Genomic DNA, 57,671 nt, shown 5'->3' with positions numbered 1-57,671 from the left:
GGAAATTGGCGACAACTGCGTCATATTCCCATACGTGAGCATAATGAAGGGTACGCGTCTCGGTCGGAACAACAAGGTGTTCCAGAACACGGTGCTTGGAGCTATGCCTCAGGATTTTTATTACAAGGGCGACGATACATCGCTGATAATCGGTGATGACAATACCATACGTGAGAATGTGGTTATCAACCGTGCCACGTTCAGCAGCGGGCAGACCGTAATCGGCAACCGCAACTTCCTCATGGAAGGAGTGCACATATCGCATGATACAAAGATTACCGATGCTTGTGTGTTCGGATACGGTGTGAAGATAGCTGGAGACTGCGAAATCAATAATCGTGTAATCCTGTCGTCAAGTGTCATCATAAACCCTAAGGTGCGCATCGGTACATCGGCGATGATATCGAGTGGTTGCCGTATCAGTAAGGATGTGCCGCCGTACATCGTGGCTTGCGGCAATCCTGTGCAGTACGGAGGTGTCAACAAACTCACCCTTGAGAACCATAAGGTGAGTGAAAAAGTGCAGGGACATATTGCCAATGCATATCGTCTTGTGTTCCATGGGCAGACTTCGGTCTTTGATGCTGTAAAGCAGATAGAGCAACAGGTTCCGGATGGTGATGAGGTACGTACTATCATCAAGTTCATACAGGGCACCCAACTTGGTATTATAGGGAAAATGTAGGCCTGTAATAATTGCAGCCGTTTACATGAGGCAATATGAAACTCGGATTGCACGAGATGTAGATGCTCGTGCGATCCGCGTTTTTTTATTGTCATGCCTTTGGGCTATATTAATGTTCATATTCATGCGCATTATCTCGCTATGGCATAGCTGAGACAAGTATCGTTCTGCTCATTTGGCTTGACGAAAACGTTGTTAATATGATGCTGTGCACGGTATGCCTGCCGCTATCACCCGGTCGCGTATGTTGTCAAGTTCTTCGGGTGAGGCTTTTGTCAATCCATGTGTCGGTGTCTCACGGTCTATAGTATATATCATAACGCTTTCCGGAGCGATTTCTTTCACAACTTTCAGCCAAGGGATAACATATTCATTACCGGTATTGTCAGTATCAATACCGTCTTCTGTTGTTCCTTTCATAAAAATCGTCTGTATGATGAGGTGTCCGTTGAATGCCTTCATACGTTCGATTGTGTTTTCTACCGAATAGTTTCCCGTAGGCCGATCAATCCTTTTTATATATTCAGGAGCAATGGTGTCTAATTTTAGAATGTTATTGTCCACACGCATCAGTGCGTCGTGCACGTCATTGCGGTGAATCTGTGTAGCATTGCTCAGTACCGAAATCCGTGCTTTGGGGAAATACCTGTCTCTCAGACATATGGTGTCATCTATTATTTCTGCAAAGTGGGGATGGATTGTCGGTTCTCCGTTGCCGGCAAATGTCAGTACGTCTGGAGCGGGACCGTTCTGTTTCATGTCGCGCAGACGTTCTTCCAAGGACTTTGCCACCTCTTTGCGCGACGGCAGAGGTCTGGTTGGTATGTGGTTGTGATTGAATCCGCATTCACAATATATGCAGTCGAATGTACATACCTTGCCGTCGGATGGCAAAAGGTTAATGCCGAGAGAAACACCAAGTCTGCGGCTGTGCACAGGACCGAAAATAGGTGATGGATATATAACTGTACTCATGTTCTTTTGTTTATGCAATTCAAAGGTATACAAAAATACAATATAATGGCGGTTAATACATGTTAAATCAAAGTGCTGTTATTGGTTTTTTTGTTACTTTTGCAGCAAATTAGGTGTATTACATCTTTTAAAAGAAATGAAAAAAAGACGAACCAAAGCCCGCAATCGTACAGGTTTGCAGGCTGTGACATTGTGTATAAGCACAACTTTGGTGCTCATATTGTTGGGCATTATGGTGTTTTCTGTGTTGACAGCCCACAATCTGTCTTCTTATGTCAAGGAGAATCTCACTGTTACCGTGATGCTTGGCGACAAGGTTACCACCAATCAGGCCCGTATATTATGCCGTGAGCTTTATCGTCGTCCTTATACACGTCATGTAAGTCATATCAGCAAGGAACAGGCGCAACGCGAGCAATGTGCTGCAATGGGATCTGACCCGTCGGAGTTTCTCGGATTCAATCCTTTTGTGGCCACACTCGAGATTCAGATGAAGTCTGACTATGCAAACTGCGATTCACTCAAATGGATATCAGCAGAGTTGAAGCGCAATCCTGCCGTTACGGATGTGGCATATCAGGAAGACCTGATGGACAAGGTCAACAGCAATCTCAGGAAGTTGGGTATGGTATTGCTTGTGCTGGCAGTACTGTTGACTTGCGTGTCGTTTTCGCTTATCAGCAACAGCGTACGTCTGAGTGTTTATTCGCGCCGATTCCTAATCCATACGATGAAGCTTGTAGGAGCATCGTGGGGATTCATACGCCGTCCGTTCTTACGCCGTGCGATGGGTATAGGTCTGATTGCCGCACTTTTGGCCTGTATTGCTCTTGGTGGTGGTATTTATGTCCTTTACGCTTACGAGCCGGGTCTTCTTCTGGTGATTACATGGCGTGAGATAGCAGCTACAGGCATATCGGTGTTTCTTTTCGGCATAGTCATTACCTTGTTGTGTGCTTATTTTTCTGTTAATAAGTTCCTTAGGATGACAGCCGGCGAGTTGTATAAGATTTGATGCTTTTTCAAGAAAATCCAGTTTTTAATATTAAAGTAAACTATAGAGATATATGGACAAAAGAAATTTTGCATTTGACCGGATGAATTTCATACTGCTTGCTGTCGGTATGGCTGTGGTAATTATTGGTTTTCTTCTGATGAGCGGTCCGGGGTCGACTGATACCACATATGAGCCGGACATATTCAGTGTGCGTCGTATCAAGATAGCCCCAGTGGTATGTCTTGTAGGCTTTGTTTCGATAATATATGCCATTGTGCGCAAACCTAAGGATACCGATATCATCGTGTCTGAAGAGGAGAAGAGAGAGGAGACAAAAGTCATATGAATTGGTTTGAAGCACTTATTCTCGGCCTGATACAGGGACTCACGGAGTATCTTCCTGTCAGCAGTAGCGGTCATCTGACGATCGGTTCTTATCTTTTCGGTATCAACGGAGAAGAGAATCTCACGTTTACCGTACTTGTTCATGTGGCTACCGTGTTTAGTACGCTTGTAATACTTTGGAGTGAGATAGACTGGATATTCCGCGGACTGTTCAAGTTCAGGATGAATGACGAGACAAAGTATGCTCTCAATATCGTAATATCGATGATTCCCATCGGTATTGTCGGAGTCTTTTTTAAGGATAAGGTAGAGGATATATTCGGTTCCGGATTGCTCATCGTAGGCTGCATGCTGCTTGTAACGGCGTTTTTGCTCACATATTCTTACTATGCCAAGCCGCGACAGAAGGACAATATCGGTTGGCGTGACGCTTTGGTGATAGGCATCGCTCAGGCTTGTGCCGTAATGCCGGGCTTGTCACGTTCGGGCAGCACTATTGCTACAGGTATAATTCTTGGTAACAAGAAGGAAAAACTGGCCCAGTTCTCGTTTCTCATGGTTATCCCCCCGATACTCGGCGAAGCTCTGCTTGACGTGTTGAAGGCCATGAAGGGAGAGGCCGCTTTTGGCGGCATCGATACATTTCCTCTTGCTGTCGGTTTCGTAGCGGCATTCGTTTCGGGATGTGTTGCATGCAAGTGGATGATTAATATTGTCAAGAGAGGCAAGCTCGTATACTTTGGCATATATTGTGCTATAGTCGGTGCGGTTACAGTTGCATTCTCAATGTTATAATATTAATGTAATGAACATAACCGAAGGAGATATAATATACATAAACAAGCCATACGGAATGTCAAGTTTCGGGGCATTGGCACGTGTCCGTACGCTTATATCGCAGCGCATAGGCAGACGCAAGATCAAGATAGGGCATGCCGGTACGCTTGACCCGTTGGCAACCGGAGTCCTGATACTTTGCACCGGACGCAAGACAAAGGAGATAGAGACATTGCAATATCATTCCAAAGAATATACAGCCACGTTGCAGCTCGGTGCAACCACTCCCAGTTTTGACCGCGAGCACACTGTAGATTTTACTTATCCCGCTTTGCATATCACCCGCGAGCTTATCGAATCTGTGTTGCCGCGCTTTGTGGGCGAAATACAACAGGTGCCGCCGGAATATTCGGCCTGTAAGGTGGGGGGCAAGCGTGCCTATAAATTGAAACGGAAAGGACAGGATGTGGAGCTTAAAGCCAAGACACTGCGGATAGACGAGATAGAACTGACCTCATTCGATCGTGAGCGGATGCAGATGAGCATACGTGTAGTGTGTGGCAAAGGTACGTATATACGTGCTTTGGCTCGCGACATAGGGCAGGCCCTTGGCAGCGGTGCTTTCCTTACGACGTTGTGCCGTACAAGGCTTGGCGATGTGCGTGTTGAGGACTGTCTTACGCTCGAAGACTTTCCGGCATGGCTTGATGCCCAGACAATAGAGGATTTGCAAATGTAAAAAATAAAGAAAGGAGAAACATACATTATGAAACTGTCACAATTCAAGTTTAAATTGCCGGAATCCCAGTTGGCACTGGAGCCGCCGCATCGTGCTTTCGACAATGAAGACGGCACAGTAGAGAAAGTGTATAACCGTGATGGCTGCCGTCTTATGGTGGTTCATCGTAAGAGTCAGACCATCGACATGTATAAGAAAGATGCTGATGGCAACGACGTTACCGACGCCGAGGGCAAGCCTGTCTATCTCGGTTTTCGTGATATAATGAACTATTTTGACGAAGGTGATGCCTTTATCTTCAACGACACTAAGGTATTTCCAGCGCGTCTGTACGGCACCAAGGAGAAGACCGATGCCAAAATCGAGGTGTTCCTGCTTCGTGAGCTCAACGAGGAACTGCGTCTTTGGGATGTGCTTGTAGAACCGGCGCGAAAGATTCGTATCGGCAACAAACTCTTTTTCGACGAGGATGGTCCCATGGTGGCCGAGGTGATTGACAATACCACGAGCCGTGGGCGTACGCTCCGTTTCCTTTACGACTGTCCTCACGACGAATTCAAACGCGAGCTTTTTGCTCTTGGCGAAGCACCGCTGCCCCGATATATCATAGACCGTCGTCCTGCAAACGAGGACGATATGGACAATTTCCAGACCATCTATGCACGTAACGAGGGTGCCGTGACTGCTCCTTCGTCGGGGCTGCACTTCAGTCGTGAACTGTTAAAGCTGATGGAGATACGCGGCATACACTTCTCTTATATCACCGTTCATTGCGGATTGGGCAGCTTCGATCCCATAGAGGTGGAAGATCTCACCAAGCACAAGATGAATTCCGAGCAGATGATTGTGGGTGCCGAGGCATGCCGCACAGTCAATGATGCCAAGACGGCAGGACATCGTATCTGTGCTGTGGGAGTGAGCACTGTGCGTGCCACGGAGACAGCAGTAGGTACCGACGGACTGCTGAAGGAATATGAGGGATGGACCAACAAGTTTATTTTCCCGCCTTACGATTTCGGTATGGCTAATTGTATGATATCCAATTTCTATCATTCCGAGTCGACCATGCTAATGACAACAGCGGCTTTCGGCGGATACGACATCGTTATGGAGGCCTACGATATGGCCGTGAAGAACGGATATAAGTTCGGATGCTACGGTGATGCCCTTCTTATAGTGGACGACTGATAATAGTTGTATATATGCACATCGTCTATTTCTGTCTTGGCGCTAACATCGGTGACCGTGAGGCGACATTGCTCAAGGCTATTGAACTGATGGAAAAGCAGATCGGCACGATAGTGCGCCGGTCTGCTTTTTATGAAACCGAGCCTTGGGGATTCCGGTCGTCCAACAGATTCGTCAATGCTGCCGTGTGTTGCACCACACAATTCTCTCCGCGTACCGTTCTTGAACTTACGCAGTCTATTGAACGCGAGTTGGGACGCACGGAAAAGTCGACCGGCGGGTGCTACCACGACCGTGTGATAGATATCGACATACTACTATACGATGACATCAGTGTTGACGAACCGGATCTCAAGATACCTCATCCGCTTATGAGTGAACGTGATTTCGTAATGCGTCCGCTCAGTGAAATAAGAAAACTCCCGCAAGTCTGATTGATTTGCGGGAGTTTTCTGTTATTTGTTTCAGACTTAATGTCTTATTTGCGCAGACCTAAAGCCTTGATTATTGCGCGATAGCGGTTAACGTCGCGGTCATAGAGATAATTGAGCAGTGCACGGCGCTTTCCTACGAGTTGTGTCAGCGAACGGGCTGTCACATAGTCCTTGCGATTTTTCTTCAAGTGCTCCGTCAAATGCGAAATGCGGTATGTGAACAGCGCTATCTGGCTTTCTGCCGAACCAGTGTCTGTTGTGCCTTTACCGTGCTTTCCAAAAATCTCTTGCTTTTTCTCAATGTTCAAATACATAATTGTTGATGATTAATTTGTTGTTTTGATTACATATCTCAGACGCATGCCGCCTTAATCACAACGGCCAACATCTTCGAATGCACCGGATTTTCCGGATTTGTGGGTGCAAAGGTACTGCTTTTAATTAAGAATTGAGAATTAAGAATTAAGAATAGTATTATATATTAACCTGTTTTAACGATTGCTGTTGCAGAATGGCATCCGCCTTTCACAATTTCTTGATTTCTTCCATTGTCAATCCGGTTATGGTGGCAATTTTGTTTGTTTCAATGCCAAGGTCTTTCATTATTTTTGCATGTTGAATCTTTGTTTCTGTTTTACCTTTTTCAATTCCTTCAATCAGTCCCTCAGCTCTTCCCTCGGCTTTTCCTTCCTGCATAGCAGTGTTTATTACGTCGTTCTGTATCATGATGGCGTCCAAATGGCGCTCGTACGACAGTTTATCCTGCCGTGTCATGGTGAGTACCTTAAGCTTTTCCTTTGCCTCGTGCAGGCCTGGAGCTGTAGTGTCGTCCTTTATATGTCCGTTCTTTAAGTAGTCGAGCCATTCCTCAAGCGGAGTTGTCGCCACCTTGTTGAACTCGTTGACACGTATGATGAAATATTCGGGATAAATTTCCGCCGGTGTCTTCATCCTTATCATGTTGTCCTCTTTTGTGTTTATCGTAAGTGTGTCGTTGGTATGCACTCCGCGGAACACGGTCTGCCCGTGGTACAGATAGTCAGAACCCTGTCCGAGGTCGAAGTAGAGGATGTTTATCGAGTACACCTTCTTCACTTTGTCGTACATGTCGCCGAGCGAGATATGCTCGGTAATGGCCTTTGCCACTCCGTAAAGAATCCTTTCGAGGTAGTACAGTTCGCGTGTGAGCTGTATCTCGACAATTATTATCTCGTCCTTGCTGTTGCGGGCCTTGATGTCCACGCGGTTGAACTTGTCTTCGGGCGATTCCTGATTGCCTTCGCTTTCAAGTATTTCAATGATGTGTATCTGTTCGCCCAGCAACACTGTAACGAGTCCCTCAAGGACACCGAAGTTTGCCTTGTCGCGAAGCATACGCTTGGCGGCCCAGTCGAAACGTATGTATTGGTTGTTGATTTTCATGATTGTAACATGTTTTGGTTGGAATATTGCAAAGATAGTGTATAATTTGTTAAATGGCAAAGATTTTGTTGATTTCTTGATTAATTATTTTTTGTGTGGTGTTCTCAAGGACGGTCGGATTGTGTAAAAAATGAGACAAAACACTTCGTCGTTCGTCACAAAATCTCATTTTCCTGACGATGGTCCGAAAATAGCGACTTTTGCGTTGAAATAGGATGCATTGATAATCAGAGTGTTACGCTTGTTGGCAGACGGTGGTGCCATGTAAGAAAAGCAGAGAGGCCCTCCTGAGGTTGCCACGAGGGCCTCGCGGCATTGTATCAAGGCCGTCGTTGGAGGCCAACGGTGCCGTTGCGGGAGTGTCGGGAGGCCCCTGCGGCAAAATCACGAAGACCGGAATGTGTGTCAAGAAAGCAGAGAGGGTCTTGCAGCTTTTCTATTTCGAAGAAAAAGAAGTGCGGAAAATTAAGAAAAGAATGTACATGGATGAAGTGGCGGTCTGTTGCTCTTGTCTCAGTCCGGTCACTCTGTTTGCAATGAAATAAAGTTTATCGCGAAATATTTTCTTTTTAAATACTTGGATTTCAAAACATTTTATTATTTTTGCAGATGATTCTTGGAACTTCTTGTTCCGTGAGACGCTGGTGAACGTATTCGCTGTCGTTTTGCATAAGGAGCAGGATGTTTTGCCCACGCCAGGCTGTAGGACTTGATTATGGAGCGGACCGGAAAATCCGTGACGATCATATGCTGACAGCGGCAGAAGGGTGGGAGAGAGTCGCTATATATAGAAAGGCGTTTACTTTGACGCTTTGTTCTTGACGTCTTGGAATCTCGCAAGTTTCAGATGTTGTCTTGAACATAGCAACGGTAGATGCCCATGGGATGTTTTTATAGGCATCCTTATATCCATATTTGTATATGTCATCGTTGTATTCATGTGGTAGATGATGATGTATTGTACGTATGGGATAGGGATAATTATATAAACTCATCGGCGTGGGTTTCGCGTTGCTCGTTCAACAACATCGGGCAATGCGAGAGCCTCAAGACGTGGAACGGGTGACAGGCACGATTTCCACGCTTTTTTGTGTCTGTACATTTGGGAGTGTTATATATTAAACAGAAACAAAAAAATAGTTACAGATGTTGCATTTTTATAATCACAGGCCGAAAGAGGCTACATGTATGCGGATGCCATTTACAGGTCTCTGCAACGGAACGGCAAAGTATGATGCCAGGTTATCATTACATGGTTTGTGTCACCTCGGGCTTTTGCAGGCCGTTGTGTCCATGCTGCTTTTTCTCTGTGCAGGTACTCTACGGTCGTCTGCCCAGTACCAGGCCGAACACATGATAGAGGTGAAACGGCTGTCGAATTGGGCCCCTGAATATCTTACCGTTACCAACACTTGGAACAACATGACATTTGCGCCGGTGACAACAAATCTGAAGTGCATGTCGGTGATAGTTTCCGTCAACGGTCAGGACACGAGAGATATGGAGGAAAGCGATTTCTACCGTATCATTGATTCGGAAGAGGAGGTGATGCTCGTCTATCAGACTAAGGTGATGGGGCAGAACAAGGAATACAAGTGTACGTTGAAAAAGAGAAAAGGGAAGTTGCTTGCAAGTACTTACCCGTCGGCTGAAATTATGCCTACAGTATCGCTGTTGTCGGACAGTGACATCGACTTCTTTAAGTTCAACACATTCGATTACCGGCTGATGGGAGACGACCAACTGATGGACAAGACCATCATGGAGGTTTTTGCGGAACATTTGAAAGCCAAGGGATTGAAGAGAAGCACAACCGCCCCGGACATTTATCTCTATCTTACCAAGGACGTTAACCAGAAGATAGAATCGGTATACGTTCCTTCCTATACCACCACGACAACTACCGGAGATACCGGCATCGGCATATCCAACTTTTTGGGTATAAGGGGTGTGAGTGTGGGCGGCAATACGGGGAAGGCTACTACACGGACGGAAGAAACGGGCACAATGCGCACCAACGTGACGGCAGATGCCTATCTGGAGCTGTCGGTGCTGGAGGCTTCCAAACTGAACAGTGACACGCCGCCCGTCATCTGGCAGCTTACGTACAGCGAACACAAGACCTCGGAAATCAGGCTTCTTGAATATGTGAAAGAGCACCTCGGCAAATACATGCTTCAATATCCATTCCATGAGAGCATGTTCGGAGAGTATATAGCCACATGGGGTGTGTTGTGCGAGAACTTTGCCGTAAATCCAACTATATCGGATGTTGTACCGGGCAGTAAGGCTGAAGCCTTGGGATGCAAGAAGGATGACGTGATAAAATATGTGAGATACAATGATACCGATGGGGATTTCTGCACTTACAGACCTGGGGAGAATTTTTACCGAGACAGAATAATCAAGACGGCAAACATGATGCAGATAGGGAAGCAGAAGATAACGAAAGGGGGAATTACTGAGTTTTGTAATTACGTATTTATCAAATAAACATTTTATAATCATTCAAAAAACTTTTATGAAAAAACTATTGTTATTCTGTTGTATGCTGTTGGCTACATCAGCTTTTTCGCAATCTGGTAAGGTAAAGAAAGAGAAAACCGTCAAGCAAGGTATTGTTGTGAAGGGTGGCATGGCTTCGTATTCCATTGACGGATGGGATTGTGACGCTGGCTTTACAGGTGAAGTGTATTGGAGTCTCTCCGGACTTCTGAAACCGAAGAATACAGAGAGCCACTGGGCGTTCGAGACGGGTTTGGGTATTGATTTCAGTAAAAGTAAAGCCGTTTATTCCGGCAGAAAAAGGGGAATAGATGAAGACATCTTCTGCATCGGACTGTTTACCATACCGTGTAATGCGAAATACATCCTTAATCCGTTGTCTACCCGTGGCAAATGGATTGTAAAGGCAGGTATAGATTTCTGTCCGTTGGAAATTGGTGTGCCCCAGGAAAAAGAAGGAAAGGCTATATCCTCCTACTATCATCTCGAATCTACTGTCGGCATGAAAATCGGTATAGATGGCGGCTTGGGCTATGAAGGCAAACATTGGGGACTGTATGCCGGAGGCTTTGGGGGCATGATGACACCTTGGAGTTCGGAAGCCTCCTCCACTTCTGTCACAATGGCCGGCTTCTACGCCTCCTTGCACTATTTCTTTTAACCGGTAGAGGTGAGGGAATAGTATAATCATTTGAGGGTGTTGCTGTGTTCTGCAACACCCTCAAAGCTATCTGCTTTGTCCACATGGATGATGCAATGTTTGTATCGTTAGCATACTATCTTGTATAGCTCGGCACTTCACCTTAAAATATATTATATGAATTGTTCCTAACTGTTGATAATGGTTGTTACGGCTGTAATGAACTCTTCTGGACCTGATGACCCTCGCTTTGGTCACAGTACCGCTTTTCTTCTCTATGAGGTGAGCATAAGGGTAGTACGGTTGACCGGAAGCAAAAATAAATAATAGTATGATGTTGGCAGGTGTCTATTCCGCATATCGTATGGAAAAGTTGATTGCCGATTGCCTTATTTCATATTTTGTGATAAATTCTTCATTCTTCATTCTTCATTCTTCAGCAAAAGCAGTAACTTTGCACCCGACTTTTAAGGTATTAATTAAAATGCAAGACATCAGAAACATAGCCATTATCGCCCACGTGGACCATGGCAAGACTACTCTCGTGGACAAGATGATGTTGGCCGGACATCTTTTTCGTGACGGACAGAATCTCAGTGATCAAGTTTTGGACAGCAACGACCTCGAGCGTGAACGAGGCATAACTATATTGTCGAAAAATGTTTCCATAAACTGGAAAGGCGTGAAGATAAACATTATCGACACTCCGGGACACTCCGATTTCGGCGGCGAGGTGGAGCGCGTGCTCAACATGGCCGACGGATGTCTGCTCCTTGTCGACGCTTTCGAGGGACCGATGCCGCAGACACGCTTTGTGTTGCAGAAAGCTTTGGAGATAGGTCTGAAGCCGATAGTTGTGGTCAACAAGGTGGACAAACCCAACTGTCGTCCCGAGGAGGTATACGAGATGGTATTCGACTTGATGTTCTCACTCAATGCGACGGAAGACCAGCTTGATTTCCCCGTCGTTTACGGTTCGGCAAAGAACGGATGGATGAGTGCCGACTACAAGCAGCCTACAGACAACATAACATATTTGCTTGACAAGATAGTCGAGGTGATACCGGCTCCGAAAATCATAGAGGGAACACCCCAAATGCTTATCACCAGCCTCGACTACTCCAGCTATACAGGTCGTATAGCCGTTGGGCGTGTGCACCGTGGTGTGCTTCGTGAAGGCATGAACATAACAATCTGCCATCGTGATGGCTCTGCCGAGAAGACCCGTATCAAGGAACTGCATACTTTTGAGGGAATGGGACATGTGAAGACTCCTGAGGTGCAAAGCGGTGATATTTGCGCAATTATCGGTCTTGAACGTTTCGAGATAGGTGATAGCATTTGTGATTTTGAAAATCCGGAACCGTTGCCGCCCATAGCTATTGATGAACCGACGATGTCGATGCTCTTCATGATTAACGATTCTCCTTTCTTCGGCCGCGAGGGTAAGTTTGTCACCAGCCGCCACATCAACGACCGTCTTACGAAAGAACTTGAGAAGAATCTTGCACTTCGCGTCAGCCAGTTTGAAGATTCCACAGACAAGTGGGTTGTCAGCGGCCGTGGCGTGCTCCATCTTTCCGTGCTTATCGAGACTATGCGCCGCGAGGGTTACGAACTGCAGGTTGGACAGCCGCAGGTTATATACAAGGAGATTGACGGACAGCGTTGCGAGCCGGTAGAGGAACTGACCATCAACGTGCCCGAGGAGTTTGCCAGTAAGATGATTGATATGGTGACACGCCGTAAGGGTGAGATGACTTCGATGGAAAGCCAGGGCGAACGCGTCAACATTGAGTTTGAGATACCTTCGCGCGGCATCATCGGCTTGCGTACCAACGTGCTCACAGCCAGTCAGGGCGAGGCTATCATGGCCCACCGTTTCAAGAATTACCAGCCGTACAAGGGTGAGATATCCCGTCGTGTGAACGGCTCTATGATTGCTCTCGAGACGGGTACTGCCTATGCCTATTCTATAGACAAACTTCAGGACCGCGGCAAGTTCTTCATCGACCCGGGCGAGGAGGTTTATATCGGTGAGGTGGTCGGTGAGCATATCCACGACAACGACCTTGTAATCAATGTGGCTAAGGCCAAGCAGCTCACCAACACCCGCGCCAGCGGCTCCGACGACAAGGCCCGCATCGTGCCCCGCACAATCCTTTCGCTTGAGGAGGCTCTTGAGTATATCAAGGCCGACGAACTTGTCGAGGTGACACCAAAGAGTATGCGTATGCGTAAGACGATTCTCGACCATAACGACCGCAAACGGGCCAACAAGGAATAGAATTTATTTGAGATAAAGCAGTAATGATGCTTTTTCAATGCGGAGAAGCAAAGCCAAGATGCTTTGTGTCTTCGCATTGAAAAATGCCGGTTAGTTACAGTGTGTTATAAGTTTTTCTATCCAATTCCTGAATCTTGGACATCTGTTTAGTATTGTTTTGATACCTATTTCTAATGCTATTATATTTCCATATATTACTTTATCGTATTCTGGAACAATTCGTAGTAACCGTTTTGAAGGGGCATTATCCGGTGAACTGTTTATATCTTCCGGATTGTTGTATAAATCAATAATGTCTTGAAGAGTTTTATTTGTTTTTTCATCGAAATATTTTTTGAACCCATCTCCTGAAGAAAACAATAATGCTTCGAATTCATGAAGTTGGATATATGGTATGAATCTAAAATCCTGAATGTCTTTGTTTAACGCAGCTTCCATTTCCGTCACACGTTTGGTATGGTCAGGAATATCAGACCATTTTTCTTTGTAAGGTAGTTCTGGACAACGGAAGAAATCAAAAAATGTTGTCACAACGGCATCCTTTCCTTGAGAAGACAATAGCTTATTGATGTCATTTTTCAGATGATGATAATTTACAAATCCTCCTTTGTGTCCTTTACTTGTATGTATAATCATAGGAAAGATATAAATGTCGTACGACAGGAAGTATGGAGCAAGCAAGCTATTTACAAATTCCTCTTCGCTCTGACCTTCAACTACGATGTAGAGTCTTTTTTTCATGGCCTTCCTCCGATTACATTCTTTTCCCATAACTCACCAACAGAATATTCTTCACGCCAATTAGAGAAGTCCTCTTCATTGAGTCGTGAGAATGTGGATTGATTGTTGTTTCTTTCTACAATGATTAAATCATCAATAGAGAAATTGTTGATAAGTTCAATTGATTGTGTTGCAATAATGAGTTGGTTTTTTGCCGAGGCTCTTTTTATTAATGCTCCGAGTTTGTTGATAGCAGCCGGATGTAATCCAAGTTCCGGCTCATCAATTATTATAGTATGTGGCAAATTAGGTTGAAGTAATAGGGTTGCCAGAGCAATAAAGCGCAGTGTGCCGTCAGATAGGTTGGTTGCGTCCAAATACATGTCTGAATCTTTTTCTTCCCATTCCAAGGAGATAAACCCTTCCATATTTTTATTAGGAATCAATTTGAACCTTTTAAAGTATGGTGCTATGGAGCGTATGGTACTTTCAATAAGATTGTAAGTTGTTTCATCTTTATCTTTCAGCCGATATAAATAGGCCGCTATATTAGATCCGTCATGTCGCATGAATTCGTTGTCACCCACCCTTGAAGGATGACGCATAGGTGAAGACAAACTTGTGTCATGAAAGTGATAAACGGTGAAACTATGTAAAAAAACACGAATATATTCTGCTCTCCACTGTGGCTTGTTGAGAATTTCTGATTCCTCTACATTAGAATCCCAATTGCATGGATGCCAGCTGTCTTGATATTGCTTGTCTGATAGACCTTTGTTGTTAAAATAGTCTCTTGTATATTCAATATATGCCTTTGGGCCGGCTGTAGGTCTTAATTTAAAAGTGAAAGCGTTTCTGTTTTCAAAATCAATTAAGGAAGATATGCTGTCTGATTCTTTACGTCCATGATACAGCATAGAGTCTATTCCACCATGTTCTAGCATATAGCGGCCCAGACGTTGATTAAGCAAATGTTGTGTCAGCTCAAAGAATGATATAAAATTGCTTTTACCTGCGCCATTTGCACCGATAAGAATATTTAGTTTTGTCAAGTCAATATGTGCATTTTTTATTGACTTGTAGTTAAATATTTCTATTCTTTCTATCATATCGATAATTTTATAGGATTCCTATACTTTTCGTTTCTTATTATAATGCTTTAATCCGATAAGCACAATATCAGAACTTGCTAACTTCCATGGATACCATTATATAATGCAAAGTTAGGTATTTTTCTTCAAACTATGTAATTGTTTGACTATGAAAATATTATAATTATAGTTTTTTGTTTTTCTCTAAATGATGCAGTTCTTTGGTTTGAAATGTCGGGTTTGATTATTCAACAATTCATGTTATAACGAAAAGATTGCCATTCTTGGCTATTACAGGAAATTGTTGGTCTTTAATGTCTGTATTTTACAATATTAGCAAAATGATAGTTCGATTTCGACATACCATGGAGATTACTCCGGATAAACAAGGTTCTCTTCCTTTATACAGTCGAGCACTTCGTAGAGGTATTTGCATGCCTCCCAGCGGGCCATGGGCAGGTCGTGGAGCAGCCAGTTGCCGCAGTCGCGCGGAGCCGCACCGGGTATGTCGCCCTCAAATTCTGCTATGAACCGGAATGTGCGGCGCATCAGTTCAACGATGTCACGGCTCGTAAAGTCACCGCGCAGCAACAGGTAATTGCCGGTGAGGCATCCCATTGGTCCCCAGTATACGATGCGGTCTTTCCATTCCGGATCGTTGCGCAGATAGGTTGCCGCCAGATGTTCAATGGTGTGCAGCGCTCCGGGGTGCATGGCAGGCTCACGGTTTGGTTCCTTCATGCGGATGTCGAATGTAGTGATTACTTCGTCTGCAACGTTGTCCTTGCGTGATACGTATATGCCGCGGAGCAGGCGATTGTGGTCGATTGTGAAACTTGGAATCTTGTTCATTTGTCCTGTATGTTTTCAAGAAAAGCTTTTGTTACGTGAAACGAGCGGTCGGCCATGGTGTCCCAAAAGTTGAAATACTGCTGTGCCTTATGGTCGCTCAGAGGAATGTCGCTGATGATCCGGAAGCTGATGAATGCCACCCCACGCTGATGGCACACGTGTGCTATTGCCGCTGACTCCATGTCCACAGCCATAGCTTCGGGGAAGCGGTCAATGATTTGGCTCATCTTCTCGCGTGAGTCCACAAACCAGTCTCCTGTTACTGTAAGTCCTGTGTGTATCTTTGTTCCGCAGTCTATCGATGTGGCGCAGTCGAGCAGCCGCGCGTCGGCCTCGAAGCGTGCCGGAAGACCGATTATCTGTCCGTAGGCCACCTCGCTTCCGCAATAGGCATCATGATAGCATGTCTGGCTTGCAGCCACCACCTCCTGTACCTGCAGTTCTGTCGATGCGCCACCGGCCACGCCTGTTGATATTACGGCATCGGGGGCGAAGGTGCCGATCATGTCGGTGGTTCCGGCGGCGGCATTCACTTTGCCGATGCCGCATTGGTGGAGTATGATGGTGTTGTGTCCCATTGTTCCGGTGACGTATCGTCGTCCTCCGTGGATCGTTTCGGCCGTATTGTCGAGCATTGCGCTGATTCGGTCGAATTCCTTGTCCATGGCTATGATGATTCCTATCTTCATATAATTATTGTTTTGTGTGTGCAAAGTTATGGAATAATTATGAATTATTAGTTTTTTAATAGTTAATTCACAATTATTCCCTATCTTTGCAGAAGATAAGCTGCATCTCGGCATAACTTCCAGACGAGTTTGGAGATTCTGCTCTCGATTTGCATTATCGTTGCATTCGGAAAATTTTATAAACGTTTATATATCAACTTATGAGAACATGGAAACAATGCCTGCCCGATGTGTTGGCAGTGCTGTTATTTGCGGTGCTTTCGTTTGCCTATTTCTTCCCGGCTGACATCGAGGGTCGCATCCTCTACCGTCACGACTCGTCGGCCGGACGTGGAATGGGGCAGGAGCAGTCAGAATATCTGGAGCGTACCGGAGAGCGTACCCGCTGGACCAACTCGCTTTTCTGCGGCATGCCCACTTATCAGATAGCTCCGTCGTACAATAGCGACAAGGTGATTGGCGGTGTAAGTAAGGCTTTTCATCTTTGGCTGCCTGAAAACGTATGGTATGTATTTGTGTATATGCTCGGTTTCTATATCTTGTTGCGGGCTTTCGATTTCCGTCAGCATCTGGCGGTGCTCGGCTCGGTGATATGGGCTTTCAGCAGCTATTTCTTTATCATCATTGCCGCAGGCCATATATGGAAAGTTATGGCATTGGGCTATCTGCCGCCGATGATTGCGGGCATTGTGCTGGCCTATCGTGGGAAATATTTGTGGGGACTGTTGCTTACAGCATTGTTTACGGCACTTGAAATCAATGCCAACCACGTGCAGATGACATACTACTATTTCTTTGTGGTGCTGTTCATGGTCATCGCATATTTTGTCGATGCTCTGCGCAACAAGGTTCTGCCTGCCTTTGCCAAAGCTACGGCAGTGTGTGTGGCCGGTGTCGTGATAGGTGTGTGTATCAATATTTCCAATCTTTATCATACTTGGGAATACTCCAAGGAGTCGATGCGCGGAAAGAGCGAACTGGTAAAGCCGAATTCGGACAACCAGACCGACAGTGGACTGGAGCGAGACTATATCACGCAATGGAGCTATGGCATTGACGAGACATGGACATTGCTCGTTCCAAATGCCAAGGGAGGGGCCTCAATGCCATTGAGCATGAGCAAGACAGCGATGGAGCATGCCGACAATACCTATCTTCCGGTATACCAGCAGATCGGACAGTACTGGGGCGAGCAACCGGGCACGAGCGGTCCTGTATATGTTGGTGCCTTTGTTATGATGCTCTTTGTGCTCGGTCTGTTCATAGTGAAAGGACCGTTGAAGTGGGCTTTGCTTGCGGCCACGGTCCTGTCCGTGATGCTGTCGTGGGGGCACAACATGATGTGGTTTACCGACCTGTTCATCGACTATATGCCGATGTATTCCAAATTCCGTACGGTAGCGTCGATACTTGTCATTGCCGAGTTCACTATCCCGTTGCTGGCCATGCTCGCGCTGAAAAAGGTGGTTGACGAGCCGGAACTGCTTACGCGTAAGATAAAGTTTGTATATGTCAGTTTCTCCCTTACCGGGGGCGTGTGTCTGCTTTTTGCGATGATGCCTGGAGTGTTCTTTGACAGTTTCGTCTCTTCGTCCGAGATGCAGGCTATAGGTCAGTTGCCTTCGGAGCATATTCAGCCTCTGCTGTCAAATCTCACAGAGATGCGCAAGGCTGTATTCACGGCCGACTGCTGGCGTTCGTTGACAATCATTGTCATAGGCACGTTGCTTTTGTTGTTCTATAAGGCCGGGAAACTTAGGGCATCCTATATGGTAGGTGCGATGATTGTGCTCTGTCTCGTCGACATGTGGCAGGTGAACAAGCGTTATCTCAATGACAGCATGTTTGTAGAGAAGAGTGTGCGCGAGACTCCGATAACCAAGACAGCCACCGAGGACAGGATATTGCAGGACAAGTCGCTCGACTATCGTGTGCTTAATCTTGCTACAAATACTTTCAACGAGAATGAGACTTCATATTACCTGAAGAGCATCGGCGGTTACCATCCGGCCAAGCTGCGCCGTTATCAGGAGATGGTCGAGAGGTACATCTCACCTGAGATGAAGAACATATACGGAGCTGTGGCCGAGGCTGGAGGCGACATGACGCAGGTGAACGGCGACTCCATTTTCCCAGTGCTCAACATGCTCAATGCCAAATACTTCATATTGCCAATGCAGGGCGGACAGACCGTACCCGTTCAGAATCCGTATGTATACGGCAATGCGTGGTTTGTCGACCAGATTCATTATGTGGACAATGCCAATGCCGAGATTGACATGATCGGTACACTCAGTTTGCGTCATGAGGCAGTAGCCGACAACCGTTTCAGCGATGTGATAGGGCAGAGTGTGGCCCAGGACAGTACGAGTATTGTCAGCATAACGTCGTATGATGCCAACCGTCTTACCTACGACGTGGCGTCGGCCAAGGGTGGTGTGATAGTGTTCTCCGAGGTCTATTATCCGGGTTGGACGGCTACAGTCGACGGTAAGGAGGTGCCCGTGGGCCGTGTCAACTACATCTTGCGTGCCATCCGTGTAGAGCCGGGCAGCCACAAGGTTGAACTGTCGTTCTTCCCCAAGACGGTAGACACCACTGAGACCATCGCTTACACAGCCTACGCCGTGCTTTTGGCTGTGATAATACTGATGATTGTCATCGGTTGGAGAAAAAAGAACGATAAGGCGTCAAAATTATCGGAAGAGAAATAGAATCTAAAGCTGAATAGCGAACTGCAACAGGATGATTATTCCGGTTTGGGATAATGTTCCTGTTGCAGTTTTGTTTTTAAGTTAGTCAACAAAATTAATTTAAATAATTCCGCAATGAATTTAAAGTCAGAAAACATATTATACGTATTGATTTTGTTGACTAACTTATATATTGCGGGCGGATTCGCGATTTCCAGATATACCCCTGCTCAGTAAGGCAACAGTAGGATTTGCGGGCCGCTAAATAAGTACAGACAATATCGTACGGTGACATGGTGCCGGTTCAACGGCCTTGTACTGTCGGTTCAACGGCCTTGTACTGTCGGTTCAACGGCCTTGTACTGTCAGTTCAGCGGCCTTGTACTGTCAGTTCAGCGGCCTTGTACTGTCAGTTCAGCGGCTTTGTACTGTCAGTTCAACGGCCTTGTACCAGAATGACAACAATACGGATTTTGCACGACATGGCATGGACGGACGCAATGTATAGTCTGCCATGGATTTACATTAGTGCGTCCGTCCGGTATGTCGCCGTGTCTGTTCCGGTCTACGAATTGTAATCGTGAGTGATGTTGTGCCTTACATACGCTCTGTGCCCGTATGTGGCAATCACGACGAAACATATAAGCGGTATGATGAAAGAGATGTTTGTCGAAGGCAGACCACAGAAAGATATTCCAGAGTCGATGAGCGCCGCTTGAAGCGGTGGGAATACCGAGCCGCCGAGGATGGACATTATCAGTCCGGCTCCGCCGAATTTGACATTGTCGCCCAGTCCGCGCAGGGCTATCCCATAGATAGTCGGGAACATCAGTGACATGCAGGCGCTTACGGCCACGAGACAGTATACGCCGTTACGGTCGGTGAAAAGGATTGCACCGCACACAGCCACTGCACCGCAGACAGCCAGTATGGAGAGCAGGCGGCCCGGCTGAAGATATTTGAGGAACCATGTACAGATAAAGCGGCTGAACGTGAAGAATACCATGGCAAGGATATTGTATTTCTGAGACAGAATCTCGGCGCCGCGCTCGTCCATGCCTTCGTCCATGAACACACGTGTTCCGTACTGGATGATGAATGTCCAGCACATCACTTGTACGCCCACGTAGAAGAATTGGGCGATGACCCCCTCGCGATAATTCTTTATTTTTACCAGTTCGCCGAGTGCTGTGCGCAGGCTTTTCTTTGAGCGCGTATCGCCCGCTTTCGGCATTTTCATCAGCCTGATGAGCACGAGCAGCAGTATCACCACGGCCCCGATGAAGATGTATGGCTGTATGAGCACTTCGAGGTCGTGGTTCTTGACCATGTCAAACTGTGTGTCTGAAAGTTCGGCACGTGCCGCGGAGTCCATAGGGCTCATCCTGGCCTGTACATATTGCATGGCCACAAACATGCCGGCCAATGCTCCCATTGGGTTGAAGGCTTGTGCGAGGTTGAGGCGCTGTGTGGCTGTATCCTCGCTACCCATGCAGTAGATGTAGGGATTGCAGCTTGTCTCGAGAAAAGAAAGTCCGCACGTCATGATGAAATAGGCGAGGAGAAACGGGTAGTACATGCCGACGGCTTGTGCCGGGATGAACATCAGTGCACCTGCGGTGTAGAGTGTCAGACCGGTGAGCACACCCGCCTTGAACGAGTAGCGCTGAATGAACAGCGCTGCCGGAAATGCCATCACGAAATAACCCAGATAGAACGCCACCTGAACCAGCGCCCCCTCGGTGACGCTCATGCGGAAGATTTTTGAAAACGCCTTTACCATCGGCCCTGTTATGTCGTTGGCAAAGCCCCATAGTGCGAAGCACGATGTGATGAGTACGAACGGGATTAAGAAGCTGACACCGTCTTTGGCCAGCAATCCGTTGTTTTTGTCCATAGATTAATTATGTTTTGATTTGCAACTTTTCTTGTGACGTTGTGCACACGCGCAGCCGTATAAATGTGTGTATGATCGAATCTATGCGGGCGTGTGGCAATACGCTTACGGTGACAAAATTACGATAAATATATTATAAATGGGAATTTATTTGAACTTTTATGTATCTTTGTGGACCAATTAGATACAAATTATGAAAAAGTTGCTGTCATTGCCGCCTAATCTGGTGGCGTCATTTCATGAAATAACAGGGTTTTCGCCCGAAGAATATTTTTGTACCAACGACCCCGTTGGACATAAACTTGGTAGCGGCGGCGGCACTACGTGGCTGCTTGAAGAGTGCTACCGTGCGTGGAACAAAGGGGAAAGTTTCGGTGAATGGCTGCATGGCGACCGCCGCATATTGCTGCATGCCGGCGGACAGAGCCGGAGGTTGCCGTCGTATGCACCGTCAGGAAAGATACTCACGCCCGTACCGGTGTTCCGCTGGGAACGAGGCCAGCGACTCAGCCAGACATTGCTCGACCTGCAACTGCCGCTCTACGAGCGTCTGATGGATCTTGCGCCCAAGGGCATCAACACTATGATAGTGAGTGGCGACGTCTATATACGTGCCGCCGAGCAACTGCCGCCCGTGCCGGATGCCGATGTGGTGTGCTATGGCCTGTGGCTCGACTCGTCTGTGGCCACCGACCATGGTGTCTTTGTTTCCGACCGCCGCACGCCGTCGGTGCTCAAGTGTATGCTTCAGAAGCCGTCGGTGCAGACACTTAACGATCTGCTTCAGGACCATTTCTACCTTACAGACATCGGTGTGTGGCTGCTCAGCGACCGTGCTGTCGAATTGCTGATGAAACGTTCCAAGCGCGGCAACGATATCGTAGAGTACGATCTGTACAGCGAATTTGGCTGCGCTTTGGGCACGGATCCGCAGATTGCCGACGACGAATTGCGCTCGCTGCGTGTGGAGATTCTTCCATTGCCCGGCGGCGAGTTCTATCACTATGGAACGAGTCGCGAGATGATATCGTCGACACTGGCCGTGCAGAACATCGTCAACGACCAGCGTGAGATAATGCACCGCGGCCGCAAGCCCCATCCGTCGATATTCATTCAGAATGCGCTGACGGATATAGAGATTACGCCCGGCAATACCAATATGTGGATTGAGAACAGTCATGTTGGCAAGGGCTGGACCGTAAGCCACGACAATGTCATTACCGGTGTGCCGCGCAATGATTGGGACATAAGCCTTGCTCCCGGACAGTGTGTCGACATTGTGCCAGTGGGCGACGTCTCTTTTGTAATACGTACATATAATATAGGTTCCAAGTTTGCCGGTTCCATGCAGCAGGCCCGCATATTTCCCGTTACCGACGATTTGTCGGATATGGGCCGTATGCTGTCGTGGATGCTTTCCACCGACTATGTCACCCGTTGTGAGACAGACACCGAAGCGTCTTTTGCCGCCGAACTTGCCGGTCATCGGATGATGAGTGCCGAAGAAATATCCAACGAAGCCAATCTTGTGCGTCTTGTGGCTCAGCGGCGCGACTTCCGAAAGACTAATTGGGCCGCATTGGCCCGCAATCATGAGCATAGTGTGTTCTATCAGCTTGACCTCGACGACGCTGCCCGTTCGTTTGCCTCGGCCGGTATAGAGATGCCGCGCCCCATAGGCAACGACCTGCCGTTGCTCACGCGCATTCACGATGCAATGTTCCGTTCGGAGGTGTGCCGCCTTAAAGGCGGTGAATGGCAGACAGACGAGCAGCGGGCTTTCTCGCTTCTGCGTGAAGGGCTCACGGCATCCGTACTTGCCGAGAAACAGCAGCCGCGCATGTCTGTCTATAGCGATCAGATAGTGTGGGGACGCAGTCCCGTGCGCATCGACATTGCCGGCGGATGGACCGACACTCCGCCTTTCTGTCTCATGGAGGGTGGAAACGTGATCAATCTGGCTATTGAGCTCAACGGCCAGCCGCCGTTGCAGACATACGTAAGGCCGTGCCGCGAACCGCACATCGTGTGCCGCAGCATAGACCTTGGAGCCGTGGAGGTGATAGATACATACGGACAGCTGGCCGATTTCAGTCATGTGGGCAGCCCGTTCTCTATACCTAAGGCAGCGCTCGTACTGGCAGGGTTCCAACCCGGATTCAGCACGGTGCGCTATCCGTCGCTGCGTGCTCAGCTGGAGGATTTCGGCTGTGGCATAGAGCTGACCCTGCTCTCGGCCATACCCGCCGGCAGCGGACTGGGCACGAGCAGCATTCTTGCAGCCACGGTGCTTGGCGCCGTGAGCGATTTCTGCTCGCTGGCATGGGACAAGAACGAGATAGGCCGGCGTACGCTCGTGCTTGAGCAGATGCTCACTACGGGCGGCGGATGGCAGGATCAGTTCGGAGGTGTGCTTCATGGCGTGAAACTGTTGCAGACGCAGCGCGGTTTCAGCCAGAACCCTTTGGTGCGCTGGCTGCCTGACGATATATACACACAGCCGGAATATGCGCAGTGCCATCTGTTGTACTATACGGGTATCACGCGTACGGCCAAGAATATTCTTTCGGAGATAGTGCGCCGCATGTTCCTCAACAACGGAGCACAACTGCGCCTGCAGCGGGAGATGAAAGCGCATACCATGGATATGTATGAGGCTATACAGCGCCACGATTTCAATCAGGCCGGACGTCTTGTAGGTAAGTCGTGGATGCAGAACCAGGCTATCGACGCCGGCACCAATCCGCCGGCCGTACGGGCTATGACCGACCTGATAGACGACCTTTGCCTCGGATATAAACTCCCGGGAGCAGGTGGGGGCGGCTATCTGTATATGGTGGCCAAGGACCCCGAGGCGGCTGCGCGCATCAAACAGACCCTCAATGCCAACCGGCCAAATTCCAACGCACGCTTCGTGGAGATGTCATTGAGCCGCAAAGGAATGCAGGTAAGCAGGAGCTAATTCATAGTTCAGAGGTAAGAGTGATGAGTGCAGAGGTGTGATTACCTTCAGGTCGCGAATAATGTGTGATACTTGTATGGAGACAAGGGTAATCATACCTCATCACTCCTCACTCTTCATTCTAAACTGAATAAGGTAATCATACCTCTTCATTCATCATTCTGAACTCTGACCTTATATGTTATGGAATTAATTACAAAAGTAGACATACCAAAGCCCGACTTTGCGATAGGGCCCAACGAACGTATGCTCTTCGTGGGGTCGTGCTTTGCCGAAGGTATAGGACAGCGGGCCAAGGACGAGAAATTTCGGGCTGTGGTCAATCCGTTTGGCGTGATGTACAATCCGGCGAGTATACTGCACACGGTGGAACGTTGCGGTGAAGCCCCGCGGGTGGCGCTGTTCACGCTCGGCACCAATCGTGTGTACCGGCTGCGCGAGACGGGTGAGATTGTGGACAACTGCCGTAAGCGGCCGCAGCGGCTGTTCAGTGAGGAAGAACTGACGGTAGACGAGTGTTACGGCTATCTGCGTCGTGCGGTGGACGTCCTTACCGTACGCAATCCCGAGGTTAGGGTGGTGGTGACGGTGAGCCCTATACGCTATGCCAAATACGGTTATCATGGTAGTCGGTTGTCGAAGGCCGTGCTTTTGCTGGCTGCCGACAGGCTTGTGTGCGAGGACAGCCGCTGCGTGTATTTCCCGGCATACGAGGTGATGAACGACGAACTGCGCGACTATCGTTTCTACAAGCCCGACATGTTGCATCCTTCCGAACAGGCCGTCGGCTACATTTGGGAACTGTTTGCTGATGCTTATTTCAGTACGGAGGCCAAACGCTTCATCGAGGAGTGGCGTCCGTTGAAAGAGGCGCTGGGGCACAGGCCGTTTAATCCCGAGAGCGAAGAATACCGTGAGTTTATGAAAAAAACAGTTGATAAAGTGGCGGCGTTATCAAAAAAATATCCGAACTTTGCAATGTGATAGCTTCCGCCCGGTGGTGGGCAGAGGAACTTATTCTTATTATGAAATATTCTATCGAGAAAGTAATCACGCTCATTGGAGCGCGTCGCATCGGCCGGGCCGACGCAAACATCGGGTGGATACTTACTGATAGCCGCTCGCTGTGTTTTCCTGAAGAGACGTTGTTTTTTGCCCTGCGTTCAGAGCGTAACGACGGACATAACTATATACACGACCTTTATCGCCGTGGAGTGCGTAATTTTGTGGTGGAGCATGTGCCTGAAACAGCTGCAACTGAATACGCTGACGCCAACTTCCTGAAAGTTGTGAGTCCGCGGGCAGCCCTACAACGTCTGGCCGAGAGACATCGGGACGAGTTTGACATCCCGGTGGTGGGCATTACCGGTTCGCACGGCAAGACTATTGTAAAGGAGTGGCTCTATCAGCTGCTCTCGCCTCAGATGGTTGTGACGCGCTCGCCACGGTCGTACAATTCGCAGATAGGTGTGCCGCTGTCGGTGTGGCTGATAGGCGAGCATACCGAGGTGGGGCTGTTTGAGGCAGGTATCAGTGAACCGGGCGAGATGCAGGCTCTGCGCGACATCATTCAGCCGACGATAGGCGTGCTCACGTCGCTTGGCGCACCGCATCAGGAGAACTTCCGCACGATGGAGGAGAAATGTCGTGAGAAACTTGAATTGTTTCACGACGCACAGGTGATTGTCTATGATTCCGACGATGACATCGTGAGCCGCTGTATACGCCGTTCCGGATTCGGCGGTGATAAGATAGGGTGGAGCATTGTTTCTTCCGGACAGTTCGATGACGTAGTTTCCGGACGCTCGGCCGATGCTGTCGGCATGACGGTTTGGGTGGAGCGTGGGGCCGACAGCGATGTGGCAGCGGACAATGAAGCCGGCAGCATTGCCGGTACGGATGCACGGCACGAGACAGTCACCACCATGATACATTATATATATAAAGGTGTGGCCGGCACTTATCGTTTGCCGTTTATGGACGAGGCTTCGGTGAAGTGCTCCATAGCCTGTGCCTGTGTGGCACTCTATCTCGGTGTCGTGCCGGAAGAACTCGACAGACGCATGTCGCGTCTGGAGCCGGTAGCCATGCGTCTGGAAGTAAAAGAAGGCCGCAACGGCTGCACCATCATCAACGATTCGTACAATTCTGATGTCAACTCGCTGGACATTGCCCTCGACTTCATGAGCCGTCGGCCTGACCATCACGGACGCCGCCGCACGTTGGTGCTCAGCGATATATATCAGAGCGGCGAGAGTGAGGAGACGCTGTATAAGGAGGTGGCCGAACTGGCCGTGAAGCGCGGTGTGGAGAAGTTCATAGGCATTGGCAAGGCCCTGTGTCGTCAGGCGGATAGTTTCCGCATCGGAGAGAAGTGGTTCTTTGCCGATGTGAATGAGTTCATCAGCAGCGACGTGTTCCGTTCGTTGCGTGATGAAGTCATATTGATAAAAGGTTCGCGATCGTTCGGCTTTGACCATATCACCGAACTTCTTGAGCGGAAGGTGCACGAGACCATACTTGAAGTCAATCTCAATGCCGTAGTTGCCAATCTTAACTACTACCGCTCGTTCATGCACCCGGAGACCAAACTCGTTTGTATGGTCAAGGCCGATGCCTATGGAGCGGGAGCTGTTGAGGTGGCCAAGACGTTGCAGGACCATCGTGTGGACTATATGGCTGTGGCCGTGGCTGACGAGGGAGTGATACTGCGCAAGAACGGCATCACCGGCAATATAATGATTATGAATCCGGAGATGACGGCTTTCAAGACCATATTCGATTACGATCTTGAACCGGAGGTGTACAGCTTCAGGCTGATGGACGCTCTCATACATGCCGCTGAGAAAGAGGGCATCACCGGATGGCCCGTTCATATAAAACTCGACACAGGCATGCACCGCCTCGGTTTCGACCCCGAACGGGATATTGACGAGGTGATACGTCGCTTGAAAGGGCAGAACGCCATCATCCCGCGCTCGGTGTTCTCGCATTTCGTAGGGTCAGACAGTCATGGCTTCGATGAATTCTCGGCCCGTCAGTTCCGGCTGTTCGATGATGCCAGCCGCAAGTTGCAGTCAGCCTTCGACCACCGCATACTGCGTCACATGGACAATTCGGCCGGTATAGAGCAGTTCCCCGAACGTCAGCTCGACATGTGCCGTCTGGGGCTTGGGCTTTACGGCGTAGACCCTTGTGACAACCGTATCCTGAACACCGTAAGCACGCTCCGCACCACCATCCTGCAACTGCGGCATGTGCCTGTCTACGAAACCGTGGGCTACAGCCGCCGCGGTGTGCTCAGCCGTGACAGCGTGATAGGTGCCATACCGATTGGTTATGCCGACGGGCTCAACCGTCATTTGGGCAATGGCAGGTGTTATTGTATCGTCAACGGTAAGAAAGCGCCTTATGTGGGCAACATATGCATGGATGTTGCCATGATAGACGTGACCGATATAGATTGTAAGGAGGGTGACGCTGTTGAGATTTTCGGTCCGGAACTGCCTGTCACTGTGCTTTCGGATGCCATCGGCACAATACCGTATGAAATACTTACGAGCGTGAGCGGCAGGGTGAAGAAAGTGTATTATCAGGACTGAACATTTTTTATAATTGAGAGTTGAGAATATCTATAATTGAGAATTGAAAGTTGAGAATATCTATAATTGAGAATTGAAAGTTTAGAATTGAGAATTATGATAACCTTTTGTAGAATCAGTATATACTGATGACCTGTGATATTAACAGGGGTAATCATAATTCTCAATTCTAAACTTTCAATTCTCAATTATAGATATTCTCAACTTTCAACTCTCAATTATAAAAGATTCCCGATTTATTATTAGAATATCAATTATTTTACATATCTTTGCAAAAGCAATTAAATTAAGACCTAAAATAAACAAAAATGAGTCCCGTACAAACTACAAAAATGACAAATTGGCGTTGGTGGATTTGTGGATTGTTGTTCGTTGCGACAACAGTCAACTATCTTGACCGACAGGTGCTGTCGCTGACAGCAAAGGAGTTTATCTATCCTGATTTCCATTGGACAGATGAAGACTATGGTAACATTACAGCTTATTTCTCTATCTTCTATGCTATCTGCATGTTGTTTGCAGGTAAGTTCGTAGACTGGATGGGAACAAAGAAAGGATACCTTTGGGCTATCGGAGTGTGGAGTTTCGGAGCATGTATCCATGCAGGTACAGCCGTAGCCACACAATATATTCACGGTTTGGACAGCCTTGATGCTATGCGTGCCGTTGAGGAAGGCAGTTCTGCGGCTATAGCGATAGCTTCGACAGGAGTCTGGCTGTTCCTTGTTTGTCGTGCTATTCTTGGTCTTGGTGAGGCCGGTAATTTCCCGGCTGCCATCAAGGTTACGGCAGAGTATTTCCCGAAAAAGGACCGTGCTTATGCTACGTCTATTTTCAATGCCGGTGCTTCTGTCGGTGCTTTGGCTGCACCGCTTATGATACCGCCTTTGGCGAAGGCATTCGGTTGGGAGATGGCTTTTATCATCATCGGTGCCCTTGGTTTTGTCTGGATGGGATTCTTCGTTAAATGGTACGACAAACCGGAGAAGTCTTCAAAAGTAAACAAGGCAGAGTTGTTGTATATCCATCAGGACGATGAGACAGAAGACACCAAGAAAGAAGAAGATGTTAAAGAAGAGAAGCAGATACCTTTTCTTCAGTGTTTCGGATACAAGCAGACATGGGCATTCATCGTCGGCAAGTTCTTCACAGACGGTGTATGGTGGTTCTTCTTGTTTTGGGCTCCGGGATATTTTCAGGATGTTTATGGCTACAAGGCGTCTTCAGGTACAGGTATGCTGTTGATTATGACATTGTATGCCATTGTGACGTTTCTTTCCATTTATATCTGCAAGTTGCCGACATATTTCGTTGACAAAAAAGGCATGAATCCATATGCCGGTCGTATGCTGGCTATGATGTTTATCGCGTTCATTCCTTTGGTATGCGTCGCAGCCCAGCCTTTGGGTGCATATTCGGCATGGTGGCCGGCTGTCATTATAGGTCTTGTAGGTGCCGGTCATCAGGCTTGGTCGGCAAATATATTTTCTACCGTAGGCGATATGTTCCCGAAGAGTGCCATTGCTACTGTTACGGGTATAGGCGGTATGGCCGGCGGTGTCGGTTCTTTCCTTATCAACAAGGGTTCCGGCCAGCTCTTCACATTCGCTGAGGAGCAGGGCGCTGCATTCACATTCCTCGGTTTTGAAGGCAAGCCCGCTGGTTATATGATCGTGTTCTGCATCTGCGCTATAGCCTATCTGCTGGCTTGGTGTATCATGAAGACACTTGTTCCTAAGTACAAGCCGATAATACTTGATTAAGTTCAGAACGAAGAGTAAAGGGTGAAGAGGTATGATTACCTTTTTCACAGTTCAGAGATAAGAGTAAAGAGTGAAGAGGTATGATTACCTTTGTTGCCAGATTGTGATGTTATTCCAATCCTCATATAACAAAGGTAATCATACCTCTTCACCCTTTACTCTTCGTTCTGAACTTTAAAGAAACCCTTGTTTCTTCAGCGCTTCCATCATACCTTCCGACATAGCCTCGTTGTCTTTCTTTGTATATCGGATGTCGGTGAATATCTGTGCCAGTGTTTCCTTGTTGTTTATTTCACAGAAGCGGCGGTTTTCCTCAAGTGCCTCCTTGGCGGCATAATGCAGGTTGATGTCTTCGGGAGTGTAGTCGTGGTAAGTCTCGTAGTGCACGAACGATGCTGTCGGCAACCGGTCGGTCAGAACGGGTTGCTCGTCGGGCCATCCGAGTGTTATTGTGGCCACCGGCATCACGAGTTTGGGCAGATTGAGAGCGTCGATAATCATCTGCGGCATATATACCGTGGTGCCGAGATAGCATAATCCTAATCCCTCTTCTTCGGCCAGATTACAGAAAGTCTGCGTATAGAGCAGAGCATCGGTGGCTGCATTGACGAACGACAGGAAATTGTCGTATCCTGGTTCGGCCTTGCGGTTGCGGCACCATGTCGACGTACGGTTATAGTCGGCACAGATGGTCAGTACCACAGGGGCGCCTGTTACCATGGGTTGGTTAAAATGTGCCGGTGCCAGACGCTCCTTGCCTTCCATCGAGCGTGTCACCACCACGCTGTACAATTGCAGATTGCCCATGGTCTGTGTGCGTGCCGCCTCTGTCAGCAGTCTGTCGAGCAGTTCGTCAGACACTTCTTTGTCTGAATATTTACGGATGGTCCGTCGTGTGTTGATAGTCTTCATCGTCTTGTTATATTTGTTTCGTGTGCAAATATAACGTTTAAAATCGAGAAAAAGGCATATTGAATGCCGAAGATAAAGAATGAGGGTATTTCATGATATGGAATTTACCGTGGCACCGGTAGGTACGCTACACGTCTCTACCGGTGCTGTGGTTTTGATACACAACTCAGTATTGTTTAAGAATTGTTTCCTCCGCTCTTTGTATCGTCGTTGTTGATGGTGCGTTCAGCTTTCTTCACTCCCGCTTTGAGTTCTCCTATTCTGAAGTTAACGCTGACTCCATAGCGCATCAACTGCATGCGGTTGCGGTTTTCGCTGATGAAGTTGGTGTTCTGTTCGGTCCATTTCGTCGTTCTGTATTTCTTGAAAAAGTTGCTTGCAAAGGCCGATATGGTGAGCCGCTTTTTCATGAATGATTTGTTCACGTTCATGCTGTAGTTCAGCCATGTATTTCCCTTACCCTGGAGCATTATCCACGGTGTCTGGTAGAAGCAGTTCATGCTCAGCCGCCAATCTTTCGGCAGCGTCTGCTGTACGCCTCCGTTTGTACTCATATACCATCCGTGGTTGCGCAGTTCACGTCCGTTCTCCAGATGCGAATAGCGTCCGTATACATTGGCGTAGATTCGTGTGGAGGCAGTGGCGTTCCAGTTGACATATCCGCTGATGTCGAAACTTCTTACCTTGCCGATGTTTTGGTATGTAGAATATATGACATCCTTTCCCGTAGGATTCTGAAGTCCCTTGTCTACCAGCGTCACGTCAGATACCAGTTCCGTCACGTCTTCTATACTGTTGTTTGTGGCTGAGTATCCCGTATATATGTTGATGTTCACCTTAGGTGTGAAGTTGCTGTAGCTGAAGTTCACAGTGTGTGTCTTTTCCGATGTCAGTTCCGGATTTCCTTGGGTGATGTACGTGGGATTGCTGTCATCGAAATATGGATTGAGATACCATATGCCCGGTCGGTATATACGCATGTTGTATCCTAATCTGATGTTCTGCATATCAGTCAGTTTATAGCCGATGCTTGCCGACGGTACGATGTCGTCGAAATTTTTGCTGAAATCGGCTCCCCGTCCGAGGATATACTCTACGTCCTGCATGGTGTGTTCATATCTCAGTCCTAGGCGTCCGGACAGTTTGTTCAGCTTCAGTCCGTAGCCGGTGTATGCGGCCATGATGTCGTTGCGGTGTTTGTAGTGTGAACTGTGGTCGGTGTCGGGAGCGAAATCGTTGTCGGTAAGTTTGCGCTCCCACCTGTCATTCTCCGATGTGTTGTTTCTCAGTATGTATTTCACACCGGCCTCCAGAGTGTGTATCTTTCCTATCGGCGTGGTATAGTCTGCCTGGAATGTATGTTCCGTAGAGTTTTGCTGTCCGTCGTTGCGCTGTTCGTTCAGCTTGTTTACAAAATCCTGCCATTGGCTGTCTGTAGCCCTCATGTCGAGATAGCTCGAGTGAGAATCGCTTGTCTGCGGGTTTGTGCTTATCTTGTATGACAGGGTGAGCATGCGGTCTTTCACGTTGGCGAATGTCCGTTGATAGTCAATTCCTCCGTTTATAGAGAATCGTGAGTAGTCGTTGGAGGTTGCTGTCCTGCCGAAATACAGTTCGCGGTCGGTTCCCGGCTCCTTGCCCTGAGCCGTGCCGCCGCCTTGTGCCTTGCTGTCGTGTCCCCACAGTCCGAATTCCATTGTCACCAGACGCAGCGTGTCTATCTCGTAGCTGGCCTCAAGGCTTCCCGAGTGCGAGTCGTATCTGCTTTTGTTCGTGCCCGTCGATAACAGGTCGGACGACGCCTCGGTGACATTCCCTATGGTAAGCCTTGTGCCTTCCGACTTGTTTTCGGGGTTTTCGTTGTGGTTGTAGTTGTAGCGTGCGCTCACGGTCAGCTTGCCTTGCTTCACCGTGCCGAAAGCTCCGCCACCGGCTCCTCTGTTGCCGGCATTGCCGCTCAGCGTTACGGTATATCCCTCGAAACCGCCTTCGGTGGTGATGATGTTGATTATGCCGCCAACACCCTCGGCGTCGTACTTAGGTCCCGGGTTGGTTATCACCTCTATGCGCTTTACCGTGTTGGCCGGCAGGCTTTTCAGCACGTCAGTAGGGTTGTCGCTCATCATCTTGTTGGGTTTGCCGTTTACGTAGACTTTAAACGATGACTTTCCGTTGACCTTTATATTGTCCTCGCCGTCGACAGTCACCATCGGCACCTTGCGCAGCATTTCCAGAACGGTGTTTGATTTCGAGTCGGGGTCGTCCTCGATACTGTATGCTATCTTGTCGATGTCGGCTTTCACTAACGGTTTCTGCGCTGTCACCACCACCTGTTGCAACTCGTTGTCGGCATTGCCGATAAAGAGCGTGTCCATGTCCACTGTCTTGCGGCCGGGCGTCACGGTGAAGTCTCTTACAACATCCTTGCGGCCCATCGAACTTGCCGTCAGCGTCATCGTGCCGTTGCCGCTCATGCTAACCTTGAAGTTTCCGTCCTTGTCGGTGGCAATCATTTTCAGCGCCTTTGCCGGTTCTCCCTTACGGGTTATCCTGACGGTGGCGTATGGCTCTCCCTGTTTTGTCAGCGAATCGGCCAGTATTCCTTTCACCGTAAAGACATTTTCCTTGTTTTGTGCCGTTGCAGCCGATGCCGCCGCGAGCACGAGCAGCATTGCTGCGAATTCTCTTTTCATACTTTTTTAGTTTTGTCGTTAAATCTACGTATAATATAGACGAATGTGACATGGAAAATGTTTCACCCCCCCCCATTTTTTAATATTGATTAACGGATTCGCCTGTCTAATAACTGTTTTACGGAATTAAATGTGTGATACTTACTTGATTGTTAAAAATGGAGAACCGGAAACAGGATTTTTTGGTGATTTGAATAGAAAAGTGTATTTTTGCTTCACAAATCTGTGTCATGTCACGAAAATATAACATAGAACATGCTTTTTGAACGAAAATATTATCTTGACCAACTGCTACGGGCAGATGGTAATGGAATGATTAAAGTCATAACCGGCATACGTCGTTGTGGCAAGTCGTATCTGTTATTTAATCTCTTCCGCGAAAAACTTCTTGCGCGTGGGGTATCTTCAGACCATATCATTCAAGTAAATCTGGAAGACCGCAGAAACAAGAAATTCCGTGACCCGGACTGTCTGCTTCAATATATTGATTCTCAGATGAAAGATTCCTGCAAATACTATATCATGCTCGATGAGGTACAGTTGGTAAAGGAGTTTGAAGATGTGTTAAATTCGTATTTAGGCATTCCCAACGCAGAGGTTTACGTTACAGGTTCCAATGCAAAGTTCCTTTCTAAAGATGTCATTACCGAATTTCGTGGGCGAGGATGGGAAATCAGGATACATCCACTTAGTTTTTCCGAATACTACGAAGTTGTAGGTGGTGAAAAGGCTGAGGCTTTAGAACTGTATTACAAATATGGAGGCTTGCCCGCAGTAGCCCAATTTGAAAGAGTGGAGGACAGGCAGAACTATCTGCGTGAAATCTATGAAACTGTTTATCTGAAGGACGTTTTGGAACGCAACAACTTGAAAAATGCAGAAGGCATGCGTGAACTCGTAAGGATTCTTGCATCAGGCATGGGGTCGGGTACTAACGTACGACGTATAGCAAATACATTTAATACCGTTGTTGCGATGGACATAGCTCCGGCAACCATCGGCAGGTATATAAAGTGTCTTGAAGACGCATTTTTTATAAACGAGGCTTTGCGTTATGATGTGAAGGGAAGAAAATACATCGGAACCGAAACGAAGTATTATTTTGAGGACATGGGCATTCGCAATGCAGTGTTGGACTTTCGTCAGCTTGAGCCGACCCATGCTATGGAGAATGTTATATACAATGAATTGTGCCGCAATGGATTTTCTGTAGATGTGGGCCTTGTTGAAAGTTTTAAGCGAGGAACAGGTGGGAGAGTTCTGAGAAGAAATCTGGAGATTGACTTTGTGGTCAATAGACACGATGAACGGCTGTATATCCAATCTGCTTATGCTTTGCCTACTATGGAAAAGGTGGCTCAGGAACAGGCGTCGCTCTTACAGGTGGACGATGGTTTCAGAAAAATTATTGTTGCCGGAGACCGCTATTCATCTGGATATAATGAGAACGGCATACTGATGGTGAGTCTTTACGACTTCCTGTTGGGCAGGGCGGATATATGGAAGTGAATCAAATATGCAATGTGCGCGCTCAGTATTCTCCTTGGAGAATTATAGGAGCCTGTGATATATCTTTTACAAAACACTTCGTCGTCCGTCACAAAATCGCCTTTTGCCGGTTACAGTCCGAAAAACGCCATTTTTACGTTGAAATAGGAAGCGTTGATAATCAGTGTGTTACGTGTGTATGACTGCTGCAGAGCCGTGTAAGAAAAGCAGAGAGGGCCTCCCGGTGTTGCCGCGGCGGCCTCGCGGCTTTCCCGTTACGGCCTTATGACACTCCAACGGGGCCGTAACGGGAACCTCGGGAGGCCGCCGCGGCAAGGTTACGATGGTGAAAATGCGTGTAAAGAAAGCAGAGACGGCCTCGCGGCTTTTCCAGAATGAGAAAGAAGAAGTGGCGTTTTTTTAGAAAAATCTTTAATCCGCCTGCCGCTTCATCGGACCACATCCCGTTATACATCCTCTTTCAGGTTTTCTGAAAGATCATGGAAAAAGTCGTGTTCCAGCACACGTGATATCCGTGTGAGCAGTCCGGTGTCCACGTTGGCCCGGTTGAAGATATCATAAACATTGGTGCGTTTGCAATGCAGTTGTTCGGCAAACCAAGTCACGGTGTGCGCTTTGGGGTGCCTGGCGAGCTCGGCCTTGATCATCTTGCCTACGTGAATCATTTTTTGTTGTCTACTTTTCGTTATGCCACGTACGTCCTTCTTGCGGCTTTGCAAATCGTTTGAATGTCACCGACACAAAAAAGCGCAGGACGATGTGCCGTTTATCTTATTCGAGGCATCGCCAAACGCCCTATCCGAAATAAACAGTCCACTCCTACGCCTTTATCGGATATCTTGTTCCCTTGGCGGGAGTGGATATACGACATGCGGAGGCGTCTTCGACTGCTTTTCTCCTTCGGATAAAATTTTGGCGAAATTTCGAATAAAGGATAAAGCAAAAAACGCTTCTTTTCCAAATGTGTCGCGGAGCCGCCGGAGCGGGCATCCGAATGCAAAGTTAAGAATTATATTCGAGAAAACATCTCCGGTAATGTGCTTTTTGTAGGGGTATGATATGGTTTATTCGGTTCTGTAACGATTTGTTTGACAATATGTGGTAATATTCATAACACGGTGTCTTGATATCTGAGACGCCCATACATGTGTTTTCTTACTGTTTCAAACTACCTTTGCAACACGGAATATAGCTGAAATTAACTATACCACATCAGATACATTATATAATATAAAAAACAATGGATACACGTACCGGCCGGCTGTGCTTCGGACTTTACGACGAACTGTATGTGGTCGACCTCGGACAGGTGATGTACTTCCAGGCCGACGACCATTACTCGCACGTATACTACGCCTCGGGCACTCACTTCATGCTGCCTTTCGGACTGTCGAAAGTGGAGTCTGCCATCGGCGAACAGCCCGAGGGCAGCGAGGCATTCGTGCGGTTGGGGCGGAAGCACATTGTCAACACACGTCGCATATTCCATGTGAGCACCATCAAGCAGCAACTGCTCTTGGCCGACGACAGCGGCGGCACCGTGGCGGTGAAGATCCCCAAGCCCGTGTTGCGCACATTGATAGACAATATGAGGCCGCAGTAGGCGTCACCGCAGAGATTCGCGAAATAAACCGGCAGGTTCACGGAAACCACATTTTTTTATAACCGTTGCCGTAATTTAAATGTTTATCTTTGCCCACAGGAATTAATTCAAAAAGTAATCAAACAATATTAATATATATTATTTCGACGTATGAACAAAACTACACTTTCTTTGGCCGCCATGGCGGCGGTGAGCGTGTCTGTATCAGCGCAGGCCGCTACACCTCAAGAAATTCACAGTCAGCTGTTAACGGAGATCGGTGTGCTTATTCAGAAGATAAGTCTATACGGGGATTTGTATGAGGGAAGCAGAGACAATTATGTTCTCGAACTCACCACCTTGCAGACAGAACTCACCGCCGATACAGAATTGGCTAAAGGCGAGAAGTACTATCGTGACAAGATGAATGATATCGACGCACGGTCTATCAAGGAGCTTTCTTACTATCTCACATTCAATGATCTGACAAAGAAATTCGATGCTCTTGCAGAAGAGAAGAAATTCTGGAAAGATTGGTTGAATATGTCGCACACTCCTGAATATACGAAAGCGTTCTGCGATTATAAGAATGGACAAATTGATGGTTTGAAAATCGACGCAAAGGGAAAGCAGATAACAGACTATAAGGACGAAAAGGGATATATCGAAAAAGGTGACGAACTGAACGAAAAGTCGGAAAGCCTGTCGAAAGATATCGAGAACCTGACCAAGGAACTCCGCAATGTGGCCGCTGCCAATACCGGTAGTGACGGACGTGCCGTTATGGACGCAAAGGCTGCCACTTACGCTGCCAACGATGCCGCCAAGACCGAACTGAATGAAAAGGTGAAAGATCTTCGCACCAATTACGACGGACAGCTCGAAGGACTTGTGAAGAATCTGACACCTGATAAGAATGACTACTTGGCATGGTATGAGAAAGCCAAGAAAGAACTGAGTGTGGCTGCCAACAAGATTGACGAGGCATATACGCTCGGCAATGTGGCCAACGACGATACCAAGAAGGTGGGCTATGCCGACGATGCTGATGGTGGCGTAAAGGCAACCATCGAGTCGCTGCTTACTGATGCAAACGCACTGCTTACTACCGTTCCTACCGTACTTGAAAAGTATACTGACCTGAAACAGGCTTACGACGATGCTTGGAAAGAGGTGACCGACTTTGAAACATCGTTCAACAAGTATGTAGAGGGTCTCACCGGTGCCGGCTTGCTTGACGAGAACAAGGAGGCTGTGGACAAGATTCGTGGTGAAATCGATGCTCTGAAGGACAAACTCACCGAGGGCCGCACATCGGGTACTGAGGACAAGACAGTGTTCGACACTGCTGCTGCAATGGAGAGCATCAACACTCAGTTCACCGCTCTACAGGACAAGACAAACACTGCTGTGGCCGAGTTTAACGCTCATTTCACCATGACCGACGAGGTGGGCAAGGTTGTGGCTTATCTGGATGAGACAGTAAAGGAGGCCACCGAGACACTGTCGGAAGACGGACTTTACAATGCCGGTGCTCACTTCACCGGAGTGGAGAAGACGCACCGCGATGCGTTGGCCGCCAAAGCTACCGAGGCCGACGGATATTACAAGGATGGTACTGCCGTGGTCAACAAGGACGCATTCTTGAAAAGTCTTACCACGATCAAGAATCTTATTAAGAAAGAGTATGTGGGTCGTTGGAAAAGAGGTCTTGATGCTTACAATACAGCCCGCGGTAAAATTGAAGCTATCGAGCCGTCGCTTACCGACCTGACCGACATCGTTGGCAAGAACACCACAGTGCCTATTCTTTTGGAAGGTTATGAAGACAAGAGCTATGGCAATGTTATTGATGCTGTAAAGGCCGATACCACTAAGATTACCGATGGCATTGCCGGTGCCAACAAAAAGGATGGTGCCGACCATATTCTCGAAATGGAGCGGGTCGCTAAGTGGAGTATTGGATACACCGCCGAGCAACTTATCGCCTTGAAGGGCGCTTTCGCCGCCGACAAGGCTCACTACGACAAGCAGGTGACCATCGACGCTGCCGAAACAATGCTGGGCACGGCACAGAGACTTGCCAACGGACTTGGCAATCGTATAACCGATGTGAAGAATGGTGCCACAGCGACAGATTGTGGTGACGCACAGAGTACGGCTATTGGTACTAAGGCTGATGCGCTCAGCACAACGATAGCTACGGCATTTGATGAACTGAAAACAAAATACAACGCCATAGATGAAGTTACCGGCGATACCGAAGATGAAATCTTCAACAAGAAGCATGCTGCCGCTACGGCTTTCTCTAAGGCTGTGACCGACTTTATAGCAAAGGCAAACATCGGTACCGATGCAGAGAAGAGCTATACCGCACAGGTGGAAGAGCTGGAGACGGCTCTCGACAATGCCAAGAAGAGCTACAAGGAATATAATGCCCGTGTCAAGCAGTTGAACGATATTGAGGCTGCAATAACGAAGCAGAAAAACTATATAGATAGCAAGCGTTCAACATACGGTGCAGCGGGTCTCAACTACTTTTATGACAAGGTGCTCACCGAGGGATACGAGGCACAGTACAACAAGGCTGTTACAGACCTCGCTACCGACTTGGAGAAAGTGGCATGCCACACCAAGGATGCTCTTGTAACGAAAGCAGCTCTTGACAATCTGAAGAAAGAGATAGATAAGGTTCAGGGCAGGGTGGATGCCAACGAAAAGGCCCACAACAGCCAGGTTGACGCTTTCACCAAGTTGGAGAACGATGTAAACAAGCTCTACAACAAGATACAGACAGAGGACAAGACCAGCGAGGCAACACGCCGTCTGGCAGAGATAGAGGAGGCACGCGCCACCACAATCGAGCAACTCAAGAAGATGATTGCCGACAAGTTTGCTGCCGGACTGTCGGATACCGACAAGAAAGAGGTGGCCGATCTCCAGAAGACCATACAGGATATGGTTGACCGTCTGGGCAAGGAGATTACCGGTGACGAATACAAGCAGGCCATGATTGCCACCAATCAGGCTAACCATGAGCGCTTCGTCGCTGCATACAACACTGCCAACGAGACATTCTCGGCTGCAGTCAAGGACCTCAGCCTGTTCGCTTCTATCACAGACCCGCAGCTCAAGAACGTCGTTTCTGGTGAACTGCTTGAAGTGCACACCAAAATTTACGAATATGTGGACAAGTTGCGCCAGCTCTATATCGACGAGGATGCCGCTTACAGCCCCTACAAGGCTACCGGCGACAAGGTTACCGAGCTGTACGAGGTGGGCGTTTGGGTGAATAAGGCCAACGAATACAATGATGATATTGACGCCAAGATGGAGGAGTATCGCACCACTCTCAACACAGCAGCCAAGGCTATCTACGATAATCTGATAACAGATGCCGACAATGCCATTGCCGCCGCCAACACCGAACTCGTATCGAGAGGCTACTCTGAGGAGGTGCGCAAGGAGGCTTATGCCGACATCACCAAGAGCGTGACCGAGGCTAAGGAGATGGCCGGACTGCTGAATGCCAACGGCACAATCGACCCGCTGTTCGCTTACAAGGTGCAGTCGTATCTGGAGACTCTCAACTCTATCGCCGACCTCATCACCGCCGAGAACGACGTGCTGGCCAACAAGGAATGGAACTACCGCAAGGCTGAGGCTCAGACCAAGATACAGTGGGAGGCAGAGATGCTCGCAGGCTTCGAGCCGAGCGCTATACTCGGTCCTGACGGTCAGCCCAAGGTGACACAGGAGCGTATCGACGCTGCCAAGAAGTTCAACGAGCAGTTTGCGAAGGACATAGAGGCTGCACAGAAGGCTTATACTGAAATTGCCGGCGACCAGAGATACGAGAGTCTGACCGTGGCTTTGAACGGACTGCCCAAGTTTAACACAACGATTGTGTATGAAGACAAGGAGCAGATGCAGACAAAGAACTTTGCCCTTATCTACAACGATCTCTTTGCCGACGGACTGAACAAGAAGGCATTCGACGATGTATTCGCTGTGGTGGCAAAGGCCCGTGAGGGACTGGCCGGGACGATCGATTTCATCAACTCGTTCTTCGAGGCTCATCATGATGGTAGCGCTTCTGCCAAAGATTTACAGAATATAGAGGCTGCTCTCGACAAGTTCCTGAGTGACGCTGAGGCCGGTTATACCAAGGGCAACTGCGCTGACGTTCTGACACGTGCCAAGGCTTACTGCGAGGGTTCCGAGGAGATACCCGGCACTATCAGCGTCTTGGTTAGTGAACTGCGTGTCAAGATGCTCACCCAGTATGAGCCGATTGCCCTCAAGGGTCAGGTTACGGTACTGAAAGGACTGTACAACGACGTTGTGGCTCAGGATCTGAACAAGGCCGATAAGGAGATAGAGGCTGCCATCAACGCCATCACCGGCAAGGTGGACGATGTTGTTATTACTTACAATACGGCCATTGCTGAGAATCCTAACAACGTAGCCGCTGCCGAGACAGCTGCACAGACTGCCTATCTGGCCATTGAGAAGGAGATTGCAGGCCTGTATAAGAAGCTCATCGACCTGAACGAGGAGAAGACCGGTGCATTCGACGAGGCTGTGGAGGCTCTCGACGGAGCTTGCGGTGGTATCGACGCCACTTTGGCCACTATCGACAGCTGGTTTGCCGAGTTCGAGAACATCAAGGACATCGAGTTCGGTTCGCCCAAGTCTACTTACGGTGACGCTGTGGACGATGTGAAAGAGGCTCTTGCCGAACTAAGGGCTGACATCGAGAGCAAGAAGGCCGACGAGTCGCTGCTCTTCCACAAGGACAACCTCGACAACGACCTCGACGGCGTGAAGGCCATGCTCGACGAGATACTGAAGGCTGGCGGTCTGGAGACTGTTTACCAGAAGTACAGAGAGAACAAGGACGCCTACACCGCGCTCACCGCTCAGATGGGCACCTTGACAACAGCTCTCGACGAGGTGTACACCAAGGTGATGGCCTACGAGGAAGAGGACGTGCAGTTCCCGGGAACGGACGTGCTCGTAGATGCAGAGAAGCAGGAATACAAGTGGGTTGACTACCGCACATACTGGTACAACGGCGTTAAGGACATCATTGCCGCATCTACCGAGGCACTCGACAAGGATTATGCCGATGTGGTTCTGACAAAGGACGATGTGGATGTTGACAACAAGGCTAATATCGAGAAGGGTACCGAATATTTGCTCGCCAAGTCTACATACGTATTCGCCGCAGTGAGAATGTCAGACAAGTTTGGTGATCTTGATGATGTGATGGGAAAGCTCAACGCAAACTCTGCAAATCCGGACAACGGCAAGCAGAGCAAGATCAAGCGCTATCTTCCGTCGGTAGAGAACGAGCTGCGTGGCAAGTACTGGGATATACTCAATGCACTGTCTGCTCTAAATGACTACAATGGAGAGGCCGATAACGGTGTGCTGAACAGAGACATCGACGGCAACCCGTATCTCGACAAGGACGAGAATCCGGCTCCTGTAACGCTCGAAGGCGGATATATGGATGTGGCCGACGAGATAGAGGCCAAGTATCAGACGCTGAAGACCGAGGTTGAGCAGCTGGTGAAGGATGCCGAAGAGAAGAGCTTCTACGTGGGCGATGCCAATGCCGACGGACTGGTGAACGTGTCCGACTACAACACCATCCGTGCATACATCCTCGATCCGGAGAACAGCACATTCGACAAGCTGAGCGAGGCCAAGGCTGGCGGTGCCGACGTGAACGGCGACAGGGAAATCAACGTGAGCGACCTCACCTGCGTGTCTAACCTAATGTTCCACAACGACTGGGCATGGACCGACGAAGAGACCGACAAACCGGCTGCTTCGCCTGCAATGGCAAGAGCCATGATGGCAGTGCCGGTGCAGACTGCCGACGCTGTTACGATGGCTGTTGAGTCGGAGGAGACAACAATTTTCGGCAAGAAGGTTTGTCTGGCCGTCAACCTCGACAACGCTGTCGAGTATGTTGGCTACCAGCTTGACGTGAAGCTGCCCGAGGGCATGACCCTCGCCGGCGAGAGCCTCACCGACCGTGCCAACGGCCACGAGCTCATGTCGGCCGACATAGCCGGAGGATGGCACCGCGTGCTCGTCTCGATGCTCGACAACAACGCTTTCATGGGCAACTCGGGCGCCATGCTTTACCTCGACGTTGAGGTGAGCGGCGACTACAAGGGTGGCGACGTTGAACTCTCCAACGTGATATTCTCCGATGCCAAGGGCCTCGTTTATAAGTTGGCCGGAGCAGGCTCCAACGAGGCTACGGGTATCACCGACATCACTGCTCCTACAGTGAAAGAGCGCATCTACTCTGTGGGCGGACAGATGATGAAAGCCGTGAAGAAGGGCGTGAACATCATCGTAGGTTCTGACGGAACGACAAAGAAAGTCTTTAACAAATAAAAAGATGGTTAGTTTAGGTAAGGAATGGGGCGTCCGGTCATAAGGCCGGCCCCGTACCTTTCAACTGAACGACTTGTCATCAAAATAAAACAAGTAAATGTAACATGAACAAGAATAACTATATATTCATGGGCCGCCTGACAGTACGTCTTTGTGCCGCCGTCGTCCTGTTCGTAGTCGGCAGCATGGCCGCTATGGCGCAAGACGACTTCGGTGTGAACAAGCTGAGCATCAATCAGGAGGCCGGGCTGACATTCATTCCGGGTGAGGAAAAGGACATTGTCATCGAACTTGACAACGAGACACCCATCTCGTCGGTGCAGTTTGACATAGCGCTGCCCGCCGGACTGAAGTATAAGAAAGCCGCCAAGGATCTTTCGCGAATGACAAAGAACGGCTTTACGCTTATGTTTGAGCCGCAGCCTGATTTGGACACCTACCAGCATACTGTTTACCGTGCCGGCCTGCTCACCAATGCTACTGACATGACCAAGGCAGCCCTCAAGGGCAACCACGGTGCTATAATGGTAATCACGGTGGTGGCTGAGTCGAGCTTCCGTGAGGGAACAATCATCATCAACAACGGCTATGGTTCGACAGAGATTGTGGAGAACGGCAAGTGGGTGGCATCAAAGTCGGTTGAACTGACATGCGACGAGTACAAGGCCAATCTGCATGTGGGCACAGCCACTCTCGACCGCACTGACGATTTGTCGATGTGGACCGACGGCGACGTGCAGGAGGTGAGGTTCAATCTTGAAAACGATATCCGCGTTACCGGATTGCAGGCCGACATCACCCTGCCGCTCGGTGTGACTCTGCTCACAGACGAGGACGGTGAGTACGTGTTCGGCAACGACGGCCGCCTGAGCGACAACGTTACCATCATGGCAAGCAAGCTGTCGGGCGTGACCGCTGCCAATCAGTATCGCGTGGTGATATCGTCAATCACTGCAGATGTGTTTGATGGCAACAACGGTGCGTTGTTCTCATTCAGTCTGAAGACATCGGCCGACTTCGCTGAGGCCGGCGAGGTGAAGGTATATAATGTTAAGGTGTCGAGCGTCAATGGTACGTCGTATGTCATCGACGGTGCCCCTGCGTTCAAGGTTAATCCTGTCAGCGATATCACCGGTGACGGCAAGTGGAACGTGGACGACCTCCAGCAGTGGATTGACGAAGCCTTTATCGGTAAGAACACAGACCGCCGCTACGACGTGACACGCGACGGAAAGATTGAGGTAGACGACCTCGACGCTGTAGTAGAGCGCATCATGAAGTCGGTGCAGACCGGCGAGGGTGAATAGACCAACGATTGCTAACAGATTTTTTTAAACGAATGATTATGAAGAAGAATAAAATCCATAATATAGTCTCGGTCAAGTTGGGACTTGCCATGCTGATGCTGTTCGGCATACTGTCGATGGCCAAGGCTCAGGAGACACTTACCGTGTCGCCTATAGAGATTGTTCCTGGAGAAGAGGCAGAGGTGACTGTGGCTTACGAAAGCGACACCGACCGCAAGAGCTTCCAGATGAACATCACTCTGCCACAGGGTCTTACCTATGTGGCATCCGAGGAGAACGGCAAGATTGTAAAACTGGGCGACGCCGCTGCCGACCACATCATCACTGAGGTTAAGGAGAGCGAGAGTCTGGTGCGTATCATCGCGTTCAGCATGACATCCACTCCCTTCGTATCGGGCAAGAATCTTATCTCGTTCCGTGTGAAGGCTGCCGATGACCTGGCTGCCAAGTCGCAGATTGAGTTCTCCAACGTGAAGTTTGCCGGTGGCGAGTACATCGAGGGACTAAAGGGCGACGTTACCCGCGCTATGGCTAAGTTCGATATGCTGAGTGTGGTTCCTTCTGCGGATGAGGTTGTGAATAGCCTCAGTGAGATTGTGGTAACTATGAGTGCTCCTGTAGGCGGTGTAGCCGATGGTGCAAAGGCAGTTATCTCCAAGGACGGTGTAACAATCGAGGAGGCTCCGATCGCTATCGAGGCCGGCAGTGCTGACGTTAAGGTAGTTCTGACTAACGCAATCACCGAGAGCGGTGTTTACACAATGACAATTGCCGAGGGCTTGCTCTTCGACGAGAAATATGATGCGGCAGATCCCTTAATGAGCGGTGCGAAGTGCAACAGCGCCATCGCAGCCGAGTTCAAGGTTATGGGCCGTTTCGCCATGAAGAGCGTAACGCCCGACACAGCCGACGTAGTGGAGAAACTTAGCGAGGTTGTCATAACGATGAGCGCTCCCGTAGGCGGTGTTTCCGATGGTGCCAAGGCTGTTGTAACCAAGGACGGTGAGACGGTAGACGAGGTTCCCGTAACAATGTCGCTTGTTGAGGGCAGTACCGAGGTGATTGTTACACTGAACAACGTTATAGAGACTAACGGCAAATACGTGATGACAATACCTGAGGGCGTAATCTTCGACGAGAAGTACGACGCTATCGATCCGATAAAGAGCGGTGCCAAATGCAATGAAGAGATTGTTCTCGAGTTCGAGGTCGTAATCTTTGACGGAATCAATGGCATCAATGTCGATGCATCAGGCAAGGACAGAGTTTATACCATAGGCGGTGTACGTGTGAACGGCAAGCTCGCCAAGGGCGTATACATCATCAACGGTAAAAAAGTGGTTATAAACAAGTAATTTCATTTCACAAATAATATAGAGTACGGAGGAGGTGACGTTGTGATAACGTTGTCTCCTCATTTTTTTGTATTATAAATTTTGCCGTTTCACATAAACTCGTTATATTTGCGGAAATAATTTTTCTACTATGAACGAAAATAACAAATATGTACGTTTTGACTGGGCTGCCAAGCGCATGCTCAGGGATAAGGCCAATTTCGGTGTCCTTGAAGGACTTGTGACAGTGCTTCTCAACGAGAAGATACACATAGTGGAAATACTAGAGAGTGAAGGCAATCAGGAAGATATGTACGACAAGTACAACCGTGTGGACATAAAGGCCACCAACAGCAAGGGTGACATCATAATTGTCGAGATACAGCTGACGCGTGAGCTTTACTATCTCGAACGCATTCTGTACGGTGTGGCCAAGGCTATAACGGAGCATATATCTCTCGGTGACAAGTATGACAAGGTGAAGAAGGTCTACTCTATCAACATCCTGTATTTTGATTTGGGACATGGCGCAGACTATCTTTATCATGGCCGTACTACGTTCCGTGGTGTGCATACGGATGATACGCTTGTGGTGAATACGAAGGAGCGCGACGCCATACGTATGAAGACCCCGGAAGACATATTCCCGGAATATTTCATAATACGTGTTAACGAGTTTAACAGGGTGGCCACCACTCCGCTTGAGGAATGGCTTGACTATCTGAAAAACGGGCATATAAAGGACGGTACCACTGCGCCCGGTCTTGAAGAAGCCCGCAAGCGGTTGCAGTATCTGTCGATGAGCAAGAAGGATCGCCTTGACTACGATCGTCATATTGATGCGATGATGGTGCAAAGAGATGTGCTTGATACCGCGAAGATGGAAGGCAGGGAAGAAGGTCGTGCAGAAGGTCGTGCAGAAGGTCGTGCAGAAGGCGTCGTAGATATGGCCAAGGGTATGAAATCGCACGGTATCGCTCCGGAAACTATATCTATTATAACAGGTCTTTCGTTGGATGAGGTTAACGGGCTTTGATGTGCGTCGCACATATATATAATATAGTAGAGAACAGGCAGGTCGAATCAGGCGGCCGGTCTGTTCTGCTTTTATCCTGATTTTTTATGTCCGGAAAATCATTAAAAGAATATTTTGTAGTGTGGAATAAAGTTGATAACTTTGCCATCCTATTTCAACAAGAGAACATGGACAATAAGAAAACTTTTACTTATGATGAGGCTTTCGATGCCTCATTGAGATATTTCGGCGGTGATGAACTCGCGGCTCGTGTATGGGTGAACAAATATGCCATGAAGGACAGTTTCGGCAATATTTACGAGAAATCGCCTGAGGATATGCATTGGCGTATAGCGCGGGAGATTGCCCGTATTGAGCGGAAATATGCCAACCCGATGACGGAAGAAGATATATTCGAATTGCTTGACCATTTCAGATATATAGTGCCTGCGGGCAGTCCGATGACAGGTATTGGCAATGACTATCAGGTCGCATCGTTGAGCAACTGCTTTGTGATAGGTCTGGACGGCAATGCCGATTCCTATGGCGCCATAATGCGGATAGACGAGGAGCAGGTGCAGCTGATGAAGCGTCGCGGTGGTGTGGGACACGACTTGAGCCACATACGTCCGAAAGGTTCCCCTGTCAACAACTCTGCATTGACGTCGACCGGTCTTGTTCCGTTTATGGAGCGTTACAGCAACTCTACACGCGAGGTGGCACAGGACGGACGCCGTGGTGCGCTGATGCTTTCGGTGAGTATCAAGCATCCTGACAGTGAGGCTTTTATTGATGCGAAGATGACGGAAGGGAAGGTGACAGGTGCCAATGTGTCGGTGAAACTTGACGATGAGTTTATGCGGTCTGCAGTGGAGGACAGGCCTTATGTCCAGAAGTTTCCAATAGACAGTGACACCCCTCAATGCCGTAAGGAGGTAAATGCCAAAGCTCTTTGGGAGAAGATAGTGCATAACGCATGGAAGAGCGCCGAGCCGGGTGTACTGTTTTGGGACACCATCCTGCGCGAGAGCATCCCCGACTGCTATGCCGACTTGGGATTCCGTACGGTGTCTACCAATCCGTGTGGCGAGATTCCGCTGTGCCCTTATGATTCTTGTCGTTTACTGTCCATAAACTTGTATTCGTATGTTGTCAATCCGTTTACCCAAGAGGCATATTTCGATTACGAACTGTTCGGCAAGCATGTGGCTGCGGCGCAGCGCTTGATGGACGACATCGTCGATTTGGAACTGGAGAAGATAGACAGCATCATGTCAAAGATTGAAACAGACCTTCAGAGCGATGAAGTGAAACAGGCAGAATACCATCTGTGGGAGAAAATCAAGCGTAAGAGCGGCATGGGACGCCGTACGGGTGTTGGCATAACGGCCGAGGGTGACATGATAGCCGCAATGGGGTTGCGTTATGGAACACAGGAGGCTACGGATTTTTCTGTGGAGGTGCATCGCAGTCTGGCGCTTGCTGCCTATCGCTCGTCGGTGACAATGGCTCGCGAGCGTGGTGCTTTCGCTGTTTATGATGCTGCACGTGAGGCAAACAATCCGTTCATAATGCGCCTGAAGGATACCGATCCGCAGCTTTATGAGGATATGGCGAAATATGGTCGTCGAAATATAGCCTGTCTGACTATAGCACCGACTGGTACCACGAGCCTGATGACACAGACCACGAGTGGTATAGAGCCTGTGTTCATGCCTGTGTACAAACGTCGTCGGAAAGTGAATCCTAATGATGCTGATGTGCATGTCGACTTTGTGGACGAGGTGGGAGACTCTTTCGAGGAATACATTGTATACCATCACAAGTTCATTACATGGATGGAGGCAAACGGTATAGATGCCAAAAAGAAATATACCCAGGAAGAGATTGATGCTCTTGTGGCCCGCTCGCCTTATTATAAGGCCACGGCAAACGACGTGGACTGGCTGATGAAAGTCAAGATGCAGGGTGCTATACAGAAGTGGGTCGACCATTCTATCAGTGTAACGGTGAATCTGCCTAACGATGTGGATGAGGCTTTGGTTAATCGTCTCTATGTAGAGGCTTGGCGTTCCGGATGTAAGGGATGCACTATATATCGTGACGGCAGCCGTTCGGGAGTGATGATTTCGGTGTCGAAAAAAGATAAAAAGAAAAAAGAGGAAACGGTTGATAATGCAGTTCCATGCAAACATCCGGAAGTGACAGAGGTCAGACCGAAAGAGTTGGAATGTGATGTGGTGAGATTCCAGAACAACAAAGAGAAGTGGGTGGCTTTTGTCGGATTGCTCAACGGATATCCTTACGAGATATTCACAGGTCTGCAGGATGATGAAGAAGGAATAGTGTTGCCCAAGACCGTGACCAAGGGAAAAATAATAAAGAGTACGGGTGAGGACGGACGCCACCGCTATGACTTCCAGTTTGAGAACAAGCGCGGATACAAGACTACCGTAGAGGGACTTAGCGAAAAGTTCAATCCAGAATATTGGAACTATGCAAAACTCATCAGTGGTGTGCTTCGTTACCGTATGCCGATAGAGCATGTCATCAAACTTGTAGGTTCTTTGCAGTTGAAGAGCGAGAGTATCAACACATGGAAAAACGGTGTGGAGCGTGCTCTTAAGAAGTATATCGTGGATGGCACAGAGGCAAAGGGACAGAAATGTCCGGCGTGCGGTCATGAGACTCTTGTGTATCAGGAAGGATGCCTGACGTGTAAGAACTGTGGAGCGTCACGTTGCGGATAATCTTTTGACATTTTGTATTTGATATGATAAAGTTGGGGACTGGGATATGGAGAATTTTGCAGTCTCCAACTTTTGATTTTCTTTATTCTTTGTTTCTTATCAGTTTAATTTTCATCGGTTTCTCGGATGAATAGTTTTATATTTTTGCGCGATTTGCGTTTCAGGTCTTTCCATGGCGTCATGCCTCAGGAAAGGACAGTAGGGGGAGATTTTGTGGTAAACCTGCGTGTCGGTTATGATTTCAGCCGGGCTGTTATGACCGATGATGTAGGCGATACTCTGAACTATGCCGATCTGTATTGCATTGTCAAGAAGGAGATGGCAGTGCCGTCCATGTTGCTTGAGCATGTCGCCGGACGCATAGCCAAGGCTATTGTCGGGTATAGTCCGGATATACTGTCTGTTGATCTTACTGTCACTAAGGTAAATCCACCGATAGGTGCCGATTGTAATGGTGCAGGAGTGGAGATACATTTAATAAATGATAAAACTATCTGAGATATTTCAGTTTTAATAGGAAAATAACTACTTTTGTGTAATTTATCAGCGATATGAGCAGAAAAATAGTTATATTTTTGTGGTTGATATTGTATTTTGCGGCGACAGGCTTTGCCGCTGACAGGAAGTTTACCCTCGTTATCGATGCCGGACACGGTGGACATGATGCCGGGGCTTTGGGAAGATTCTCAAAGGAGAAGAATATAAATCTTAAAGTTGCTTTGGCTTTCGGACGTTATGTAGAGAGCAACTGTCCGGATGTTAAAGTGGTATACACCCGTAAAACGGATGTCTTTATCCCCCTTCATGAGCGGGCTAATATAGCTAATCGGAACAAGGCCGATTTGTTTATATCCATTCATACAAATGCACTTCCAAAAGGAAAGATTGCCCGCGGACTGGAGACATATACGTTGGGTATGAACCGTGCTTCAGATAATTTTGATGTTGCCGCACGTGAGAATTCTGTGATTCTGATAGAGAAAGACTATAAACAGCGTTATGAGGGCTTCGACCCGCGTTCTTCGGAGAGTTATATCATGTTTGAGTTTATGCAAGACAAGAACATGGCACAGAGCGTAGAGTTGGCGAAGGTGGTTCAGAGAAGGGCCTGTGCTTCGTCAGGAAGGCTGAACAAGGGCGTAAAGCAGGCCGGTTTTCTTGTGCTCCGCGAAACGTCAATGCCGAGTTGTCTGATAGAATTAGGGTTCATAACTACGCCTGAGGAGGAACAGTATCTGAATTCTGCAGCCGGAATAGACGCTCTCGGCAAAGGTATATATCAGGCATTCGCGGATTATAGAAGCAAGTTTGACAAGAGGGTGACAGTTCCGTATAAGGCAGATACAAGACAGAAGATTAATATACCTGCAGTAGTTCCACAGGAGGTTGGGGCGGCAAATACGGAAAGCAAAAGTGATAAGCGCAAAGGTAATATAAAGACGAAATCCGGTAGTAGCTTGTCATCCGGTACAAGGAGTATTGCTGTTGATCCGCAACCGGACGGTAAGGTCGCTGTTGTTGACAGTAAAAGTATCATTGCCGAGTTGTCCGATGCCCGCAGCGGTATGGTGAAAGATACTTCTGCAGGCGATGCTTCGGCCGGCCCGGATAGAGAATCCCGGCAAACCGCTAAAGAAGATATTCAGACAATCGGAATCAGTGTGAAGGATTCGTCTGCAGCAAAGGCTTCAGGGGAAATCAAGTTGTCACAATTGGCCAAATCCTCACAGAAAACAATTGTTTCTCGGAAAGAAAATAGGCCATCGGAAACTTCATCTTTGCCGGCAACCGACTCTTTGACAATGCGTTCAGATGTGACGGCGACAGATTGTGAGCCGGTATTCAAAGTACAGATAATGGCGAGCAGCCGTAATATTAGAGGTAATGACATCGTGTTCAAAGGTTTGGAAAACATTGGCTTTTATGAAGAAGGAGGACTTTATAAGTTTACTTACGGTGCGTCCGCCGATTATAATGAGATATCCCGTTTGCGGAAAGGCATACTGGATAAGTTTCCGGAAGCATTTGTCGTGGCTTTTAAGGATGGACGTAAGATGAATGTTGCGGAGGCGATACGTGAATTTAAGAATAACAGAAACAAAAAATAGACGATATGAAGTTTTTTACAAAAGAAGTTCAGATAGCATGTGTGGCTATATTGGGTGTGGTGGTCTTGTTCTTTGGCTTGCAGTTTCTAAAGGGGCTGAGCCTGTTTTCAAGTGATGACACATATTATGTTACTTTTGACGATATCAGTGGTTTGTCAGCCTCAAGCCCAGTATATGCAAACGGGTATAAGGTCGGTGTAGTTAAAGATATTGTCTATAATTACAGTGGCGATGGAGAAATTGTGGCGGCAGTAGGGCTTTCCAAGGGCATGCGTCTTCCTCAAGGCTCCACGGCCGAGATAGAGAGTGACATGCTTGGAAATGTGAAAATGAATCTGGTGCTTGCCGGTAATCCTTTGGAAAGTGTGGCTGTGGGTGATACGATACATGGTGGCAAGGATTCCGGGATGTTGGGCAAAGCAGCCAAGATGTTACCGACGGTAGAGAAAATGTTGCCGAAAATAGATTCCATATTGACCAGTCTTAATACCCTGCTGGCCGATCAGGCGCTGACAAACTCCCTGCGAAATGTGGATCGTATAACTGGCAATCTTGCTGTTACGACGTCGCAACTAAACAGACTTACCGCGAGTCTTAACAATAAAGTGCCCGGAATGTTGGACAAGGCTGACAACGTGCTCGACAATACTGAACGCCTTACAGGGAAATTAGGTTGTATAGACGTTTCTGCGACGATGGCAAAGGTCGATGCTACGCTTGACAACGTAAACCGGATGACAACAGTTCTGAACAGCAAGGAGGGAACCTTAGGGCTGCTGATGCGCGATCCGCAACTCTACTACAATCTTTCGTCTACCATGCGCAACGCCGATTCGCTTCTTATAGATTTGCGTCAGCATCCCAAGCGTTACGTTCACTTCTCCATATTTGGCAAGAAGGACAAGTAGACCGTATATTTTTATTTAGTCTAAATAGACCGACTCCGGGAAATAAGCCTTGTAAATTGGCAAACTCTCTTATTTATAGATGGTTGCGATGTTCTGCCGTATATTCATACAAACGTGAATATACGGCAGGATTGTATGTAACAATCTGAAACACAAGATATTATAAACTGACAAATGAAATATGGCGTTTAAAAGGTCCGAAATACACTTAAAAACCCCATAATAAGACTGTTACAGATATTTTTATTGGCAGATTGAAATCCTAAAATTTGTTTTTCTCGGGAAAAAATACGAAATTTGCATTTCCAAAAATCTTATAGCATTATATATTGTATAAAGAAACGATAGCAAAGTAACACCCGAATGGTTGATAGTCATAAGATGCTGTGGGACAAGTGTCTCGGTATGATAAAGGACAATGTCACAGAGCAACAGTTCAAAACATGGTTTGCACCGATAGGTTTCGAGTCGTATTCCGTGGCGAATAAGACCCTGTTGGTTCAGGTTCCGAGCCCATATGTATATGAGTACTTGGAGCAATACTACGTAGGACTATTGAGCAAGGTACTTACACGCTGTTTCGGTACAAACGTGAGACTTACTTACCGTATTGTGACCGACAAGGCGCATAATATTTCACAGGATGTCGAGGCAGACGAACCGGCCGAGATCGAGCAAACAGTCGCTGCCCCGCAGGCACGGTCCAACCGTCCTCAAGTCTCTTCCAATGCTGCTTCCGGTCTCCGCAATCTGAATCCGCAACTTAATCTTAGGCACACTTTCAACAATTATATTGAGGGCAACAGCAACAAGTTGCCGCGCACTGTCGGCATGTCGATAGCAGAACATCCCGGCCGTTCGGCTTTCAACCCGTTTTACGTCTATGGCCCTTCCGGATGCGGAAAGACCCATCTTGTCAACGCTATCGGTGTGAAATGTAAGGAGATATATCCTGAAAAGAGAGTTCTTTATGTCAGTGCACGTCTTTTTCAGGTTCAGTTTACCGATTCCGTGCGCCACAACACTACCAACGACTTCATAAACTTCTATCAGACCATTGACGTGCTGATAGTGGACGACATACAGGAGTGGGCGACGGCAACACGTACGCTTGATACCTTTTTCCATATATTCGACCATCTTTTCCGTACCGGCAAACAGATAATTCTGGCCAGCGACCGCCCGCCGGTTGAGTTGCAAGGCATGAAAGACCGCCTGCTGACACGATTCAAATGCGGGCTTACAGCCGAGCTCGAGAAGCCTAATACACAGCTCTGCATGGACATCCTGAGCACGAAGTGCCGCCGTGACGGACTTAAGATTCCTGTAGATGTCATCCGGTTTATTGCAGAGACGGCCAACGGCAGTGTACGTGATCTTGAAGGAGTCATCAACTCGCTGATGGCCTATTCCGTAGTCTACAACTGCAATATAGACATGCGTCTGGCCGAGCGCGTTATCAAGCGTGCCGTAAAGATAGACAACCATCCGTTGACGGTAGACGATATATTGGATAAGGTGTGCAATCACTATAATGTGACACAGCAGAATGTGTTCAGTCGCAGCCGCAAACGCGATTATGTGATAGTTCGTCAGGTGTCTATGTATTTTGCCCAAAAGTATACCAAGATGCCAGCTTCGCGTATCGGACAGCTCATAGGCAACCGCGACCATTCCACCGTGATACACAGTTGTTCTACTGTAGAGAAGCGTCTGAAGGTGGACAAGGCTTTTGGCGAAGAACTTAGCAGTATAGAGAATTCGTTCAAATTGAAGAAATGATTTTTTCATGTTATTTAAATTGTGAATAAGAAAGAAGGCGGCCCCGCAAGGAGGGGTCGCCTTTCTTTATCTTGAGGAGTTCCGACCGGTGTCAGTACCGGTGTTACGGCTCCGTATCGTATATACCGACAGATTATTTTACTTCTGTCATGATGTATGTCAATCCTTCTTCATACGACTCGCCGTCTTCATAGTCAAAGTCGCCTTCAGTGAGGTGGAGTCTGTTATTCTTGAATTCTATTTTTACATCCCCAGCCTCATCGTAGTCATTGAAGTTGTCAGGATTCCAAGAATAGCGCAGTATTCCATTTTTCTCATCCTGCCATATCCATGTGGATACAGCAAGTTGTTTGTTGGAGTATAGAACGATGTAAGTGCCGGTTTTTGTGAATATGACATTCTCGGGGGTAGGGTCGTTTTTCATATCTTCCATGTCATCCCATTCGCTTTCGTCAAAATCCGGGTCGTTCTTTTTTGACCAGTTATACATCTTTGTAATCATTTCTGCAAAAGTGTCGGCTGCAAGGTCTACATATGTTTTGCCATTAATCTTTGCATAGTAACGGTAGCTTTCAATGCACCATGTGCGGCAAAGTTTGTTCGACATGTCGCTGTTTATGTTGGTGTTTTGTCTGTGTGCTGTATACTCTTCCGGATGCTTCCCTGCTGTCGTCAGAACTATCGAGCGTACAGTTCCATTGGCATCCTTATTTATTGTCAGCGTTCCGAAACCTTCAAGGTTATAATGATTTTCGCCGGTCTTCGTATACTTGCCGTAAGCAATCAACGAATACACTTCGTATCGTGTTTCAGGCATGGATATGTGTGCGTTCATCATGCCGGCCAGTCTCTGTAACATGTTTTTCTTGCTGGCGACGGGGACCTTTTGGGGAGCATTGTTCACATATTCGCTCGGCTGAATGATGAAGTTTCCGCTTGCCGTCAGTTCTATCGACTTGTATGGTGATGTTCTTTGGTCGTCTATTACATACTTGGCAGCTTCGCCCTCGTATTTCGGAGTCTCGAACTGGGAGTTGTTTCCTCCGCCATTGTCGTCATCGTCATCATCGCTGCATGCAACCATTGTTCCCATCAGTAATGCTGCCATGGCTGCATACTTTCCAACGTTAAGTACTTTCATAAATGATTTGATTTTCATAATCCCTTTAATTTAAAAGTTATTGAATAAAGTTTTTCTTCTTGGTTATTTTATAGTACGGATTGTTACTTTCATTACAATTCTAATTTGCTATATGATTTGCAAATGTAGTTATAATTCTTTAATTTACCCCCCCCGAAATGTTAATTATAGATAAATAAGATATACCGTTTGTTATTTCCCGCCATACTTATGGGTTGACTGTTATCATGTGAAGCCGGATTTTTGCATAGACCCGCAAATGTTTTCACTGATTCCGGAAAATAAAGCATAATCTGATGCAAGATTTTTGTTTTTTCCCGTTCTTACATTAAAAATGCTATTGGTTTATGAAAAGAACATTTTATATAATATCAATGATGCTCTTACTATTTTCCTGTTCGACAGAAGAAAGTACAGACGATTCTGACGCGCACCGCATTTATGACTCGGCCGGATTTTCCGGTGTTATACTTTTCAACGGCATCTGGGACGAGGGAGCGCCAATCAGCACTTCCGTTGATGTACAGATAGCGATGACAGGTGACAGCATCTTTATATCCTCGATGCCTGACCAACGGCTTCTTATGATGGCTGTTGGCGACGATTGTTCTGCAAATGTGCGGTGTAAGTCTGCCGTATGGGATGTGTCGGGTTTTGCCGTGCGTATTGCCTTGGCCGGCCATTCGCAACAGGCAGCTGTTTACGATATCGATGCCGACGACTATAAATTCCGTGTCAGGCTCGACGATGGATGGCATACGCTGACCGTGAGATTCGCTTTTGACAGTAAAGCGGCATACAACAGTTATTCCGGCACTTTGACATTATGGCTCGTTGTCAGGACAGTGAGTATCGACGGGCGCGTCGTCGAAGTATACAACAGTGGAAATCCGACACTTACACTTATCTCTGCGATAAACAAGAACATGTTAAAGTGACCCCAGAGGAACATCTGATACATTCCGCCAGTAACGGTGACAACTCTGCACGACACGAGTTGTATATCCGATATTCAGGCTATGTCATGGCTTTGGCACTCCGTTATGTGGCCGACCGTGACATTGCGTGCGATGTGTTGCAGGATTGTTTTGTGCAAGTGTTCACCTCGCTCCACAAGTTCAGCTATCGTGGTGAAGGCTCGTTCAAGGCCTGGATACATCGTATAGCCGTTAATATGTCGCTCGGGTATCTGAGGAATGAATCCCATAACAGTGTCTGTAACGACTTGCCCGATGTGCCTGACGACACCGGGCCGGATATGAGCCGTGTCCCGATGGAAGAGATAATGCGCATGATAGGCATGCTTCCCACGGGCTACCGTACTGTGTTCAATCTTTATGTGCTCGAGCAGAAGAGCCACAAGGAGATAGCTGCTATGTTGGATATCGGGGAGAGCACGTCGGCGTCGCAGTATCTGCGAGCCAGGAAGATGTTGGCAAGAATGGTAAAAGACTACGAAAACAAGCATTAGAGATGAAACAGGAAGACTGGAAACAACAACTGCGCGAGCGTATGGACACATGGCATGAGCCTGTGCCCGACGAACTGTGGAACCGTATAGAGAGGCGTATCGGCGAAGACATGACAAATGTCGGAGATTGCGATTCTTCTCCGTATGAAAACGTGGTGCCTCCAGTTGGCGTGTCTGTGATGCGGCGTAAGGCACGTCTGCACCGTTTCGTGGCGGTGGCTGCATCACTGGCAGTGATGCTCGTTGTCGGCACGGGATATTTTTACCGACGGGCAGGACATGTCCGTTATACCACTGCGGATAACAGTGTGCCGGTACGTTCTTCTCGTCTGCCAGTGACGGTTGAGGCCATTTCGGATGGTGCGGTGCACGATGCCGGGCAAAGAAATCCATCCGTCGCCCTGTCCGGTAAGTCCGTACCGCATACCAGGCCCGGTTTGTCCAATGTCCCTACGGACAGTGCCGGTCCGCTGACGGTGGCTGACGGTGGGCAAACCGCCGTAGTATCCTATGACAATAGTGAATCCGGACAATTGTCCTCCTTTGAGGATACCGTCGATGTATCTCCAAAGGAGAGCAGACACTTGTCTGTACCACAAAATTCCAGTACCGGTGATATATTGTTGGCACAGAGCAATTACCGTTCACACAAAGTCGGGTCGCGTAAATTGAAAGCTCACGGCTTGCACCATTTCACTATCGGACTTACGGCTTCAGGAAATCTTGCAGGCAACGAAGTCAGTTCTGAGCCGATGCTTATGGCTTCGGCGGTGATGCGTGCCCCGGGCAGTGCGGTGATGTCTCCCGTCGTTGGAGCCACTCCATTGGCTTCCGCCCCGTCGTCCGGTTCTCCTGTCGGAACAGAATATAGCGAGCCGATGTATCTTTACGAGTGTTCATCGACCACAGAGCACAAACTTCCGGTGTCTTTCGGAATGCTTGTCGGTTACCGTATAGGTCGTCGTTTTTCGCTTGAGTCGGGCATTACATACACCTATCTGCGTACAGACTTCACCCAACAGGCCGGCCGTCACCGTACCGTCGACATACAGCGTCTGCACTATGTAGGCATACCGCTGCAAGCCACTCTCGACATGGTAAGACTGCGTCCGCTCACATTGTACTGCTCTATGGGTGCCGCGGCCGACTTCTGCGTGTCGGCTACCATGTCAACGGCCTCACACAGACGTGCCATACAACGCGACCGTGTGCAGTTTTCGCTGCATGCCTCTCTCGGTATCCGTTGTGCCATAGGTTCTGGCTTCAACCTGTTCGGTGAATTTGGTGAGCACTATGCCGTTGACAACGGCAATATGATGATAAACTATTTTGATGGCAACAAGCATTACGGAGTGTTGCAAATGGGAATAAAATATGAGTTGTAGTCTTTTGATTAAAGGATTCGAAAGAGTTCGTCAATAAATAGACTCAAGAGTTGAAAAGGAGGCAAACCGAATGCCTGTTATGCGATTTTCA

41 protein-coding genes (1 of these 41 running past the window's edge) are annotated in these 57,671 nt (G+C 48.1%); 29 read left to right on the top strand and 12 right to left on the bottom strand.

Annotation, left to right across the window (positions count from 1 at the left end):
* On the top strand, window positions 1-685 hold the 3' portion of the coding sequence (gene lpxA / locus HPS55_RS10670) for an acyl-ACP--UDP-N-acetylglucosamine O-acyltransferase (protein ID WP_172177213.1). 89 nt of this gene lie to the left of the window's left edge; only the last 685 of its 774 coding nucleotides appear in the window; the start codon falls outside the window, past its left edge; the stop codon is at window positions 683-685.
* 195 nt (window positions 686-880) lie between these two features.
* Here the strand turns inward: lpxA and HPS55_RS10665 are convergent, their stop codons facing one another.
* The gene (locus HPS55_RS10665; RefSeq protein WP_172177215.1) at window positions 881-1,660 is read right to left on the bottom strand and encodes a radical SAM protein; all 780 of its coding nucleotides are present in this window, start codon (window positions 1,658-1,660) and stop codon (window positions 881-883) included.
* 136 nt (window positions 1,661-1,796) lie between these two features.
* On the opposite strand from HPS55_RS10665, the gene HPS55_RS10660 reads away from it, so the two are divergent.
* Genes HPS55_RS10660 through folK form a run of 6 tightly spaced genes read left to right on the top strand, consistent with a single transcriptional unit; the run spans window position 1,797 to window position 6,140 of the window.
* On the top strand, window positions 1,797-2,675 hold the full coding sequence (locus HPS55_RS10660; RefSeq protein WP_172177217.1) for a cell division protein FtsX: 879 nt from the start codon (window positions 1,797-1,799) through the stop codon (window positions 2,673-2,675).
* Between the two features lie 52 nt (window positions 2,676-2,727).
* On the top strand, window positions 2,728-3,003 hold the full coding sequence (locus HPS55_RS10655; RefSeq protein WP_172177219.1) for a DUF3098 domain-containing protein: 276 nt from the start codon (window positions 2,728-2,730) through the stop codon (window positions 3,001-3,003).
* Entirely contained in the window at window positions 3,000-3,797 is a 798-nt protein-coding gene (locus tag HPS55_RS10650; protein WP_172177221.1) for an undecaprenyl-diphosphate phosphatase, read from the top strand. Before HPS55_RS10655 ends, HPS55_RS10650 begins: the two co-directional genes overlap by 4 nt.
* A 10-nt stretch (window positions 3,798-3,807) precedes the next feature.
* On the top strand, window positions 3,808-4,518 hold the full coding sequence (gene truB, locus HPS55_RS10645) for a tRNA pseudouridine(55) synthase TruB (protein WP_172177223.1): 711 nt from the start codon (window positions 3,808-3,810) through the stop codon (window positions 4,516-4,518).
* Between the two features lie 27 nt (window positions 4,519-4,545).
* Window positions 4,546-5,706, top strand: a complete 1,161-nt coding sequence (gene queA / locus HPS55_RS10640; protein ID WP_172177225.1) for a tRNA preQ1(34) S-adenosylmethionine ribosyltransferase-isomerase QueA — start codon at window positions 4,546-4,548, stop codon at window positions 5,704-5,706.
* Window positions 5,707-5,720: 14 nt separating this feature from the next.
* Entirely contained in the window at window positions 5,721-6,140 is a 420-nt protein-coding gene (folK, locus tag HPS55_RS10635; protein ID WP_172177227.1) for a 2-amino-4-hydroxy-6-hydroxymethyldihydropteridine diphosphokinase, read from the top strand.
* A 44-nt stretch (window positions 6,141-6,184) separates the two neighbouring features.
* Here the strand turns inward: folK and rpsO are convergent, their stop codons facing one another.
* Complete coding sequence (gene rpsO, locus HPS55_RS10630; protein WP_172177229.1) at window positions 6,185-6,454, bottom strand: 30S ribosomal protein S15; 270 nt, start codon at window positions 6,452-6,454, stop codon at window positions 6,185-6,187.
* 211 nt (window positions 6,455-6,665) lie between these two features.
* Complete coding sequence (locus HPS55_RS10625; protein WP_172177231.1) at window positions 6,666-7,562, bottom strand: Rpn family recombination-promoting nuclease/putative transposase; 897 nt, start codon at window positions 7,560-7,562, stop codon at window positions 6,666-6,668.
* A 1,188-nt stretch (window positions 7,563-8,750) separates the two neighbouring features.
* Here HPS55_RS10625 and HPS55_RS10620 point away from each other — a divergent pair.
* The 3 genes from HPS55_RS10620 (at window position 8,751) to typA (ending at window position 12,994) form a co-directional block, all read left to right on the top strand.
* The gene (locus HPS55_RS10620) at window positions 8,751-10,055 is read left to right on the top strand and encodes a DUF4136 domain-containing protein (protein WP_172177233.1); all 1,305 of its coding nucleotides are present in this window, start codon (window positions 8,751-8,753) and stop codon (window positions 10,053-10,055) included.
* A gap of 28 nt (window positions 10,056-10,083) precedes the next feature.
* Window positions 10,084-10,728, top strand: a complete 645-nt coding sequence (locus HPS55_RS10615) for a hypothetical protein (protein ID WP_172177235.1) — start codon at window positions 10,084-10,086, stop codon at window positions 10,726-10,728.
* A gap of 463 nt (window positions 10,729-11,191) precedes the next feature.
* Window positions 11,192-12,994 carry a translational GTPase TypA gene (typA, locus tag HPS55_RS10610; RefSeq protein WP_172177237.1) on the top strand — a complete coding sequence of 601 codons (1,803 nt, stop codon included), beginning with the start codon at window positions 11,192-11,194 and terminating at the stop codon, window positions 12,992-12,994.
* Window positions 12,995-13,084: 90 nt separating this feature from the next.
* On the opposite strand, the gene HPS55_RS10605 is transcribed toward typA, so the two are convergent.
* The 4 genes from HPS55_RS10605 to HPS55_RS10590 all read right to left on the bottom strand — a co-directional run bounded on the left by HPS55_RS10605 (window position 13,085) and on the right by HPS55_RS10590 (window position 16,346).
* Window positions 13,085-13,735, bottom strand: a complete 651-nt coding sequence (locus tag HPS55_RS10605) for a DUF4276 family protein (RefSeq protein WP_172177239.1) — start codon at window positions 13,733-13,735, stop codon at window positions 13,085-13,087.
* Entirely contained in the window at window positions 13,732-14,823 is a 1,092-nt protein-coding gene (locus HPS55_RS10600) for an AAA family ATPase (RefSeq protein WP_172177241.1), read from the bottom strand. The genes HPS55_RS10605 and HPS55_RS10600 overlap by 4 nt, the downstream gene beginning before the upstream one ends.
* 354 nt (window positions 14,824-15,177) lie before the next feature.
* Complete coding sequence (locus HPS55_RS10595; protein WP_172177243.1) at window positions 15,178-15,657, bottom strand: S-ribosylhomocysteine lyase; 480 nt, start codon at window positions 15,655-15,657, stop codon at window positions 15,178-15,180.
* On the bottom strand, window positions 15,654-16,346 hold the full coding sequence (locus HPS55_RS10590) for a 5'-methylthioadenosine/adenosylhomocysteine nucleosidase (protein WP_172177245.1): 693 nt from the start codon (window positions 16,344-16,346) through the stop codon (window positions 15,654-15,656). The genes HPS55_RS10595 and HPS55_RS10590 overlap by 4 nt, the downstream gene beginning before the upstream one ends.
* 200 nt (window positions 16,347-16,546) lie before the next feature.
* On the opposite strand from HPS55_RS10590, the gene HPS55_RS10585 reads away from it, so the two are divergent.
* The gene (locus HPS55_RS10585; RefSeq protein WP_172177247.1) at window positions 16,547-19,060 is read left to right on the top strand and encodes a YfhO family protein; all 2,514 of its coding nucleotides are present in this window, start codon (window positions 16,547-16,549) and stop codon (window positions 19,058-19,060) included.
* 544 nt (window positions 19,061-19,604) lie between these two features.
* On the opposite strand, the gene fucP is transcribed toward HPS55_RS10585, so the two are convergent.
* Complete coding sequence (fucP, locus tag HPS55_RS10580) at window positions 19,605-20,936, bottom strand: L-fucose:H+ symporter permease (protein ID WP_172177249.1); 1,332 nt, start codon at window positions 20,934-20,936, stop codon at window positions 19,605-19,607.
* A 193-nt stretch (window positions 20,937-21,129) separates the two neighbouring features.
* Between fucP and HPS55_RS10575 the strand changes: the two genes are divergently transcribed.
* The 4 genes from HPS55_RS10575 to HPS55_RS10560 all read left to right on the top strand — a co-directional run bounded on the left by HPS55_RS10575 (window position 21,130) and on the right by HPS55_RS10560 (window position 29,263).
* On the top strand, window positions 21,130-23,898 hold the full coding sequence (locus HPS55_RS10575) for a bifunctional fucokinase/fucose-1-phosphate guanylyltransferase (protein WP_172177251.1): 2,769 nt from the start codon (window positions 21,130-21,132) through the stop codon (window positions 23,896-23,898).
* A 183-nt stretch (window positions 23,899-24,081) separates the two neighbouring features.
* On the top strand, window positions 24,082-24,882 hold the full coding sequence (locus tag HPS55_RS10570; protein ID WP_172177253.1) for a GSCFA domain-containing protein: 801 nt from the start codon (window positions 24,082-24,084) through the stop codon (window positions 24,880-24,882).
* Between the two features lie 41 nt (window positions 24,883-24,923).
* A complete protein-coding gene (locus HPS55_RS10565) occupies window positions 24,924-27,500 on the top strand; it encodes a bifunctional UDP-N-acetylmuramoyl-tripeptide:D-alanyl-D-alanine ligase/alanine racemase (protein WP_172177255.1) in 2,577 nt (858 codons plus the stop codon).
* A 308-nt stretch (window positions 27,501-27,808) separates the two neighbouring features.
* A complete protein-coding gene (locus HPS55_RS10560; protein WP_172177257.1) occupies window positions 27,809-29,263 on the top strand; it encodes an MFS transporter in 1,455 nt (484 codons plus the stop codon).
* Between the two features lie 174 nt (window positions 29,264-29,437).
* Here the strand turns inward: HPS55_RS10560 and HPS55_RS10555 are convergent, their stop codons facing one another.
* Together HPS55_RS10555 and HPS55_RS10550 are read right to left on the bottom strand one after the other, a co-directional pair.
* Complete coding sequence (locus tag HPS55_RS10555; RefSeq protein WP_172177259.1) at window positions 29,438-30,175, bottom strand: nitroreductase family protein; 738 nt, start codon at window positions 30,173-30,175, stop codon at window positions 29,438-29,440.
* A 176-nt stretch (window positions 30,176-30,351) separates the two neighbouring features.
* The gene (locus tag HPS55_RS10550; protein WP_172177261.1) at window positions 30,352-32,868 is read right to left on the bottom strand and encodes an outer membrane beta-barrel family protein; all 2,517 of its coding nucleotides are present in this window, start codon (window positions 32,866-32,868) and stop codon (window positions 30,352-30,354) included.
* Window positions 32,869-33,123: 255 nt separating this feature from the next.
* Between HPS55_RS10550 and HPS55_RS10545 the strand changes: the two genes are divergently transcribed.
* Window positions 33,124-34,377 (top strand): ATP-binding protein, encoded by a 1,254-nt coding sequence (locus HPS55_RS10545; protein ID WP_172177263.1) that lies wholly within the window; start codon window positions 33,124-33,126, stop codon window positions 34,375-34,377.
* 446 nt (window positions 34,378-34,823) lie between these two features.
* Here HPS55_RS10545 and HPS55_RS10540 read toward each other — a convergent pair whose 3' ends face one another.
* The gene (locus HPS55_RS10540) at window positions 34,824-35,042 is read right to left on the bottom strand and encodes an XRE family transcriptional regulator (RefSeq protein ID WP_172177265.1); all 219 of its coding nucleotides are present in this window, start codon (window positions 35,040-35,042) and stop codon (window positions 34,824-34,826) included.
* 575 nt (window positions 35,043-35,617) lie between these two features.
* Between HPS55_RS10540 and HPS55_RS10535 the strand changes: the two genes are divergently transcribed.
* From HPS55_RS10535 to dnaA, 10 genes are all read left to right on the top strand, one after another.
* Entirely contained in the window at window positions 35,618-35,980 is a 363-nt protein-coding gene (locus HPS55_RS10535; protein WP_172177267.1) for a LytTR family DNA-binding domain-containing protein, read from the top strand.
* A gap of 150 nt (window positions 35,981-36,130) precedes the next feature.
* Window positions 36,131-42,379, top strand: a complete 6,249-nt coding sequence (locus HPS55_RS10530; protein WP_172324957.1) for a dockerin type I domain-containing protein — start codon at window positions 36,131-36,133, stop codon at window positions 42,377-42,379.
* Between the two features lie 104 nt (window positions 42,380-42,483).
* On the top strand, window positions 42,484-43,686 hold the full coding sequence (locus HPS55_RS10525) for a hypothetical protein (RefSeq protein ID WP_172177271.1): 1,203 nt from the start codon (window positions 42,484-42,486) through the stop codon (window positions 43,684-43,686).
* A 38-nt stretch (window positions 43,687-43,724) separates the two neighbouring features.
* Window positions 43,725-45,041: a hypothetical protein gene (locus HPS55_RS10520; protein ID WP_172177273.1), complete on the top strand. Its 1,317-nt coding sequence runs from the start codon at window positions 43,725-43,727 to the stop codon at window positions 45,039-45,041.
* Between the two features lie 130 nt (window positions 45,042-45,171).
* Window positions 45,172-46,056: an Rpn family recombination-promoting nuclease/putative transposase gene (locus HPS55_RS10515; protein ID WP_172177275.1), complete on the top strand. Its 885-nt coding sequence runs from the start codon at window positions 45,172-45,174 to the stop codon at window positions 46,054-46,056.
* Window positions 46,057-46,223: 167 nt separating this feature from the next.
* A complete protein-coding gene (locus HPS55_RS10510) occupies window positions 46,224-48,785 on the top strand; it encodes an adenosylcobalamin-dependent ribonucleoside-diphosphate reductase (protein WP_172177277.1) in 2,562 nt (853 codons plus the stop codon).
* Between the two features lie 126 nt (window positions 48,786-48,911).
* On the top strand, window positions 48,912-49,283 hold the full coding sequence (gene folB, locus HPS55_RS10505) for a dihydroneopterin aldolase (RefSeq protein ID WP_172177279.1): 372 nt from the start codon (window positions 48,912-48,914) through the stop codon (window positions 49,281-49,283).
* 53 nt (window positions 49,284-49,336) lie between these two features.
* On the top strand, window positions 49,337-50,893 hold the full coding sequence (locus tag HPS55_RS14250) for an N-acetylmuramoyl-L-alanine amidase family protein (RefSeq protein WP_253945847.1): 1,557 nt from the start codon (window positions 49,337-49,339) through the stop codon (window positions 50,891-50,893).
* Between the two features lie 5 nt (window positions 50,894-50,898).
* Window positions 50,899-51,801, top strand: a complete 903-nt coding sequence (locus HPS55_RS10495; protein WP_172177281.1) for an MlaD family protein — start codon at window positions 50,899-50,901, stop codon at window positions 51,799-51,801.
* 363 nt (window positions 51,802-52,164) lie between these two features.
* Complete coding sequence (gene dnaA, locus HPS55_RS10490; protein WP_172177283.1) at window positions 52,165-53,583, top strand: chromosomal replication initiator protein DnaA; 1,419 nt, start codon at window positions 52,165-52,167, stop codon at window positions 53,581-53,583.
* A 133-nt stretch (window positions 53,584-53,716) separates the two neighbouring features.
* On the opposite strand, the gene HPS55_RS10485 is transcribed toward dnaA, so the two are convergent.
* The gene (locus HPS55_RS10485) at window positions 53,717-54,724 is read right to left on the bottom strand and encodes a hypothetical protein (protein ID WP_172177285.1); all 1,008 of its coding nucleotides are present in this window, start codon (window positions 54,722-54,724) and stop codon (window positions 53,717-53,719) included.
* A gap of 347 nt (window positions 54,725-55,071) precedes the next feature.
* Between HPS55_RS10485 and HPS55_RS10480 the strand changes: the two genes are divergently transcribed.
* From HPS55_RS10480 to HPS55_RS10470, 3 genes are read left to right on the top strand one after another with little or no spacing between them, the layout of a single operon-like run.
* A complete protein-coding gene (locus tag HPS55_RS10480) occupies window positions 55,072-55,662 on the top strand; it encodes a hypothetical protein (protein WP_172177287.1) in 591 nt (196 codons plus the stop codon).
* Window positions 55,659-56,195 (top strand): RNA polymerase sigma factor, encoded by a 537-nt coding sequence (locus HPS55_RS10475; protein WP_256408611.1) that lies wholly within the window; start codon window positions 55,659-55,661, stop codon window positions 56,193-56,195. The genes HPS55_RS10480 and HPS55_RS10475 overlap by 4 nt, the downstream gene beginning before the upstream one ends.
* Window positions 56,196-56,197: 2 nt before the next feature.
* Window positions 56,198-57,580, top strand: a complete 1,383-nt coding sequence (locus tag HPS55_RS10470; protein ID WP_172177291.1) for a porin family protein — start codon at window positions 56,198-56,200, stop codon at window positions 57,578-57,580.
* The last annotated feature ends 91 nt before the right edge of the window (window positions 57,581-57,671 follow it).

The sequence above is a fragment of the Xylanibacter rodentium genome (assembly GCF_013166575.1).
Taxonomy (GTDB): domain Bacteria; phylum Bacteroidota; class Bacteroidia; order Bacteroidales; family Bacteroidaceae; genus Prevotella; species Prevotella rodentium.
This window is presented reverse-complemented; position numbering and strand designations above follow the sequence as displayed.

Bases quoted from the DNA above. Each gene is read 5' to 3' on its own strand.
- HPS55_RS10600 (WP_172177241.1), bottom strand. From the start codon at position 14,823: ATGATAGAAAGAATAGAAATATTTAACTACAAGTCAATAAAAAATGCA.
- HPS55_RS10570 (WP_172177253.1), top strand. From the start codon at position 24,082: ATGGAATTAATTACAAAAGTAGACATACCAAAGCCCGACTTTGCGATA.
- HPS55_RS10595 (WP_172177243.1), bottom strand. From the start codon at position 15,657: ATGAACAAGATTCCAAGTTTCACAATCGACCACAATCGCCTGCTCCGC.
- HPS55_RS10575 (WP_172177251.1), top strand. From the start codon at position 21,130: ATGAAAAAGTTGCTGTCATTGCCGCCTAATCTGGTGGCGTCATTTCAT.
- HPS55_RS10470 (WP_172177291.1), top strand. From the start codon at position 56,198: ATGAAACAGGAAGACTGGAAACAACAACTGCGCGAGCGTATGGACACA.
- HPS55_RS10605 (WP_172177239.1), bottom strand. From the start codon at position 13,735: ATGAAAAAAAGACTCTACATCGTAGTTGAAGGTCAGAGCGAAGAGGAA.
- HPS55_RS10585 (WP_172177247.1), top strand. From the start codon at position 16,547: ATGAGAACATGGAAACAATGCCTGCCCGATGTGTTGGCAGTGCTGTTA.
- queA (WP_172177225.1), top strand. From the start codon at position 4,546: ATGAAACTGTCACAATTCAAGTTTAAATTGCCGGAATCCCAGTTGGCA.
- HPS55_RS10660 (WP_172177217.1), top strand. From the start codon at position 1,797: ATGAAAAAAAGACGAACCAAAGCCCGCAATCGTACAGGTTTGCAGGCT.
- HPS55_RS10540 (WP_172177265.1), bottom strand. From the start codon at position 35,042: ATGATTCACGTAGGCAAGATGATCAAGGCCGAGCTCGCCAGGCACCCC.
- HPS55_RS10665 (WP_172177215.1), bottom strand. From the start codon at position 1,660: ATGAGTACAGTTATATATCCATCACCTATTTTCGGTCCTGTGCACAGC.
- HPS55_RS10495 (WP_172177281.1), top strand. From the start codon at position 50,899: ATGAAGTTTTTTACAAAAGAAGTTCAGATAGCATGTGTGGCTATATTG.
- HPS55_RS10625 (WP_172177231.1), bottom strand. From the start codon at position 7,562: ATGAAAATCAACAACCAATACATACGTTTCGACTGGGCCGCCAAGCGT.
- HPS55_RS10515 (WP_172177275.1), top strand. From the start codon at position 45,172: ATGAACGAAAATAACAAATATGTACGTTTTGACTGGGCTGCCAAGCGC.
- HPS55_RS10550 (WP_172177261.1), bottom strand. From the start codon at position 32,868: ATGAAAAGAGAATTCGCAGCAATGCTGCTCGTGCTCGCGGCGGCATCG.
- HPS55_RS10615 (WP_172177235.1), top strand. From the start codon at position 10,084: ATGAAAAAACTATTGTTATTCTGTTGTATGCTGTTGGCTACATCAGCT.
- truB (WP_172177223.1), top strand. From the start codon at position 3,808: ATGAACATAACCGAAGGAGATATAATATACATAAACAAGCCATACGGA.
- HPS55_RS10510 (WP_172177277.1), top strand. From the start codon at position 46,224: ATGGACAATAAGAAAACTTTTACTTATGATGAGGCTTTCGATGCCTCA.
- HPS55_RS10545 (WP_172177263.1), top strand. From the start codon at position 33,124: ATGCTTTTTGAACGAAAATATTATCTTGACCAACTGCTACGGGCAGAT.
- HPS55_RS10525 (WP_172177271.1), top strand. From the start codon at position 42,484: ATGAACAAGAATAACTATATATTCATGGGCCGCCTGACAGTACGTCTT.
- HPS55_RS10480 (WP_172177287.1), top strand. From the start codon at position 55,072: ATGAAAAGAACATTTTATATAATATCAATGATGCTCTTACTATTTTCC.
- HPS55_RS10530 (WP_172324957.1), top strand. From the start codon at position 36,131: ATGAACAAAACTACACTTTCTTTGGCCGCCATGGCGGCGGTGAGCGTG.
- HPS55_RS10555 (WP_172177259.1), bottom strand. From the start codon at position 30,175: ATGAAGACTATCAACACACGACGGACCATCCGTAAATATTCAGACAAA.
- HPS55_RS10560 (WP_172177257.1), top strand. From the start codon at position 27,809: ATGAGTCCCGTACAAACTACAAAAATGACAAATTGGCGTTGGTGGATT.
- HPS55_RS10565 (WP_172177255.1), top strand. From the start codon at position 24,924: ATGAAATATTCTATCGAGAAAGTAATCACGCTCATTGGAGCGCGTCGC.
- HPS55_RS10520 (WP_172177273.1), top strand. From the start codon at position 43,725: ATGAAGAAGAATAAAATCCATAATATAGTCTCGGTCAAGTTGGGACTT.
- dnaA (WP_172177283.1), top strand. From the start codon at position 52,165: ATGGTTGATAGTCATAAGATGCTGTGGGACAAGTGTCTCGGTATGATA.
- fucP (WP_172177249.1), bottom strand. From the start codon at position 20,936: ATGGACAAAAACAACGGATTGCTGGCCAAAGACGGTGTCAGCTTCTTA.
- rpsO (WP_172177229.1), bottom strand. From the start codon at position 6,454: ATGTATTTGAACATTGAGAAAAAGCAAGAGATTTTTGGAAAGCACGGT.
- folB (WP_172177279.1), top strand. From the start codon at position 48,912: ATGAATAGTTTTATATTTTTGCGCGATTTGCGTTTCAGGTCTTTCCAT.
- HPS55_RS10620 (WP_172177233.1), top strand. From the start codon at position 8,751: ATGCGGATGCCATTTACAGGTCTCTGCAACGGAACGGCAAAGTATGAT.
- HPS55_RS10485 (WP_172177285.1), bottom strand. From the start codon at position 54,724: ATGAAAGTACTTAACGTTGGAAAGTATGCAGCCATGGCAGCATTACTG.
- HPS55_RS10655 (WP_172177219.1), top strand. From the start codon at position 2,728: ATGGACAAAAGAAATTTTGCATTTGACCGGATGAATTTCATACTGCTT.
- HPS55_RS10650 (WP_172177221.1), top strand. From the start codon at position 3,000: ATGAATTGGTTTGAAGCACTTATTCTCGGCCTGATACAGGGACTCACG.
- HPS55_RS10535 (WP_172177267.1), top strand. From the start codon at position 35,618: ATGGATACACGTACCGGCCGGCTGTGCTTCGGACTTTACGACGAACTG.
- folK (WP_172177227.1), top strand. From the start codon at position 5,721: ATGCACATCGTCTATTTCTGTCTTGGCGCTAACATCGGTGACCGTGAG.
- typA (WP_172177237.1), top strand. From the start codon at position 11,192: ATGCAAGACATCAGAAACATAGCCATTATCGCCCACGTGGACCATGGC.
- HPS55_RS10590 (WP_172177245.1), bottom strand. From the start codon at position 16,346: ATGAAGATAGGAATCATCATAGCCATGGACAAGGAATTCGACCGAATC.
- HPS55_RS14250 (WP_253945847.1), top strand. From the start codon at position 49,337: ATGAGCAGAAAAATAGTTATATTTTTGTGGTTGATATTGTATTTTGCG.